This window comes from Chitinophagales bacterium, from assembly GCA_040877935.1.
Lineage (GTDB): Bacteria > Bacteroidota > Bacteroidia > Chitinophagales > CAIOSU01 > JBBDNB01.
The window spans coordinates 1-48,603 of the sequence record JBBDNB010000058.1 but is presented as its reverse complement, the minus strand read 5'-3'; the positions used below and the strand labels follow the sequence as shown (position 1 = coordinate 48,603).

The following is a 48,603-nucleotide window of genomic DNA, read 5'->3' as shown; positions in this document are numbered from 1 at the left end:
CTTCTATTTTGGCCTTTACAATATTGCTTTTTATTCTTTTGAAATTAGACAGCGACCGATTGGCAGTATTGAGGTGATGGGTTTATTTTTTATTGCGCTTGTCCATATTCTGTAACTCAACATCAAGTTCCCCTACAATTTTAAATTCGGTTCTCCTGTTTTTCTGATGGCAGGGACAATCGCCTTCTCCTTCTTCGGGGCATTCCTCTAGTTCTGCACAATCTTCTCGTAAAAGTTGGCTTTCACCATATCCGCGTGCCAGTACACGACCAATACTTATTCCTTTATCAATGAGGTATTGCACACAGTTTTCAGCCCTTTTTTGAGAAAGGCGATAATTGTATGATTCTGTACCACGGATATCAGTATGTGAGCCTATTTCTACAATAATCCCCGGATTGTCAATCATTACATGATAGAGTGTATCCAGCGTTTTTTTGGAGCTTTCTCTCATTTGCCATTTGTCATAGTCGTAATATATGTTTTTGAGTGCATAGGCTTTGTCTTTCTCAAATCGTTTCAGATAAATATCTACCTGAAATGTATCTGAACTTTCAGCATTAATTGTGTTGAAATCTAAAGAGGTACTTAGAAAACCTTCTCTGGATGCAACTATGGTGTATTTACTGTCTGCGGTGATTTCAAAAAAATAGGGGAAACCATTTTCAATAGTGTCAGCAGCCAATACTGTTTCAGTATTACTTTCCGGAATGGTATCCTTAACAAGGAGTTCAATGCGCGCTTGATTGATTATTTTCTTTTTAGTTGCACCTTCTTCAAAGACAAAACCTTTTACATACCGTACTTTATCATCAAAGTATTCAAACTCGAAGATGTCATCACAACAAGTAGCATTCATTATAGAAATAACTCCAGGCCTGTTTGAGACCAGATATCCTGTGCTTCTGTCGTGTTCATTTAACCGATAATACATTTCATCGGTGGTGGAATTTACCGGATAGCCAATATTTTTGGGATCATTCCAACGAAAGCCCTCGCCCTTCGATAGAAACACATCATAACCTCCCATACCCGCATGACCATTAGAACTAAAATATAAAGTCTCTGTTTGCTCATCAAAGAAAGGCGTAGCCTCATCTCTGTCTGTATTTATTCTTCCGCCTGCATTTTGCACTTCACCGTACTCCCCATTGCTTTTGATTTCGCTGAACCAAATATCTTTTCCGCCTTCACCACCAAGCCGATCGGAAATAAAGTAAAGGATTTCTTTTCCGCTTTTGTGTTTAGCGATATATGGTTGTGTGCTATTGCTGTTTCCCGGGTTAATTTGATCAGGCAGTGCCCTTGCAGTTGTCCATTCCCCTCTGAATAATTTGGATTCAAAAATGCTGCAAATGGTTTTCCCGGTAAAACTTTCATAGCATTTTGTGAAATAAAATCTTTTGCGGTCCGGAGAAAGGTTGCCATTGGATGTATGTACCTCTTCTTCTTGAAACAGTGGAAAAATTTCCGGTTTTAGATATTTACCATCTTTTTTTTGCGCCTCATAAAATTTAATGTAATAATCAATCTCTTCAGCTTGATCTTCAATCACTATAACCGAGTCTGAGGGCAAACTTGCAAATACCAATGTGCTGTCATCCCATAAAAATGGAGATATTTCAGTATAGGGAGAATTGATAGTAGAATCCAAATGTGTGATTTCAATACTTAATGGTTTTTTCTTGAGTTCTTCAGCAAGGGCACAACCTTCAATTTCGGTTTTTGCCCACTTTCTGTATTTTGCTGAGAAGTCACCGCTTGGCTTTTTATAAAATTGTTCGAAGTATTTTATTGCAGCCTCGCAATTGTCGTTCATTTTAAGCATCAGGCCTGCATAGTATGTGCTCAGTGGGTAATCTTTTGCATTGAGGCTATCGGCTTTTAAGTACCAAATGGCAGCATTTTCATAATCTCTGGCAAATCTATAGGTATTGGCCATTTCAAAAACGAGATCAACTCTTTCAGGAGCGTATTTCAATATTTTTTTAAAAATATCAGCAGCCGTATAAATATCCCCTGTTTTTAAATTGCGATTGGCATCCCTGATTTCTCTTCTAATATTAAACGGTGCTTCTTCAGGTTCACTCAGTGTATCATTGGTGCTGTCCTGAGCGATAATATTAAAACAACAACTCAGTAGAATAAAATGTAAACACAGGATTGATTTTAACATAGTTCCGAAGTTAAGCCAAATACAGCTTTTCCCAATATTGTTGAAGGTATTTTAAAACGCAATGGGTTAATAACAGTGTATAAATCATTGCGAAAAATAAAAAAGGATAAATTTGTCCGAAATAGAAAAATGTGTATCTTTGACAGGCTTGTATATGAACAACATTCTATTTCAAGATACAATTGAGACAGAATATGATTTTGAGAAAAAGTATTTCTACAATGAGATTTACATTAAAGGTAAATATAATTGTTATGAAATTAGTATTTATTACTAATATTTTAAATTTATAATTAACGAGTTGAATTTAAATTCATGCACAACAAATGGCTTTTAGTGGCACTTTTTAACTTCCTGATGGCTGCTTTAATGGGGCTTTTGCTTCGTTTTGCATTTGTGTGGGAAATTTCCTGGTTGGATTACAGAAATATGATGCATGGCCATTCGCATATCGCTATGCTCGGTTGGGTTTATTTGGCTCTATTTGCGCTATTCACACACTTTTTTATCCCGGCTAAAAAAAGTGCCAAAGCTTTTTATTCCTACCTGTTTTGGTTTACTCAATTCACAGTGCTGGGGATGATGATCAGCTTTCCAATTCAGGGCTATGGAGCTGTATCTATCTCATTTTCCGCCCTGCATATTTTAGCAAGTTATTTGTTTGCCTTTAAGATTTGGAAAGACCTGAATGCACAAAGTAGTCAACTCCGGCTTTTGATAAAGAGCAGCCTGATCTTTATGCTTGTTTCTACACTTGGAATATGGGCAATGGGGTCTATAGTGGCAAACAACTTGCAAAGTTCCGAACTGTATCTTTTAGCAGTACAGTTTTACCTGCATTTTCAGTTCAATGGTTGGTTTGCATTGGCTGCAGTAGCATTGATCATTTATCAGCTAAATCTTTGGGGCTTTCATTTCGAGCAAAAGCACTTGCTTCGGTTTTTTGTGCTTTATGTTTTAGCACTTTTCCTCACTTTCTTTCATGTATTGGATTGGGCTTATGGTGAAACTTATATGTATGCTCTCAATACCGCAGGAGTAATACTCCAGTTGGGTGCTTTTTTACAATTAGTAATGCCCAATAGAAAACAACTGATGAATGTATTGGGCAAACAATCAGGATGGGAGCAACTTTTAATTGGTTTTGGTCTGATGTCATTAGCCGCTAAAGTTATATTTCAAGCAATTTTGATTTTTCCTGAAGTTTCAATAATTTCTACTGTAATCAGAAATTTTATGATCGGCTATATTCATTTAACCATGCTGGGCTTTATTACAGGTTGCTTGTTTTTAATGCTTTACAAACATTACAGAAAACAGGTGAGTCAGCTGGGAATACTGTTCTTTATTATAGGTTTTATCAGCACAGAAGCTATATTATTTACCCAAGGTATATTTTATTGGCAAACCTGGGGGATGCTGCCTTTTTACCATGAGGCAATAGCTTTAGCATCAGTACTGCTACCGCTTGGTATTGTTTTGTTTATGAAAAATAGCATATCATATCAAATTAGCTCAGATAAAATTTATGTAAGTACATAATAAAATCTTATTTTATAATCCAAACAAAATCAAAAGCCATGAAAAATTTAAAATTATCAGTATTCTTAATCGCTACAATTGCTTTATGCTCCTGTGGTTCTGAAGGCGAATCGGAGCGCAAAACAGCCAAAGACTTTCAGCGTGAAGTAGAAAAAAAGGAAGTCCCGGAATCTATTAAAGAAGGAAAAGGCATAGGTGAGATAAAACAAGTTGAGCTCACTGATGAATTGGATGAAGCTATGATAAAAGTTGGAAAGTCTATTTATGATATGAAATGTGCTTCTTGTCATAAATTGACAGATCAGAGAGTTGTAGGTCCGGGTTTTCAGGGTATTACCAACAGGAGGAAACCGGAGTGGATCATGAATATGATTACCAATGTGGATGTAATGCTTGAGAAAGACCCCACAGCACAAGCTCTATTGGAGGAATGTTTGACACGTATGCCCAATCAGAATGTATCTGTAGGTGATGCACGGCAAATTCTGGAGTTTTTTAGAAAAAATGATTTAGAAATGGCCGGTGAAAAAGACAAGGCTATTTAAATAATAATGTTGTAAAAATCACATAAACACTAAAACCAAAACTAAAATATTATGGACACTAAAAAAATGATTAATTATGGACTATGGATGCTGCTATTGCCAGTGTTCATGAGCTCCTGCGAACAGAAAGACACCAAAAAGGTGATTGAAGGAAATGCAGCACAGCAAGTATATGTTGAGCCTGGAGAATACGATGAATTTTACGCCTTTATGTCCGGTGGATTTAGTGGGCAAATTACTGCTTATGGCCTTCCTTCTGGCCGTTTGTTAAGAGAGATTCCAGTATTCTCGCAATATCCCGAAAATGGATATGGCTATAGCGAGGAAACCAAACCTATGTTCAATACCTCTTATGGTTTTGTGCCCTGGGATGATTCACACCATATTGAGCTGTCGCAAACAAAAGGTGAGTTTGATGGAAGGTGGCTTTTTGTTAATGGAAACAATACGCCACGGATTGCAAGAATTGATTTAACTACTTTTGAAACAGTAGAAATTCTCGAAATCCCTGATGTTGCTGGACTGCACTGCGCGCCATTTATCACTGAAAATTCCGAATACTTGGTTTCAGGCACACGTTTTAGTGTTCCAATTCCGCAAAAGGATGTTCCAATTGAAACATACAAAGAGAATTTCAAAGGCTTAATCAACTATGTTTCAGTTGATCCTGAACACGGACATATGGAATTGGCCTTTCAAATTGAAATGCCGGGCTTTAATTATGATCTTGCCAGAAATGGTAAAGCTGTTTCTCATGGCTGGAGCTTTTTAACGACTTACAATTCAGAACAGGCACACTCGCTTTTAGAAGTGAATGCTTCTCAGAAAGACAAAGACCTGATGGCCATTATCAACTGGAAAAAAGCCGAGCAGTATATGGAAGAAGGTAGATTTACAGAGCGCCAAACTTCTTATTTCCACAACTTGATGGATGAAAGTTCTGGCATTGTTGAATCTGAGGAAAAAACACTCACAAAAATTCTTAATCCAAAGGATTGTCCCGATATGGTGTATTTTATTCCTGTGCCAAAATCACCTCACGGCTGTGATGTAGATCCATCAGGTGAGTACATAGTGGGCAATGGAAAATTATCTGCAGACATGTCCGTGTATTCTTTCAGCAAGATTCAGAAAGCCATTGAAGAAGAAAATTTTGATGGTGAAATTGATGGTATTCCAATTATCAATTATGAAGCCGGACTGCACGGTATTCTTAAAAAACCGGGTTTAGGGCCATTGCATACAGAATTTGATGACAAAGGAAATGCTTACACTACTTTCTTTATCTCATCTGAAGTGGTGAAATGGGATGTTGAAACCAAAGAGATTTTAGACAGACATGCAACTTATTATTCACCTGGTCACCTGGTAATTCCCGGTGGTGAAACACGCAAGCCGGATGGCAAATACCTCGTAGCAATGAACAAAATTACCAAAGACCGCTACCTTCCGACTGGCCCTGAATTGGCACACTCTGCACAATTGTTTGATATAAGTGGCGACAAAATGAAGTTAATTCTTGATTTTCCGACCAAAGGGGAGCCACATTATGCACAGGCAATAAAGGCAGATAAAATAATGCCCAATTCCAAGAAATTCTACAATATTGAGGACAATACACACCCACATGCCACTTTGGGCGAAGGCAAAACCAGGGTTGAACGAGATGGCAATGATGTACATGTGTATATGACGGCCATGAGAAGCCACCTTGCACCAGACAATATTGAAGGTTTTAAAGTGGGCGATAAAGTATATTTCCACTTGACCAACCTGGAGCAAGACTGGGATGTGCCTCACGGTTTTGCCATGCAGGGCGCTACAAATGCTGAACTTTTGGTAATGCCGGGCCAAACAAAAACACTCCTATGGGAGCCTAAAAAAGTTGGTGTTTTTGCATTCTACTGTACAGATTTCTGCTCTGCTTTGCACCAGGAAATGTCAGGTTATGCAAGGGTTTCTCCAAAAGGTTCTGATGTGAAATTAAAGTGGGGTTTGAATGAAGAACTCAGAAGTGGCCAACAGGCTGCCAATGAATTTTACGATCAGGCCAGGGCTAATGCTAATGCAACAGCTTCTAATAATTAATTAAACCAGGGTGCTGCCATTCTACTATTTAATGGCAGCACTCCATATTTCTCAATCTTATTATGAAGATTTTTACGAGTGCCCGAATCATTATGCTCTTATCTCTATTATGCCTCGGTACAGTATTCCTTTTTCCGCTATGGCAAATAACTTTAGAGGCAGCCCAGTTTCCTGGTGGTTTGCAACTGCACATATGGATCAATAAAATTTCAGGCAATGAGAAAAACATTGTGCAAAATGTCAATATCCTGAACCATTATATTGGAATGCAGGCCATACATCCCGATTCTATTCCCGAGCTGAAGTACTTTCCTATTGTCACCTATATTATGTTGGCTTTGGGAGCTATAGCTATTTGGCTAAATAAAGCCTGGGCTTATCTAACATGGTTTATTGTTATGTCTATATTGGGTATTTTGGGCATCTATGATTTTTACCTTTGGCTTTATGATTATGGACATAATCTTGATCCAACAGCACCAATCAAAATTGAAGGAATGACATACATGCCACCGCTTTTTGGCGAAAAAGATTTGCTCAATTTTTATGTAAAATCTTATCCGCATTGGGGAGGAGTAATGCTTGGAGTATCTATTATTATTTCCGGGCTTGCATTTTTAAAACAAAGGGCTAGTAAAAGCAAAAGAAAATTCAATGCTTAATTTGACAGAATGATACATTCCATTAATGTTTTTCTTGGATTTTCACTCTTATTTGCACTGGTTTCTTGTACACCAAAACCAGAACCCATAAATTTTGGAAAAGATAATTGTGTTTATTGTAAAATGGGCATTGTAGATCCCAAATATGGTGCTGAGTTGGTTTCAGAAAAGGGAAAGGTCTATAAGTTTGATGCAATAGAATGCATGCTGCCTTTTATGCATGAGAACACCAATGAAAGCTATACATTGTTTCTGGCAGTGAGCTATGATCAACCAACACAATTGTTTCCGGTTGACAGCTTGTATTTTGTGAAATCTGAAAAATACAAAAGCCCAATGGGTGCCAATATTGCTGCATTTGTTTCAAAAAAAAATGCTGTGAAAGAACCACTTAAAATTATGAATTGGGAACAGTTAAAAGATGAATTAAACCCTCAACCATAATACAAGAATGCAGCACAAGTTTTTTTTTAGTTTAATATTGCTTATAGTTTCTGTAAGCTCATTAAATGCCAAAACCTGGCATGTGAAACCCAATTCTGAGTTATCGGAAATTAAAAAAGCATTAAAACTTACCAATGCCTATGATACTTTGTTTATCCATAAAGGAATTTACTACGAAAATTTAATAGAGGTCAAAAAACCGCTGGTGATTATTGGACATGAAACCCCTGTGATAGACAGTCAGGGAGGTGATGAAATTTTGATTGTCGCTTCTGATAATGTAAGTATCAGCGGCTTGACACTTAAAAATATTGGCCCCAGTTTTATAAAAGACAGGGCAGCTATTCGATTATTAGAAGTTCGGGATGTTGTAATCAAAAACAACTTCTTGCAAAATACCTTTTTTGGGATTTACCTGCAAAACTCAAGTCATTGTAAGGTGATTTCCAATACTATAATCGGAAATGCAAAAGAAGAGATCAATGCTGGAAATGCCATCCATATTTGGAAAGGCAATAATATTGAAGTGCTGGACAATCATGTGAGCCAGCACAGGGACGGCATTTATTTTGAATTTGTAGATCAAAGCCTTATCAAGGGAAATACCAGCCTGAATAATATGCGCTACGGACTACATTTTATGTTCTCCAATTATGACATTTATGAAGACAATATATTTAGACATAATGGTTCAGGAGTCGCGGTGATGTTCAGCAAACACATTAAAATGCTGGGCAATCATTTTATTGACAACTGGGGCGGAGCTTCTTATGGTATTCTGCTAAAAGAAATAAGTGATGGCCTGATGAAAGGGAATACTTTTGAGCGCAATACTGTGGGTGTTTATGCAGAAGGAGCCAACCGTATTAAGATTATTGAAAATGAATTTTTAAATAACGGCAAAGCTCTGGATATTAAAGGGAATTGCCTGGACAATGAAATCTTATCTAATAATTTTATAGGCAATACTTTTGAAGTTCTAACCAATTCAAAATCCAATCTGAATCATTTCGAAGGAAATTACTGGGGGCAATACAAAGGTTATGATCTGGATAAAGATGGAGTTGGGGATGTGCCGCACCGTCCTGTTAATTTATTTGCCCTGATCACAGATAAAATTCCTGCTGCCAGTATATTATTACACAGCTTTCTGGTTACAAGTATGGAAATGGCAGAGCGATTATTTCCGCAGATGATTCCCGAACATTTAATAGATGAAAAGCCACAAATAAAGCCATTAGCGCATGATTGATTTCAGGGGAATAAATAAAAAATTCGGGAAGCAGCATGTATTGCAAGATATTGATCTGCAATTTGAATTAGGGCAGGGACTAGCTTTAATAGGCCCGAATGGTTCCGGTAAAACTACATTGATTAAAATTTTACTGGGACTTGTTGTGCCAGATTCAGGAGATGTCATTTTTGATGGTAAATCCATAATGAATCAATCTACCTATCGGCAGCAAATTGGTTACATGCCCCAGATCAGTCGCTTCCCCGACAACATGAAAGTTGGTCAGCTTTTCAAAATGATGAAAAATATAAGGGCTGATCTTGCTCCTCAAAATTATGATTCAGAGCTTTTTGATGCTTTTGAAATTGATAAAATGAAATCTAAAAGACTGAATATTTTGTCCGGAGGTATGCGCCAAAAAGTAAGTGCTGCACTGGCTTTTTTGTTCAACCCAAAAGTGCTTGTTTTAGATGAGCCTACTGCTGGATTGGATCCCGTTTCTAATGAATTGCTCAAGAAAAAGCTCAGACAATCTATTGAACAGGAAAAACTGGTTTTGATTACTTCGCATATTTTAAATGATCTGGACGAAATCACTACTCATGTAACCTATTTGATGGAAGGAAAAACCCATTTTTATAAAAGCTTGGAACAGCTAAAAATTGAAACTTCCGAAAATCGCCTAAACCGAATTATTGCTCAAATACTCAATAAGGAAAGTACCCATGTTTAAAATTACAAGGTTTATTGTTCAGGATCTTTTGCGAAATTGGATTGTCTTTTTGTACATGTTGTTTCTGTTAATCTTGTCTTTCGGTTTTTTTATGTTGGAAGGCCAGGCCGATAAAGCGCTTTTGGGTTTGCTCAGTTTAAGTTTATTGGTAGTGCCAATGATTACAATAGTTTTCTCTACCATTTACTACTACAATATGTATGAGTTTATTGTGCTGATTTTGGCTCAGCCGCTTAAACGCAAAACCATTTTAGCGAGCATATATTTCGGTCTTTGTATTGCTTTCGGTACAGCAGTAATTGTAGGTTTGGGACTGCCCTTGCTGATTATGAATGGATCAACGGCAGCACTTATGTTGTTGTTGGTTAACCTGTTATTGACTTTTATTTTTATCGCTCTTGCTTTAATGGCAGGTATTGTGACTCGCGACAAGGCAAAAGGAATGGGGCTTTCGTTATTGTTCTGGGTCTATTTCGCACTGATTTTTGATGGCCTGGTTTTAATGATGATGTATAATTTCAGCGATTATCCGATAGAAAAAATTGTATTGTACATCACGCTGCTCAATCCTGTTGACCTGGGGCGGATACTTGTGCTTATGCAAACACATGCGGCAGCCTTAATGGGATACAGCGGTGCTGTTTTCAATCAATTTTTTACACAGACCTGGGGCATTGTTTTGGCTTTTGTTGTATTGTTGCTTTGGGGTGTTTTGCCTGTTTTATTTGCTTTCAGATTGTTTCAAAAGAAAGATTTATAGAAGTATCTCCAATAAAATAAGCCCTGACTGAATTTGATCCTGTCAGGGCTTAATATTTTTCAAATCAAATATTGATTAAAATCTGGGGCAGAATAAAGTTTTATTCTTTTTACTCCAGCTGCCGATATGCATTAAAGAAACTTCAAACCCACCTCTTGAATTTGATGCTGCGGTAAGTTCAGAGAAATTCAGATCGTAACTGAATCCTATTGTAAAACTTGAATAATCAACTCTAGTTGCTAAAACCAAAGCTTCACTGGCAATGGCTTTTTCTTCACCACCTACCATTCTGTAGTAAGGGCCTACATAAAATGCATTGCCACCAGGCTCAGCACTATTAAAGAATATTTTGAAATAGGTACCGAGCATGGTTTCTATTGCCGGACCTTGATTCATAAATAATACACTCGGCAATAAATCCAATTGATTACCCAATGGCAATTGAACTCCGGCATTGAAGTTGATTTTCATATAAAGCCTGGAATCCTCTCCATCATAAAAAGACATATTAGGACGATTCAAATGATTTACTGAAACTCCTGCGTAGTAGTTTCTTCGCTTGTCTTTGATATAATACCAAAATACACCAACTCCCAGATCGAAGAATGTGAAATTTTCACCTAAAACTTCACCACTGTTGAGCAGGGGATTATATCCCTCACCATCAAACTGATTGCCAAATCTAAGACTTTGGTAATTTACACTTCGCTGTCCTACACCACCTATAAATCCAGCTGTAAGAAAGTTATTGGCCTGGTAATTCAGTGACTTGATATATGACACCGAAATATTTCCCTGATTGGTGCCAAAATCTCCTGCACCTGCACGGTCATTAATAAACATTAGTCCTGCACCTACAGCATCATTTTTACCTACTTGAAAGCGAAAATCAGCCGATGCGCCAAATGTGCGGAACATTGGTGTACTTTCATCTTTCAGTACACTTTGCCATTGGCTTCTGTACAGTGCATTCACCCTGTAATTACCGCTATAAACTCCTGTCATTGCAGGGTTCAGGTAAATTGGCATCATCGAATACTGCGAAAAATGCGGATCTTGAGCTTTTAATCCAAGCACAGTTAAAACAGCAAAAAATAGAACAACAAATTTTTTATTCCTCATGATTTTATTTTGAGAGACAAAAGTTAAGAAATTATTTTATCAAAGTAACACTTCCTTTGATGGATTTTTTCTGTCCATCAAGGTAAAAAACATCCAAGTAGTAAATATACACATCTGGCGGCATAATTTCACCTTTAAATCTACCATCCCAGCTTTCATCTACATCCTTTGTCTGGAAAATCTTTTCTCCCCAGCGATCATAAATGCGGAAATCAATGCTTTGCAATGAAACACCGTAAACCCTTAGTTCGTCATTTATTTCATCACCATTAGGGCTGAAAGCATTTGGAACGTACAAAATTAAGTTATTTTCAACATTTACGGTAATTTGATCAGTATATGGACAATCGTTTTCATCAAAAACAGTAAGTTCATAAACTGTAGTTACTGTTGGGCTTGCTGCTGGATTTTGGCAAGTGTCGCAACTCAAGGTAGCAGCAGGTGACCAAGAATATCTAATAGTCCTGCCATTGGGGTCAACAATTGGTTGAAGTATAGTATCCTCTGAGAGCGTAATATCTACTTCATCAGGATCAAAAGATAGAAAAACTGAATCGGGGGCTTCAACTGTTATTATCGTATCAACACTGCAATCCCTGGCATCTGTTATTTCAACAGTGTAATCTCCTGATGCCAAGCTGTTAAAACTACCCAGATCGTTTTGTGTAATACCAATATTATACGAATAACTTCCGGTACCGCCACTTGCTGAAACAAAAATTGCTCCATCAGAGGACCAGGGGCAATTGGTGGGTGTAGGATATATATCGTCAATTACCATTGGTTCTGCTTCTTCAATTTCAATATTATTCAATGAGTCAACACAGCCATTATTGTCGGTAATGGTTACACTGTAATCTCCTGCACTTTGCGCATGAAGAAATGAATTAGTGGAACTATCACTCCACAGATATGTGTAGGGTGGAGTGCCATTGCTCACATAAAGTTCAATCTGTCCATCTTCATTACCACTACAGCTCACATCTTGTATTACAACTTCGATATCCATTGGGCTTGGTTCATACACATCAACAGTATCATAAGCTTCACAGCCCTGATCGTCTGTTACAGTCACAAAATAAGTTCCTGCATTCAGGTCTGTATTTACAGAATCCGTCTCTCCATCATCCCACAAATAGGAGAATGGAGCAGTACCGCCAGAGTCAACACTAACTTCTACGCTTGCGTCTGCACCACCATTACAGGATACAGAATCCGCACTGATGTCTAAAACTATAGGGGCAGGTGCACCAATTACGGTATCTTTGGTTTGGACACAGTTATTGGTATCTGTGACCTCCACTGTTACAGGGCCGGCAGGCAGTTGGCTGGTATATGCACCGCTTATGGGAGGAGTCGTTAACCATACAAAAGTGTAATTGATGGTGTCAAGTCCCACACCTGCAAGTCCAACTCCATCTTCAGAATTGAAGCAAGAGACATCCTGGGTAAGCATGTTGATCTGGAATGAGTCCTGTTCTGGTACCATTACAGAACCATCTACACTACAGTTATTGGAATCAGATACACTAAAGAAATATATGCCCCCTTCAAGACCCGTTGCCTCAGCAGTTGTTTGACTGTCAGGGTCAGACCACAAATATTCATAAGGGGGATTACCACCTCCAGTCACAAAAATTTCTGCTGAACCATCATTTCCCTGGTAACAACTTACACTGGTTGAATCTGTTGTAAAAGTAATACCCGCAGGTTGGTTGATATCAAATGTGTCGTATATTACACAGCCACTGGCATCCATAATTTCTAATTCATAGCGGCCGGTATCCAATCCTGCTATAAAGGATGAATCTTCAAATGGAAAATCATTCCAGAAAAAGTCATATGGAGGTGTCCCGCCATAAGGATATACTTGTATGGAACCGTCTGCATAGTCAAAACAGCTTACATCGGTTATTAAAGCTGAATCTTCAAGTGGCGGTGGAACTGTCAATTCAAATGAGTCAATCTGTACACAGCCGCTGTTGTCAGTAACGGTAAGATAATATGTTCCGACACTTAAATTAAATACAGTATCTGCATCTGCATCAAGCGTTGTTTGGTTGATCGGTGGTCCCCATTCAAAATCATAGGGTGCATTGGCACCAATAGGAGTGGAGCTGATGTTTCCGTCAGAAGCACCATTGCATCCCACATTTAATCCGGCCATATTTAGATCATAGCCGGTAATGAAATTTACCTCAAGACTGTCAAGTGCTATACATATTCCATCAGTTACTGTTACATGATATACTTCTGAATTAATAGGAGTAGCAATGGGATTTTGTAAAGTATCATCATCTAATGTAGCACCAGGAGTCCATTGATAAGTAAATCTTCCGGGGGGAGGATCACACATATCAATAGTAATATCCGGTCTGAATTCAGAACTTTGAAAAACCATATTATTTGTAGAGCTCAATCCACAGCCACCAGGAGCAGGTTCGAAATCTTTTTGCGCATACAATACAGAAGTATAACCAGTAGGAGTAAAACGAATAATATCATCCTGAATTCCTCCAAATGGATTGTCAAAGCATACATTTATAACAATATTAGTGCTGCCGTCCCAGTCAAAAGGATTGTCAAAAACAATGGTGTTTTGTCCTGCAACAGTACTGTAATTTTTAGGGGTATATACCACATCAAGCCCACCAATAAAATTATTGGTCAATTCATCCTGCTGTGTGCACCCCATGCTTACCTGGAAATTTGCAAATGGTTCTGTGGTATTTTTGCTGCTAACTTCAAAGCCAATACTTTGAATAATGCCTCTTTCAAAACCGGCATCTATAAGTTCTGATGCTCTGATCAGGTATTGAACACGCAAATCTTCCAGACTACTATTAAATGGAGAGGTATTGGAAGTAGTGGCAGTAGCGACACCCAAAGTTCTGACTGTATTTCCCGGGCCGCATGCTGTACCATTAGCTCCACAACTTAATAATATAGGAGATGGAGTACCGGTAGTTATAGCTTCTAATTGCACAGGTGTGCTTGAGCACAGGGCTGTGTCAGGAATTGCATCTACAGCAATGGTAGGCTCAACATATACATCTACGAATCCGGTTCCGGCACAGCCACCTTCAGCAACATCTGCTATAAAAGTGGTAGAATTAAAGACCTGTGCTTGTGGATTGGAAATTGTAGGATCGAAAATATTTGCTGAAGGAGACCATTCAATTGTGGCATTTTGAACAGATGGCACGCAAATATTAAAACGGGTATTGGCACGGTTTGAGGACAATGTGCCGCCACTCATTGCACAACCAATGGTATTATCAGCAGCTGTATAAAGTACTGATTGAAATGGGGTGGCTTCATATCTTACTGCATCACTACTTGTCCAGCTATTGTTGTCAAAGCATACTTCTACCAAAAGGTTAGATGCCCCGTCCCAGTCATAATCTGTTGTAAAAACATAATTGTTCCAACCGGTAGTTGTCGTTACAGATGCAGAAGAATATACATTTGTAAGTCCCGAAGGAAAAGTAGAAGGAATAACATCTGCAGTTGTACAGCCCATCCTGATGTTGAAATTTTGATAGGCTTGTGTAGAGGCTTTGTTAGCAACAAAAAATGCAATTTCCTGAAGTGCACCTCCATTCAATCCCATTGCATTCAATTCATTGGCCCTAAACAAATAAAGTATTCGTCCGTCATGCCAAAAGCCTCTATATGGTGTCATAGTACTTGAGGAAGTAGTACCTGTTCCAATTTCGTATTGGGTACTGCCACTGCAAGTGGAAAGTGAGGCACCGCATTGAGAAGGTGCAACGCTTAAATCCAGTTGAACGGTTTGTCCAGGACACACAGTGTCAGGGTCTGCAAATGCAGTAACACGTGGAGCAACTCCCGAAATTGTAACAGTAACGGAATCGGTTTTTTCACAACCTGCTGCTGAAGTGGTTGTTACAAAATATTGTGTGGTTTCTTCAGGGCTGGCTAATGGATTTGCAGTATTAGTAGGGCTCAATCCGTCAGTTGGAGTCCATTGATAAGTATAAGGGCCGAACTGAGCAGGTGCAGTTGCGTTTAAACGAACAGCGCTATTCAGACATATGGAAGTATCTTCTCCTGCATCAGGTGCATAGGGCTGGCTTACATTTACAAATACTGAATCTGCTCCACAATCAGAGGTGGCAGTATAAGTGGTAGGTACTGAAGGAGTGGCTATTGGGTTTGGAATATTGGGGTCGCTCAATCCTGCAGCAGGTGTCCAGGTAAAAGAAGAACCACCAATGGCATTAAGTTGAATCGGGTCACCGCAATAGGTTGCTGTGGGTGGACGTACAATTACTTCGTCAAAGACATAGATGGAATAAGTAACGTTCGATGTTGCAGGAACACTGGATCCTGGAAAACAGGCGCGAACTGTAATTCTAAAAGTATTAAAACCAGTGTCACTTAAAGTAGGTGTCCATGAAAAATCACCAAATATGCTATCGTTTATTGTGTTAACTGAAAAAATTGAACCCGACAATGAAGAGGTGTCAATTGTCATGTATATGCTGTCAGCATTACTTGCAAAACTAGAGATTGTAAATGAAACAGTGTTGTTGGGACACATCTGTAGGCTATCAGCACCACTAAGCCCGGGACCTAATATACCGGCACCTTGTGGCGGGTCAACTACGGTCTGATTACCTCCATTTACACCATTACATGAAGATGGATCCAACACTATAATCTGTACATCCCGCATGGTTTCACCAATTAATATCCCGTCCCTGAACTCCTGTACGAGTACGGTTATGGCAATGGTTTGCTGTCCATTGGGCAAAACTGAAATCTGTCCGGTAGAAGAATTTAGGTTAAAATAATCCGAATCGTTAAAAGGGTCATTTGGGCCAAGTCCTGGGGCATAGGTTACCGGAACCCCATAGTCATCTAATGGGTCAATTGAACTAAAAACCAGAGAATCTCCGTCTATATCGATAACTCCATGATTGTAGTTAAATGGCTCGCCTGGACAAACCAGTGCTGTTGGAGGTGTTGTGAATATTGGCGAATTATTACAATAAGGTTGTCCTGTATTGGGATCGGTGGTATTGTTTATGGTCGTATATACATATTGATCTTCTGATCCAGGATTGGCCAAATTGGTAATGCCACTGTTTCGGCAGCATACGCCATACCCTATAGTCCAGTCCGGACATTGGCTGGGCAAAGTGATTGTTCCACAATAATAAAAAATTTGCGTACCAGGCAAAGTGCCACCACCTGGATCGCAAGTAGTGCCAGACCCAGAACTGCCTGGGCAATAAGTGACCGTTTCACCATTGGAAAATGGATTTCCATCAGGACCAGTAATTCCAGAGTTTGTTGCACATGAATTGCTTTGGTTGAGCGTCCAACTTGGAGTATTGGCACTGCAACCTGAAGGTGAAAAGGCATCGATAGTAATAGATGTTGGTGCAGAAATACCATCGCAATCGCGGAAGAAAGCTACTGTTACATCGTATTGATTTGGCCCTATGCATGTATAGGTAATCTCTGCCCCCTGTGCGTGAGATGCTGCAACATCATTGCTGTTAAATAATAGTAGGGAGAAGAGTATAGCCGGTAATAATAGTCTTAAAATTTTCATTTCTGATAACCCTTTGTTTAGAAAGATTGAAACCCATAAAGATAAAGGTTTTCAATTAAAAAACCACCGAGCTGAACCCGGTTAGTACTTTATTGTGAATTGTTTGTTAAAAAATAATGCATAAAATCTGTCTCATAGCAATTATTCAAATACCTTTGTGGCAAACAAAATCTTTCATTTAAGTTAAGAAAATATGTACAGAACTCATAATTGTAATGAATTAAATCTTCAATGCGTTAATGAAAACGTCACACTCTGCGGTTGGGTTCAGAAAATCAGAAATTTAGGAGGGATGACCTTTATAGACCTAAGGGACAGATATGGTGTAACCCAGCTTGTATGTGGTTCAGAAGCACCTGATGCGCTGAAAAATAAAATTGACCAACTGGGCAGGGAATATGTATTGCGTGTAGCTGGAAAGGTGATAGAACGCAGTAGCAAAAACAAAAATTTGCCTACCGGGGATATTGAAGTAGAGTTGATTGAGCTTGAAATTCTTAACAAATCCAAAACGCCACCTTTTACCATTGAGGACGAAAGCGATGGCGGAGATGATTTGCGTATGAAGTACCGCTATCTCGATTTACGAAGAAGTCCATTAAAAAGAAATTTGGAACTGCGTCATAAGGTCAACCAGGAAGCGCGAAAATATTTAAATGAAGCAGCATTTATTGAAGTGGAAACTCCTTTTTTAATAAAAAGCACACCCGAGGGTGCCAGGGATTTTGTGGTTCCTTCAAGAATGAATCCCGGTCAGTTTTATGCATTGCCGCAATCGCCACAAACTTTCAAACAATTGCTGATGGTTTCGGGCTATGACCGTTATTATCAAATGGTGAAATGTTTCAGGGATGAAGATCTTCGTGCCGATCGACAGCCTGAATTCAGTCAGATAGATTGTGAAATGTCATTTGTAGATAGGGAAGACATTATCAATACATTCAATGGACTTGTCAGGCATATTTTTAAAGCTGTAAAAAATATTGATATCCCTGAAATTCCTATAATGACATACACTGATGCCATGAAATACTACGGCAGCGATAAACCGGATATTCGCTTTGAAATGCGATTTGTTGAACTGAATGATATCGCAAAAGGAAAATCCTTTAATGTTTTTGATCAGGCGGAATTGCTTGTGGGCATTAATGTAGAAGGATGTGCTTCATACAGCAGAAAGCAATTGGACAAACTCACTGATTTTGTGAAAAAACCCCAGGTAGGTGCCAAAGGCTTGGTTTATCTTAAATACAATGAAGATGGCAGCTTCAAATCCTCAGTTGATAAATTTTTCAGTGAAGAAGATTTCAAAAAATGGGCAGAAGCATTTGATGCGAAACCCGGAGATTTGATGTTGATACTGGCCGGTGATGCTGATGTCACACGCAAACAATTGAGTGTGCTTCGTTTAGAAATGGGCAAAGAGTTAGGGCTAAGAAAAGCCGAAGATTATAAATTGCTTTGGGTAGTGGATTTCCCTTTATTGGATTGGGATGAAGAAGCAGAGCGATGGGTAGCCATGCACCATCCTTTTACACGCCCCAAAAAAGACAGTCTTGAGCATCTTGAAGACAATCCGGGAGCTGTGCTTGCAGATGCCTATGATTTGGTTTTGAATGGCAATGAAATTGCGGGGGGGTCTATCAGGATTCATGAGCGCAGACTTCAGGAACAAATGTTTAGTGCTTTGGGCTTTTCAAAAGAAGAGGCCGAAGAAAAATTCGGTTTTTTGCTGGGAGCTTTTGAATATGGTGCTCCACCACATGGGGGCATTGCTTTTGGGTTTGACCGCATGGTGGCCTTGCTCGGGGGCTCAGAGTCTATTAGAGATTTTATTGCCTTTCCAAAAAACAATGCAGGTCGCGATGTGATGCTGAATGCTCCTTCAAAGATTGACACAGATCAATTGGACGAATTGCAACTTAAATTAAATCTAAAGAGTTAGCCCAAATATGTTGCATAATTTTTTAAATAGCCAAGGCATTTTTCTTGTTCTGGTCTTGCTTTCATTCATCTTATTTTCCTGCGATAAAAATCCAAACCCCGGAAATAATCAGGATATAGAATTGCTTACCGAAGAAGAATGCGAAGCGAATAACGATTATCACTTGGGGTTCATTCATCAGAATACGACTTGGTGTGCTGATTTTGAGATTATCAGCGATATGCGCAATCGTTTATATATTCGGGCAGAATCGCAAAACGGTCTTTTTGTAGAGGTTTTCCTGACGGATTATGTCAATGGAAACTATCCGCTTGACGGGGAGCGCAATCAAATCATCATCAATCGCTTCGGAAATGTTTTTCAAAGCTACAATGATATAACGGGCAATATTGATATTTTAGAATATTCTCCGGGTCAGCAGAGCATTATAGGAGCAAATTTCACTTTTACTGCAATTAATTACCAAAGTGGGGAACAGCAATTTATCAAGGGTTCGTTTAGAGTGGCTGCTTTTTGAACCTTCTTTAAAAAGCCTGATCAGGCATCCGCATCGCCTTTTATCCTGATTTTTAAACCATCCAATTCGGGTTGAATTTTCAACTGACAGGAAAGCCTGCTTGTATCACAAAGATTGGGTAAACTATCAAGCATATCCAGTTCTTCATCAGATTCTTCATGCAGTTTGTCAAAGCCTTCTAATACTTCAATATGACATGTAGCGCATAGTGCCATTCCATCACAGGTAGCTTCAATCGGATACCCCTCACCTTTCAGGACTTCCATCAAACTCAACTCAATGCCTAATGGAATTTCTAACTCGGTAAAAGCATCATCAGCATTTTCTATATAAACCTTGATTGAATCTTCCATCTGCATCAAAAGGCTTGCACGCCATTTACGGTAGTATATTTTAAATTTAACTTGGCATCGGGGTAAATATATTTGTATGCGCCCTGGGCCATAAGTGCTGCTTCATGAAACCCGCAGAGTATTAGTTTCAATTTTCCCGGATAAGTATTGATATCCCCAATAGCGTAAATACCTTCTACATTGGTTGAATAATCCTTTACATCTACTTCTATGGCATTTTTATCGATATTCAATCCCCAATTGGCAATAGGCCCTAATTTTGGACTTAAACCAAAAAGCGGGATAAAATAATCTGTATCAATTTTGTTTATGTTTTTGTCTTTATCAATTATTGAAATGCCTTCAAGCTTCTGATCACCATGCAATTCATTGATATTGCTGTTCAGGTGCAAGTTGACTTTTCCCTGTGCCACTAGGTCTTTCACCTTTTCTACAGAATCCAATGCTCCACGGAAGGATGTTCTTCTGTGCACAAGCGTTAATTCACTGGCTACATTTGCCAAAAATATTGTCCAGTCCAGGGCAGAATCGCCTCCTCCGGCAATCACCACTTTTTTATCCCTGTATTTTTCAGGATCCAATATCATATAGGCTACGCCCTTGCCTTCAAAATGACTGAGGTTTTCTAATTCCGGCTTGCGCGGAGCAAAACACCCCAATCCACCGGCAATCACTACTACTTTTGAAAATATTTTACTGCCTTCGTTAGTTTCCAGTTCAAAAGTACCGTCTTCTAAACGTTCAATTGATTCTAAGCGCTCTCCCAGGGTAAAGCTGGGTTTGAAAGGTTCAGCCTGTTTCATTAGGTTGTCAACCAATTCGCCTGCGAGGATATCGGGAAAACCGGGAATATCGTAAATGGGTTTTTTGGGATAAATCTCAGACAATTGCCCACCAACCTGTGGAAGGTAATCTACCAGATGACAACGCAATTTCAGCAAGCCCAATTCAAAAATCGCAAACAAACCTACCGGCCCGGCTCCTATAATGCATACATCTGTTTTAACCATTGTCTTGTAAAATTTTTATCGCGCAAAAATAGTAAAGAAAATACTTCGGACTGTCAATAGAAAGTCAATACTTTGTAATTTGTTTTGTATTTGAAGAACTAAATGCACAAGATTGCTATTTTCACAATTCATTTTCTCATAAAATAAATTGAATCATCAGCTCAAATATTGACTTTGAATGAGTTTTCATTGATGAACAAATACTAAGAAATTTGCTGTTGAATAATTTTACGGTTTAAAAGCAGTTTTACTTTATCAGACACTTAACTTTACACTTGTCGATTAGAACAATTCATGATTAGAAGCCTTTTATTTACTTTTTCGTTTTTTTGTTGGAGTCTGCTTAGTGCTCAAATCACCGGTCCTGAACAGGATTGTGCAAATGCAATTTTAGTCTGTCAGGAAACTTATGTGCAAAACCAATATTACCAGGGCAATGGTAATGATGTGGATATTGCGAGAAACTCCGTTTGTTTTACTGCTTTTGCTGAGGAATTTTCTGTTTGGTACAGGGTTGAAATTCAAAGTAATGGAGAGCTGTCATTTGACCTTGCAGCATTAGCGGGAGATGATTATGATTTTGCTGTGTATAATGTGACCGGTTTAAGTTGCGAAGATATTTATGATGGAACAGGTTTAGTGCGTTGTAATTTTTCTTTGAATTCGACTTCAGACACTACAGGTTTGAGACCTGGCTATATTGACACTACAAGCGATGCTCTTGGGAATCCCTATTTAAAGCCTTTGGATGTCTTGGCCGGTGAATCATACTTGATATTGATAGGTTATTTCAATTTTGATGTGCAGCAATTTCCTTCAGGTGGCTATTCCCTTGATTTTACCCAAAGCACTGCAGATATTATTGATGTAACTCCTGCTCAATTTGATCAGGTTGAATTTATTGAAGCTTGTAATACTCCGGATTCTATTCGGGTTGTTTTGGACTCTCGTGTTTTGTGCAGTTCTGTAGCGGCTGATGCTTCTGATTTTGATATCAGCGGTCCTGCAAATCTTAATTTACAATCAGCAATACCTGTAAACTGTAATGAAAGAGGAGAGACGACAGAAATCATATTGATTCCTGCAAGCGGTTCTATAAGTCCCGGGGCTTATGACTTGTCACTTCAACAGGGCAGTGATGGCAATACGCTGCTTGATGGCTGCGGCAATGAATCATTGCCGCAAACGCTCAGCTTTCAGATAGATGTACTGGATGCAATAATTGACTACACCATTTCAAGCAGTTGCAATGCAGACACCTTTTATTTCAGCTTCGATGGACTGAGTTCACCGCTCTCTTATCAGTGGGTGTTGAATGGAGACACCATTACCCAGCCCGATTTTACGTATGTATTTCCCGATATAGGAAATTTTGATGTTGAGTTGACTACATTTTCCCAAAACTGTTCTGCCCAGGATTTTGAAACAGTCAGTCCGGCAAATATTCACAGGGCTGGTTTTTCAGCTACAGAAAGGGCATGTGTAGGAACTGAGGTGATGTTTACAGATGAAACCCGAGGCAACCCTGATGCATGGGAATGGCGCTTTGAACCCGGGGGCACATCTAATTTGCAAAATCCGGATTATACCTTTAATCAAAGTGGCAACTTTAATGTGAGATTAATAGCAATTGATAATACAACAAATTGCAGGGATACTTTTTTTCAAACCATTGAAATAGTGGATGAACCAGTTCTTGATTTTGATACCCCCGATGAAATTTGCCAGAATGAATCCTTTGACATAGAATATACTGGTACAGGTATTCAGCAAAATATTGAATGGATAATAGGAGGGGATACAATCCAGGAAGAAGCGCCCACACTTAATATTGCTGAAATAGGTGAAACAAATATTCAGTTGATTTTTACTGATAGTATTTGTGGTGTATTTACTCTTGAAAAAAATATTAGCATTAATGAAGTGCCTTATTTTGATCTTGGAAATGACACTTTGATTTGCCCATTGGACAATATACGTCTAAATGCATTTTCCAGAGCTGACCGGATCCGATGGTCAACCGGGGAGACCTCTGAAGAAATTGTAGTGGATACTTTTAATTTATTTGTAAGCGCCCGTGCACAGCTTGGAACTTGTAGCTACAGAGATACCATTTACATAGGTACTAAGGAAGAAGATTGTTTTAAAATCATTATGCCTTCAGCTTTTTCTCCAAATGGCGATGGGCTGAACGATTTTTACAAAGTGCTTTCAAAAAAGTTGGAATCATTTACATTGAGAATCTACAATCGCTGGGGAGAATTGATCTTTGAAGAAGAAAACAACCGTTTTGGCGGATGGGACGGTACTTATAAAGGCCAGGGTGTAGATGTTGGTGTCTATACTTATTATGTAAAAGGAAAAACACTATTGGGGGATAAAATAGATCAAACGGGAATATTGACATTAATTCGCTGATTTGGCAATAGCAATAGCCAATAGAAAATGATATTGCAGAACTAATTTGTTATTTTTGGTTTATGCCTAAATATATACTTTTATTGATTTTAAGCATTCCCACTTTATTATTTGGGCAAACACAGGATTGTGGTTCTGCCGAGCCAATATGCTCCGGTTTTTTCACCCGCTCTTCTCCAACACCGGGAGTTGGACTGGTAAATGACCTGGCCAATTATACAGGATGCCTTGACAATAAAGAAAACAATTCCGAATGGTACTTCTTCACGATTCAAGATGATGGCAGGTTGCTATTTGATATAGTACCTCCCGTACCTGCTGATTACGATTTTGCACTTTTTAGGTTGATTGATACAAGTGGGAATTCATATAACTGTGCAGATATTGCCTCTGGGGCACTTTCTGAAGTAAGGTGTAATTTTTCAGGGACTTCACAGGATACCACTGGCTTAAGAGATCCATTCACCAATCATACTTCCGGTCCTTCAGGACCTCCTTTTTCTGCCCCTTTGAATGTATTCACAGGTGAAGTATATGTATTATTGGTAGATAAGTTTTCCTCAGGACAGGCAGGGTATGATATTGATTTTTCACCGAGTACCGCATCAATTGTTGATGTAACACCACCTGAAATTATAGATGTTGTTGGAGTAGATGAGTGCGAGCCGGTTGAGAATATAGAGTTGATTTTTAGTGAACCGGTCGTATGCGACCAGATTATATCTTCAAATTTCACTATAAATGGACCCCAGCCTGTAAATGTGATTAATGTTGTGACAGATTGTGATGCCTCAACTGAGTATGTTTCAAGCGTTGTACTTATTTTAGATCAAACGATTATTGATGGAGGTTCCTATACAATAGTTCCGCAAAATTTGCAAGACAATTGCGGCAATGTGATTGATCCCGTTGCTGGATCTTTTGATATAGTTGTTTCTGAAATTCCTGTTGCCATTGATTCTTTTGAAGTAGTCCCCAGTTGTTTGGCTGATACTTTTTTCTTTTTTGACTTATCTGAAGGAGATATTAGTGCTGTACACTGGGATTTTGGAGACAATACCACCTCAACCGATAACAACCCCATTCATATTTATGACTCACTTGGTGATTATACAGTTACATTGACTGCAATATCAGTTGATAGTTGTATTTCCCAAACAAGCCGTACCGTTACCGTGATCAATTCTTTCCAGGCCAATTTTACCGTTAACAATGGCGAAGCAATATGCGAGGGTCAACTGGTACAATTTACAGATAAAACCCGGGGCGGAGCAAATTCCTGGTTTTGGGATTTTGACGATGCAGGATCTACTTCCGATTTGCAAAACCCTACTTATACTTACACTGCTCCTGGTACATATGGTGTTATGCTGGTAGCCAGGGACACTACTACACTCAGCTGTGCTCCTGATACTGCTATTATAGATGTGGTTGTTCATCCTAATATAAATGCAAATTTTGCGGTAGAAGATACTGCCTGTCAATCTGAGTTTATATATTTTGACAGTATTCCAAATGCATCTTCTATTGAAGAATATAGCTGGGATTTTGGCAACAACTCAACTTCCACCAGTCCCAATCCTGAATTCTTTTATCCAGAACCGGGGAGCTTTATTATTGAGTTGATTGTGATAGATCAATATTGTGGTAGCGATACCGCAAGCAGCAGTATATTTGTTAAGCGGAGCCCACAGTTTAGCCTTGGAAATGACACTGCTATTTGTGTTTCTGATGAATACCTGCTGCGTGTTGATGATGAAGATATTGATGGTATCCGCTGGTCAGATGGTTCTACACGAAATACTTTACTGCTTAGAGAGTTTCCTGCCCAGATATCAGTAGAGGTTTTGAAAAATGGCTGTACAACTACCGATCAGGTATTTGTTGCTGCCAAAAGAGATGGCTGCTATATTGTGAATATTCCATCTGCATTCACGCCCAATGATGATGGATTGAATGATCTTTTGAAAGTACTCCCCACAAGAATTCTTGATTTTGAGTTGAGAATTTACAATCGCTGGGGGGAATTGCTTTATGTAAATGAGGGCAATTTCAACCAGGGTTGGGATGGAGCCTATAATGGTCAACCACAGGATGTAGGGGTTTATACCTATTTTATTAAAGCAACCGGAATGGACGGCAGAACAATAAGACAAAGTGGTAACATTACACTCTTGCGTTAGATTATCTTTTCTTGCTTTACTTTTATTATGCTATAGCTGTCAAAGTTTTTCGCAGGTAAAAGACAAGGCATACAGTGCTATGCTTTATACATTGCTGGAGCATTCTGTTCCTGAAATTTCAGTTGAAGAATTTCAATTACAGAAAGACAGTTTCCAGCTATTGGATGCCCGTGAAAAAGCGGAATACAATGTCAGCCACATTAAAAATGCCAGATGGGTTGGGTATAAGACTTTTGATGAAAAGCGCCTTCAGGAAATAGATCGCACAAAACCCGTAGTTGTATATTGCGCTGTTGGCTACAGAAGCGAAAAGATAGCTGAAAAACTGAAAGCATCAGGATTTGAGGAAGTTTACAATCTCTATGGAGGAATTTTTGAATGGGCAAATAATGCCTATCCGCTATACAAAGGTGACAGCCTGAGCAATAAAATTCATGCTTATGATAAAAAGTGGGGATTTTGGCTCAATGACAATTATCAGAAAGTTTACTAACCTGAGTTCGATAATTATTTAAGAGCTGAGCAATAAATAATTTCCGAATTCAGGTTACTAGCATTTTTCGTTTTATTGTTAGCTCTATTGCTAAAAATAAAATCAGGCTCAGGTGAATTATTGTATTTAACCAAAATAATTCTTCCGGTGGATGTACTCTGTAGGCCAGGTAACTCAGTGGAATTAGCAAAGTCCAGAATAAAGGAAAATAAATCCTAAAAGGAACAGCAAAAGCAATAAGTGGCATTATATACCAGGGGTGAATCACGCTGCTGCTGAGCAGGTAAATACCCAGCAAACCCAGTGAATGAAACAACCAGTTTTCAGCTTTATTAAACTGTCTGAATTTCCATAAGAATAAAAGCATTAACAGGATTGTAAAGCCCCTGTAAAGGTGGATGAGTTCTATGCGCTTATCAAATCCTACTGATTGATCTAAGGCGGTTTTTACCCAATGATATATCCCGGCATTGAATTCAAAATGATTGAAATAAAGCTTTAAGCTACTGCTGAAATTCTCTAACATACCCTGAAAGTAAAAAGGGGAAAAGAAGAGGAGTGTTAGAATTATTGTAAGACTTGAAATCAATAAAGCCTTTTTCTTTTCCAGAACAATAAATAAAGGCAAGATAAAAAGCAGTGGCCAAAGTTTGAAGACAATACCCAGGGCTAAAAAAATACTGCTGAGCACATAATTTTTCCTAAGCATAAAATAGAATGCCCCCAGGCATGATAAAATCATTCCCGCTTCAAAATGAATATTACCCGTCAACTCAATAATGACTATGGGGTTCAATAAATATAACACAGACAGAAACAGCGGTGCTTTTAAAAATTCCAGTAGTTTCAGAAGAAAAATTATACTCCCAACTTCAAACAAAAAGATGAAAATCTTTAATATCAAGATTTGTGTTGGTAAATTACCAGATGCAATTTTAGCAGCAGCATAAAATATCCATTGACAAGCCGGAGGATATACAGAATAAAAAGCCTCAGAATTCATTTTTTCCAGCAAAATACTTTGATGTTGAAAATGTGCAATTTCAACCAACTCAACAGGTGTAAGAGAAAATGGATTGTAACCCTCCAATTGCAAAATACCATCCCACAAAAAGCGAAAATAATCGTCAGAAAGCCAGGGTGTGCTATCAATTACTGATAGCCGCAAAAGGATAGCCGCAAGTGCCCAGTTCCAAAGCTTCAAATGCTTAGCACATAAAAATTGAATTGAGAAAAGTACAAACAAAGCGTAAATACTCAGCAATAAATGGGCAGAGTCTGAACGATCAACAAAATGCGCCTGATGATAGAATAGTAAGCTGCTTCCAATAATGGAAATCCAGAAAAGCAATAATCCCTGTTTTTTTAAAATTTTATTGACCAAAGGAGCATTGTTTTTTTAGATTGGGATTAAGTTTATAAATTTCTTGATGAAGCTTGAAAGTTCAGGCTGACTTGTACTGACCTAAAGCGTAATAGGAAACTATTGCATAATTCCAGATTAAAGCACAATCAGTAAATGCATTCTAAAAATAAAAAAACGGCCTCATTATGAAGCCGTTTTTTGCTCAAATATTTTATGTGTTTAGAAATTCAAAGTGCCCACATCTGTCACCTGACCATTTACAACTTGTACCCCATTTTCAATTTGATTGGAAAAACCGGGATTGGCCAATATATTTAAATCATAGGAACCAGCTGGTACTGCAATTATTTTAAAATAACCTGTTGAATCAATGGAAGTACCCATTGTATCAGTTCCGTTAACTATAAATGAATAGTATGCGGCATTAGCAGGATCAACCTGACCTTCAATTGCCCCGGAAATTGCTTCGGTAATCACTCTGATTACTGGTTTTAAGTTAAAACTGCCATTGCCCATACTCACAACTGATCTGGCTGCGTCAAAATCTAAGGTGTAAGTATATTCACCTCCTGCAATAAGATCTTTTTGCACATTTAATTTCAGACCAGATTGCTGGGCAGATGGAGTATTAAGCGTATAACTCTGACCATTAAGAACAACACGGTTATCAAAGCCTAATATCAACCTGATTTGATTTAAACGTGAAGCGGGAAAACTCCCGGTAACCAATAGTGTGTCCAGTCCATTCGAGTAATCCAAAAGATTGTAAATACCGGGATTTATTAATGGAAAAGTTTGTTTGCCCTGATCTGTAATGATTTCTACTTGCTGTATGTCAATCAATACTGAATCATAATTTCCCGGAGCATCTGTTAATCTGATATTTAATTTAGCGTCCTCAGTATTTTTATCATTCTTCGAGCAAGAAGTCAAAAGAATACCAATAAAGAATATTGCGGTAAATATTTTTAAAGTTCTCATTACATTTAGTTTTTAAAGTTTTCACAAAACACTTTGATGGTTTTATGTTTACCTAATTTACGCAAAATAAACACAGTTAGACTTTTTTGATTGAATTTATTAAGCACTATTAACAAATAATTGAAAATAACATGCGTATATGCATAGAAAATGAATGACTTTTAGTTAATTGGCTAATGTGTATTCTGGGTTTAATCAAACTTCGTAACTTTACAATTGTCATGTCGCATAATAACTTCAATAAAATACTGCTGCTATTCATTTTAATTTTTTCAGTGTTTTCGGTACGTGCCGAAGCTGCTAATGAAGAAAATTTCAGAGCTGCTTTTCAAAGTGCATACAACCAATATCCGAATGTGCCAAAAGGAGTTCTGGAAGCGGTGGCATTCAACAATACCAGGTTTAGAAATATACAGCCCGATTCGGAAACTGAATCTTGTATGGGGTTACCGGGCTATTATGGTGTTATGGGACTTGTTGCTGGCGGGAAAGGCTATTTCAGAGAAAACCTGAAATTGATAGCAGGAATAAACAATTTGGACATAAGCGATTTGAAACAAAACCCTGCTATGCAAATTCAGGCCTATGCTGCTGCCTGGGATGAAATGCAGAAACAATTGCCCGTAGAATGGACAAACACACAGCGTATAGTTCATTTGTTTGAGTTTTTCAGTGAAATACCTATAGATACAAACTTGGGAAATGACTTTGCATTGAACAGTCAACTCTATGTTTATTTTCTTTTTCTGAATGATACCAAAAGACAGGCCGAGTTTGATTTTCCCAATTATAATTTTGACCTCAAAAATATTTTTGGAGCAGAAAACTACAAGGTATTGTCTGCAAAAGGGGTTCAAATCAACAACCACAGTATTCAATCTAATTCAGGCCAACAATATAGTAGAAAGCGCATGTCTTCAGATTATCCCCCTGCAATTTGGAACCCAACTAGCTGTAATTATAATTCAAGAGCAGGAGTAGCCATTTCTGCAGTAACAGTACATACAGTTCAGGGTTCGTATGCTGGAGCTATTTCCTGGTTTCACAATTGCAATGCACAGGTAAGCGCACATTATGTGATCCGCTCTGTTGATGGGCAGGTTACACAAGTAGTTGCTGAAGCAGACAGAGCCTGGCATGTGGGTACAGAAAATTCTTATACAATTGGCCTGGAGCACGAAGGCTTTGTAAATGATTCTTCCTGGTACACTGCGGCTATGTACAATAGCAGTGCCAATTTGGTCAAGGACATCATTGACCGGGGCGGATATGGCATCAATCCGCACAGTACCTACAGGGGAACTGCTCAAACAGTGATCAATTCCTGCTATCGCATAAAGGGGCATATTCATTTTCCCAATCAAACGCATACCGACCCGGGTGTTTACTGGGACTGGAATTTTTATCATTACCTGATCAATAATCCATTGGCTCCGAGTGTGGTGTATTCCGATTGTAATGGAATGTTGAGTGACTCAACTGGTACGGGAAGTAATTATGGAGATTTGGAGCGTTATCTGAAGATTATTGATCCGGGCAGTAATGGACCACTTACACTTAGCTTTAGCGATTTTGATCTAGAAGACGGTTATGATTTTCTTTTTGTCTATGATGGGGATAATATCAATGCACCACTTTTGGCGAGCCTTACCGGAGATCAGATTCCCGCAGATATTACTGCAAATTCGGGAAAGATGGCTTTGCTCTTTGAATCAGATTGCCTTTATAATGGACGCGGGTGGGAAGCAAGTTGGGCATGCACTGGATGCTCCGGAAATATTGTAATACAAATGGATTCGCTTAAGAAGGCCAATTGCGCAAACCCAACATCCGGAGGGATGCTGAGTGTTTCAGTACATGGAGGAGAAGCACCATATAGCTATGAATGGTCAAACGGTTCACAGGATTCAGTAATAAGCGGTTTAGAGGCCGGGCTTTATCATTTAACTGTGCAGGATAGTCTGGGCTGTTTCAGTATGGTTTCATATATTCTTGCTTCAGATTCTGTGTTAAGTTTTGACAGATATTTACAAGATTCCGATTGTTATGGAGCAAATGAAGGTGAAGTGGCCTATGATATTACAGAAGGGAAAGCGCCTTATACTTATTCATGGAGCAATGGCGCCAATGGTTTTTGGCAAAAAGATTTGGAACCAGGGGATTATGTTGTTACTATAAGCGATGCAAGAAATTGTGTTCAAATTGACACTTTCAATATTCAGGAGCCTGAAGCCCCGCTTAAAATAGACAGTATTGAAAGCGATTTTGGTGTTTCTTATTATCAGTTGAGTCCGGAGGGTCTTTCAGGCGGCACACCTCCTTACAGCTATCTCTGGAGTACAGGAGAACAAAGCAATACCATTGTAGTAAATGAATCCGGTTATTATTCACTGCAAATCACAGATGCCAATGGCTGTCAACTGAATGCTTTTAAAATAGTAGATTTCCCAACTTCTATTGCCGATTTCCATGCTGCCGATTTAAAAATATTCCCCATTCCTTTTCAACAGCAATTAAATATTCAGGTCAATAATTCAAAGGGGCTGAGTATTGCTATTCACAATACATTGGGTCAGGTTGTTTATCAGAGGGAAAATGATATAAACCAATTAGAAATTTCAACTGTACACTGGCCGGCAGGGGTTTATTTTGTGCATCTAATAAAAGCAGAAGGCAGTGTGGTATTGAGCAGAAAAGTTTTGAAATATTGAGGAGTGAATTTTAACCAATTATTTCTCTAAAACTGTTCTCAACTTTTCGATATCCTTTTCAATTTCACTTTTCAAACTGCCTTTTAATATAAACCCTGCATAGCGCATAACAGGGTTCATACCCAAATCTGTTACTACTACCCAGCGCACATCAGAGGCCTGATTTCCTTCAGCAGCCCTGATTTCAAATTTGCAGTCAAAAAGCAAGCCGGTACCTTTGGGTTTTAGCATATAATGCAAAACGGGCATTTGCGTAATCCGTGTAATTTTTATTTCACCACCACCTATATTTTCTCCCTCCCAGGTTTTAACCGAACCTACACCCACAGGGGCACCGGAATATTCTATTTCAAGGGAGGCATCATAATCTGTATTGATTTGACTCCATTCTGTCCAATTTCGCAAGTCGGCCAGGTAATCTAGAACAGCATCGGGATTGCGTTTAATTTGGGTTTCTGTTTCTACTAAAATTCTTTCGGGCAAAGCAAAACCTATCACAAACAGCAATAAGACTACACTGCTAAAAATCAATATAAACCAATGTAGCCGCTTCATGAGAAAACTTTTTCTTTAAGAAATTGCCCGGTATAGGATTCCTTACATTCGGCCAGCGCTTCGGGAGTGCCTGAAAAAATCAAGCTTCCACCTTTGTCACCTCCTTCAGGGCCAAGGTCAATAACATAATCGGCACATTTTATGACTTCGGTATTGTGTTCAATCACCAAAACAGTGTGTCCTTGTTCTATCAAAGCATTGAAAGAGGCCAGTAATTTATTGATATCGTGAAAATGAAGTCCGGTAGTAGGTTCATCAAACACAAAAAATATTTTACCATCGGAGGTGCCTTTACCAATAAAGGAAGCCAATTTTACCCGCTGGGCTTCTCCGCCACTTAGTGTATTTGATGATTGCCCAAGTTTTACATAACCGAGCCCAACGTCTTCCAGCGGCTGTAGCTTAGCGGCAATATCTTTTTTGTCTTTTTGGAAAAATTCAATGGCCTGCGTAATATTCATGTCGAGCAATTCGAAAATATTCACATCGCGATAAGTCACATCCAGCACTTCTTCCTTGAATCGCTTTCCCTTGCATTCCTCACAAGTAAGGTGAATATCTGCCAGAAACTGCATTTCCACCAGTGTTTCTCCTTCTCCTTTACAATGCTCGCATCTTCCGCCTTCCACATTAAATGAGAAATGTTTGGGCTTAAACCCTCTCATTTTTGCCAATTGCTGACTGGCATACAATTCGCGAATGGCATCATAAGCCTTTATATATGTCACTGGGTTTGAGCGGGAAGATTTACCGATTGGATTCTGATCTACCATTTCAACTTTTCCAATTGACTGAATATCTCCGCTAATATCTTCAAAGGTTCCCGGTTTATCAGCAGTACCGCCAAGTTCGCGAGTTAGTGCAGGCACCAATACCTGGCGGACTAGTGTTGTTTTCCCGCTGCCGCTCACACCACTTACAACTGTTAGATTGTTCAGCGGAAATTCCACATCTATACTCTTGAGATTGTGGTGGGTAACCCCACTCAGTTTGATGTGATTGCCTGATTTTCTTCTATGCTTGGGCAATGGTACTTCTGTAGCTCCGGATAAATATGCGCCAGTGAGACTTTTTGCCTGGGCAATAATTTCCCCGTAATTTCCTGAAGCCATTACTTCGCCTCCCAAATGTCCTGCTCGTGGCCCCATGTCAATTATATGGTCAGCTGCACGCATCATTTCCTCTTCGTGCTCAACAACTATTACAGTATTGCCCAAATCTCTTAATGTTTTCAGAACATTGATCAAGCGATTGGTATCGCGCGGGTGCAACCCGATACTTGGTTCATCCAGGATATAAAGTGAATCGGTTAGATTGCTGCCCAGTGAGCGCGTTAGATTGATGCGCTGTGTTTCACCCCCTGAAAGTGTGGAAGACAAGCGGTTTAATGTAAGATAAGGCAACCCAACATCCAACATAAATACCAGTCGGGATTTTATTTCAAAAATCAAGCGCCCGGCAATTTGTTCTTCATGCTTATTGAGTGTAATGCCTTCGAAAAATTCATTCAATAACTCAATAGGCATAGAAAGCAATTCCTGTATGGATTTGCCTTTAAATTTTACATAAGCCGCTTCTTTTCTCAAACGGCTTCCTGCACATTCAGAACAAACTGTGCGCCCTCTGTATCGGGAAAGCATTACCCTGTACTGGATTTTATAACTCTGTTGTTCCAGCTCTTTGAAAAAATCATTTAAGCCCTGGAAATATTTATTCCCTGTCCACAATACTTTTTTTTCTGCTTCATTCAAATGCTTGTAGGAGCGATGAATGGGAAAATCAAATTCCATAGCACTGCGCACAAGCTTGTCCAACCACACTTTCATTTTTTCACCACGCCAGGGCGCTATGGCTCCTTCATAAACAGACTTATTCTTGTCAGGGACAATCAGGTCTTCATCCAGGCCTATTACCAGGCCAAAACCTTCGCATTCAGGACAGGCACCATAGGGAGAGTTGAAATTGAAAAAGTGCGGATTGGGCTCTTCAAAGCTCATTCCGTCCAATTCAAAACGATTGGAGAAATGCTGTACTTTTTCGCCCACTACTTCTATAAAGCAATCGCCACCGCTTTCAAAAAATGCAGTTTCTACTGAATCGGAAAGCCGCGACCATTCTTCGGCCTCATTTTTCAGCACCAGTCTGTCAAGGACGATATTTATTTTGTCTTCTTTTTTTAATGCTTTAAACAATGCCGGATCTTCATCCAACTGTTTTAGTCGTAAAACTTTGTCGCCTAATGCAATTCTGATAAATCCTTTTTGCTTTAGCAATTCCAATTCCTTTTCAAGTGTATTTTTCTTTCTAAATCGATACGGAAAAAGCACCTGTATTTTTGCGCCTTCGGGCAATGTCTTTACAAAATCTACAACATCGCGTACCTCATGTTTCCTTACCGGTTTGCCAGAAATTGGCGAAATGGTTTGTCCAACCCTTGCATAGAGCAAGCGCATATAATCATAAATTTCAGTGAGCGATCCCACAGTAGAGCGGGAGCTGCGGGTACTTACTTTTTGCTCAATTGCTATTGCGGGGCTTATCCCTTTGATGTATTCCACCTCGGGTTTGTCCATGCGCATCAGGAATTGACGGGCATATGATGAAAGGCTTTCTACATAGCGCCTTTGGCCCTCGGCATAAAGTGTGTCAATGGCCAATGAAGATTTTCCCGAACCGGACACTCCTGTGATTACCACCAATTTGTTTCTCGGGATTGCTACATCTATAGATTTAAGATTGTGCACCCGGGCATCTTTTATAATGATGTGTTTTTTTGGGTCCAGTTCCAAAGGAGATTTAATTGCGCTTGTTACTTCCATAAGGTAAATACAAATTACTACACTTGCTGTTTAAAATTTTGTACACTGTTGTTTAATGAAGTTTAATACGTCAATTAATTGACTGAATATCAAACACTTAAAAAAATAGGCACAGTTATTGGTAGTAGTGAATCAAATTGTTTTTGCAAATATCACTAAAAGCCAGCGATTATGAGAATGAAGAAAGAATTAACAGATCAGGTTTTGGTAAAAGATTACCTCAACGGAAACGAATCGGCATTAGAAACATTGATCAATCGACATAGAAACCGAATTTTCGGTGCCATCGTAATTTTTGTGAAAGATACTAATCTGGCCAATGATATTTTCCAGGACACTTTTATAAAAGTTATCAAGACCTTGCGTTCAGGAAATTATAAGGAAGAAGGAAAATTTCTGCCCTGGGTTTTGAGAATAGCACATAATTTATGTGTTGATCATTTCAGAAAATCCAAAAGAGCGCCAAAGTTCAGCGGCTCTGATGAGTTTGATATTTTCGATGTGCTCAAATTGGATGACGCCAATGCTGAAGAAATTATCACTACCGGTGAGACGCATGATAAAGTCAGGAAAATTCTGCAGGAATTGCCTGAAGAGCAAAAAGAAGTGGTGATTATGCGGCATTATGCAGGTTTGAGCTTTAAAGAAATATCAGAAAACACTGGTGTAAGTATCAATACAGCACTTGGACGTATGCGCTATGCGCTTATTAATATGCGCAAATTCATTGAAGAAAATCACATTCAATTGTAATAAAGATAGTTTCATTTTTAGGGTTTGAAGCAAAGAGTATCCCATTAATTTGGGGTGCTCTTTTTTTGTTTGTAAAATAATTAAGAAATGCTTGCGTTAGTAGCTTGTCTTTCATTCATTAAAAAAAGAGCCAAAATGCAAGAATTATCTACATATGATTATTTGGTCAAAAAGCTGTATAATGAGACAGAGCCCACTGAAAATCAAGCTATTGAAGAAGCTTTTTTGAGAAATCCCTTTTTGAAGGAAAAATATGTTCAAATGGAAGAATCAAAAAATGTGCTTGATAATTTTGCTAATACTGGGCAGGATGTGACTCAGAAAAGTATTGATCGCATACTTAATTTCAGTAAGCTTACCGCAATACTTAACCATAAAAATTAAGCAATCTACATATTTAGGATTGATGCAACAAAAAAGCAGGGCTTAAATTTAAGTCCTGCTTTTTTGTTGTTGGCTAGTCTAAAACTTAGCGGTTGTATTTATTTCTGTCGTATGGTTTTAGTTTTGACTTCAATTCTTTACGGGCAAAGAAAATGCGACTTTTAACTGTTCCCAGTGGCAAGTTTAATTTGTCTGCAATTTCGTGATATTTAAACCCTTCATAATGCATTACGAAAGGAATTTTGAAATCATCACTTAGATTATTTACAGCGCGCATTAAATCTTCCATTACAAAATTGGTAGAAGATTCATTTTCGATTACCGTGCCTGCATTGTTAATAAAATAGAGGTTTTCAGTCGTGTCAATCAGCGTATTGCGCTTTTGGTTTTTGCGGTAGTTATTGATGAAAATATTTCTCATAATGGTAAACAACCACGCTTTGAGGTTGGTGCCACTCTGGTATTTATCTTCATTTGTAATTGCTCTGTAAACAGTTTCCTGCAATAAGTCATGTGCAGATTCTTTGTCTTTTGTGAGATTTACCGCAAATGGCAAAAGGTTATTTGTGTAATCGACAACTTTATCGGTGAAATTCATAACAGCCATGATCAATTATTTTTTGTTTGATTCAAATATAGGAATTACAGGGACAAAAAACAATAAAATGTTTAACTTTTTATTTAAAATAGTTAAACAAAGTTAAACTAATGATTTTAGCTGCTTTTCGAGCTCTTTGATGTTTTTAACGAGGTGAATGTTTTTATGCCATTCTGATTTTTTATTGCAAAGGCTGCCAATTAAAAAACCCGGAGTATCTCCTAGTTGAATTTTTAATTGTTCGTTAAGTGCACTTTGATTTTTTTGAGCATAACCTGCGGTCATTGCCATAACAAAACAATGTGGCTTGTAATGTGCCTTAACATTAGAGAGATCGCAAAGGGGCATATCTGTACCCAGGTATAAAGTGTGAATATTGCGTATGCGCAGTATATAATTGACAAAAAGTAAATTGAGCTCGTGTATTTCTCCGGGTGGACAAAAGAGTATTGCACGCTTTGAGTTTTCCGGATCTTTTAGCATTTGTCCGTCAGTGGCAACAATGATTTTTTGCCGCAATAAATTACTTACAAAATGCTCCTGAGCCACGCAAATAGAAGATGCCTGCCATAATTTTCCGATTTTTTCCAGAAAGGGATACGCAATTTCAAGCATACATCTTTCAAAACCCATTTTCAATGTAGCATTCGCCAGCAAATGATTGAATTCTTGCTCGTCATAGTTGAGCATTGCTTTTGTAAGACATTGAATCTGACCTTCAATCTGTTCGCAATCTACACTGTTTTCAAGAACCAGTTCATTTCGTTCCTCCTCAGAAAGTTTGGCAATTTTAGAAATCTTATAACCAAGTTTATTTAAGTGGGCTACATTGAGGATTTTTCTGAGGTCTTCATCCAGGTAGTAGCGAATGTTTGTTTTGGTGCGTTTTGGAGTAATGACATTATAGCGGCTTTCCCATATTCGCAAGGTATGGGATTTAATGCCGGTAAGCAATTCTAAATCTTTTATCGAATATTGACTCATTCAAAAAATACTTGTGGAGCAATCCATCTAATAAGCTAAACAAAAACTAAGGGAATTGTTTTGCAAAACTGCGTTATTAATCATTGAATTCAAACAAAAATTTGAAAAAGCACCACAGCAAAAATTAAGTCGTCATAGTTATCGGAATAAGACTTTGGAAGTCTATCGTCATTAGAATGGAGTTTGGTAAAGGTTCTTTGAAAAACAGGCACAAGCAGTCTTTTGTAAGCTGGGGAGAAATGAAAAGTATAACAATTAAAAATCAAACATCCCAATTGCCCTTTCCGGTATACCTTGCTGTTTTTTCCCAAAGAGCATCCTGTAATTGCTTATCATAAGTCAATTCCGAACTTTCACAGGCCTGGCATTCCTCAAAGTATTTGCCAGAGGTATTTTCTACTTCTTCACTTGAAGCAAGATAGACTGAAGTTTTTGCGCCTTTTTCAGGACTAATTCCGGTTAAGGTGAAAAGCGACCAGGCCCAGGCTATTAATTTGCTTCCGGCTTTTTTGCCCAGATCGGTTTTTACCAGTCCGGGATCAAGGCAATTGACTGTTATACTGCTGTCTTTCAAAAGGTCGGCCAGTTTATAGGTAAACAGCACATTGGCCAACTTCGAAAGTTTGTATTGCTTTCTAAAATTGAAATGTGATTTTTCATTGAGCGAGTCCACATCCATTTTCACACCTTCATGCGCCCTGGAGGCTACATTTACAATCCTGGCATTTTCTGCTTTTTTTAGTGCAGGCATCAAATAATAGCACATCAGGAAATAAGCATAATGATTGATGGCCATGGTTTGTTCAATCCCGTCCTCACTCAATGCAAATTGGGTGCGCATCACTCCGGCATTATTGACCAGTACATCGAGTTTGTCGTATTTCGATAAAAAAGTTTTACAGGCTTTTTCAATAGAAGCAAAAGAAGCCATATTGGCCTGAATTGTTTTCACTTTATCATTTCCGGTGTCGGCAATCAGTTTCTGTTTGGCATTTTCTGCTTTTTCAAGGTTTCTGCAAAACATTACTACTTCTGCACCTTTTTCCAAAAGTGCTTTGGCCGTATAAAAGCCGATTCCGGCATTGGCACCAGTGATGGCCACAACTTTGCCTTTCATAGCTCAGCATTTTTTCTGTTTCTTGTAGCGTGCAAATAATTATTGGCCTCGAGAAAATCTTTGGGATTGCCAATATCCAGTCTTTTTCCAGCGAATTTCAAGGCCATTATTTTATGGGATTGCGCCATTTTGTGCAATGCATCACTGATTTGTAATTCTCCGCCTTTCCCTTTTCCTGTTTTTTCTAAATAGTCAAAAATGGCAGGGGATAAAATATACCTCGCAGCTACAGCAAGGTTTGAGGGGCTGTCTTCAGGTGAAGGTTTTTCTACCAGCTTGTTTACATCTACAAGTTTGCTGTCCATGTGGAGTCCGCCCACTATTCCATACTTACTGACTTTTTCCATTGGCACCTCTTCCACTGCAATTACCGATGCATGGTGTTGCTTGTGAACATCGAGCATTTGGCTTAAAACAGAATGTTCATCGCTGTACAAAATGGCATCGCCCAGCAATACGGCAAAATGATCGTTTCCCACAAAATCCTTTGCACAGGCAATGGCATCGCCCAACCCGTTTTGTTTTTCCTGGTCAATCACTTTAAGCTCAAACCTACTGCGGAGCTCAATCAATGATTCAAGTAAATGGAGCTGTCCTTTTTCAGCAAGTATCTTTTCCAATGCGGGATCTTCCCTGAAGTAATTTTCAACGGCCCTTTTGCCCGGCCTGCTGATGAAAAGGATTTGCTCACAACCCGAAGCTACGGCTTCTGCAACTACATGATGCACAACAGGAAGTCCGTTTATGGGGAGCAATTCCTTAGGAACTGCTTTGCTTAATGGGAGCATTCTTATGCCAAAACCGGCAATGGGGATAACTGCTTTTCGAAGTAGATCGCTCATGCCTGCGAATATACAATTTGTGGTTTTATCACCGCAAGCCCTTCAGCCCTTAATTGATCGCAGCAATAGTCTCTTGCTTCTGGCGAATCTGCAAGGGCGAGTACAGCCCCGCCTGAACCACAGAATTTTGCTGCCACTCCGGTAGCGCTTACTTTTTTCACCAGCTTTACCTGTGCTTTTTGCAGCGGCATTACCTTTTCCCTAAGCTTGAAATTTTCATTCATTAGCTCAGCAAGTCTTGCATTGTTTCCCGTTTGCAGCGCAGAATAAAACGCATCGGCAATGGATTTCCAACTTTCAATCGCCCGGAGTGCTTCGGGTTTATTGTTGCTGAAATCCTTTTGGAAAGTATTGTGAACTACTTCTGAACCTTCTGAAAGTTCTTGTGAATAAACAATGAAAAGACAGTCTTGTATAGTATCCAGCTTGATTTTGTGGTATTGGCCAAAGCCCTGTTTTTCCATAATGGATTTATCAAAATCCATAAAAACAGGATGTTCGTAGGCCTGAGCTACTCGATCTTGAAGTCCTGCACCAATTCCCAGCTCCTCTTTTTCTACTGATAGTACCAAATTGGCAAGTACTGTCGGTGCAATTTCTTTATCGGCCCATTGAAGCAAAACGCGAAACAAGGCTGTGATCAATGCACTGGAACCTGCAAGTCCCACTCTCAAGGGAATATCAGAACTGTATTTTATACTGAGTGCAGTATCGGGCAGTTTCCAATTCTGTTTTTTTGCAAAATCAGTAAAGACTTTTAAGCTCGCCAACATCAATGGCTTTCCTCCAAAATAGCCATACTCCCTGATGCTTTGATTCAGTATTTCAATTGTAGGAAATTGTTCTTCTTCAGCGGGCGATATGATTTGCCAGCTTTCCCCTACTTCAGCTTTTACATTGGCCGAAAAATCAGAAAACACAAAAGCAATGCACTTTCCAAAATAGCCATCGGAAGGATTGCCGATCAGTGCTGCTCTTGGATAAGACTTTGCTTCAAACATATCAGTTTAGTGAAATGGCGGGGAGTTGTTCAGGAGCTTCTTTGTAGAAAAACAACTCTGTGACAGTGGTATCGAAATATTCGTAGAGCTTAAATTCTTGTAATATTTCCTGTACTTTATCTGAATGATCTGCATTGAAGACCATAGAAAGTCTGCTGCGATCTGCACTCAGAGAATAGGAGCGGATAACTCCTGATTCCATCATCTGCTCAATTTGTTCGTGTTGATCAGGAATTTGTTTGATGAAATTTTCTGAAATATTTATTGGAAGCTGAATATCAATCAGGAATTGTTTCATTATAAGTGATTTTTATTCAAGGTGAAATTTAGTGCACCAGAATGGCTTTAAGGAACTAAAAATACGCAAATAGAAAAAGGCAGCCAAATGCAGGCTTTCTTATAGAATAGCTTTATTCTGAGTGGTTCTGAAGTTTATTCCTCGGAATCAGGTATAGGAATGTCACCATCATCAGTATCCATTACTTCATTTTCATCGTCATCCTCATCTAACTCAGGTATGACGGGTTTTTCCAGACCTCCATTATTATTAAATTTCACCTTGATCATCCATAAACTGTCATCGGTTTCTACCGGTACGCAGTAGAGCACCTCTCTTTTATGATTTGTGATTTTCTGAATATAGCGTCTATACCCGTTTGGGTAACGCTTTTGAAATTCAGTGTGAATCTCAATGGGAAGTTTGTCCATGCTGATGAGTCGTCTCTTTTTTTCCATGACGCTGATTTTTAATCCTGTTATACGGTTTTTAAAAAAAATGTGACATAAGCAGTCGCAAAATTTTCAATTCCATTTATTTTGCCAATTTGAATACCTTATTTTAGCGCAAATCCCAGTACAAATATTTATTTAAAAATTAACAAAAAACTCAAACAATGAGCGATTATTTATTGGAAAAAAAATGGTTGAGGTCATTGGTTAAATCTTTAAAACTTCCTCTGCCATTACCACCATATTTAAACAGAGCCAGTAAGCCATACACTGATACTCCATTGGAAGCAAAGAAAGTAATATTGAGTGAATTTGGTTTCAAAAATGAAGTATTTTTGCAGGCTCTTGAAAAATTAGGTGCAAATACCTATAAATCAGCAGATGAGGAAGGAAGGCCTAATATATTAATATTCAATTCATTATCATTTACAGGGTATCAAGACCTTGATGAAGCTTATTTTTTCTTTAAACCACTATTAAAGAAGCTTTCGACTAATGGAAGAATATTGATACTGGCTGAAGGAAAAGCAGAAACTGTAGCTCAACAAACCATGAGCAGGGCTATGCTGGGTCTGATAAAAACTTTGGCTAAAGAGTCGGGGAAAAAAGGTATAAGTGCCAATGTACTTTTTATAAATGATGTAAGACAAGTATCTGATGAAGTATTGCTGAATGGAATTACGCAACATTTTGCATTTTGGTTGAGTGAGCATTCTGCTTATGTCAGTGGTCAATCTGTGCGCTTAAATTTGCAAAAAACAGAAAGTGATTTAACAGTAGAAAAAGCACTTGAAGGAAAAAACGCATTGGTTACCGGTGGATCAAAAGGTATAGGAGCAGCTATAGCAGAAAAGCTGGCTGGCGAAGGAGCATTGGTTTATATATTGGATATTCCCCCTCAGGAGATTGAGGCAAAGCGTGTTATGAGAAAAATCAAAGGCAAATTAATACTTGCCGATGTCACAGATCCTGAATTGCCTAATATTCTGCATGAAAAATTTGGGGAAAAGGGATTGGATATATTGGTGCACAATGCTGGTATCACAAAAGATAAAACACTGGCAAATATGCCTGAAGATTGGTGGAAACGTGTTCTTGACATTAATTTTCGCGCTATCGTAAATATTAACAAAGAACTGATGGAGCAAGGGACTTTCAATGCGAATGCGCGCATAACGCATTTGTCTTCTATCTCCGGCTTGTCAGGCAATTATGGACAAAGTAATTATGTGGTTTGTAAAGCCGCATTGATTGAATATTGTGCAGCTATGGCACGGAATAAAAAGCATTTGGACATGGTGTTCAATGCTATTGCGCCAGGCTTTATAGAAACAGATATGACGGCTAAAATGCCCTTTTTCACACGTGAGGGCGCAAGAAGACTTTCCGCATTTCAGCAAGGCGGTACACCCGATGATGTTGCCGAATTGGCATTGTATCTTTCACTACCCGCAGCCAGGGCTATAAATGGACAATGCGTAAGGGTTTGTGGCGGTAATTTTATGGGCGCTTAATCAATAGACTTCATATACTTAAAGTATTCACTATCCGTGCTTAGGATCAGGTTGGTTTTTTCATCCATTGATTTTTCAAAGCTTTCCATGGCTCTTAAAAAAGAATACAATTCACGGGAAGCCCTGTTTTTGTTGTATGCATTTGCATAAATATTAGTGGCTTTAGCATCTGCACGACCTCTTATTTCCTCGGCTGTTTTGTATGCTTCTGATTGTATTTTGGCCAGATCACGTTCTTTATCTCCCTGAATTGATCTGGCTTCTCCTTCACCCTGCGACCTGAACTGGTCTGCAATTCTCTTGCGCTCACTTATCATTCTTTCATACACTCGATCTCTAACATCATCTACATAATTGATGCGCTTAAACCTGAAATCCAATATTCTGATTCCCAAGTCTGTACAACGCTCATTGGCCTTTTTCAAAACTTCTGCTTCTATTTTTTCACGTCCTACAGAAATGTCTTCGAGTACCTCCATGTCTTCCATATAATCTTCAATTACTTCAGGCTCTCGGTTTTCTGAACGCACAATATCCAACAATTCATTTCCAGCCACTGCATTTCGGGTTTCGCCATCTAAAATATCATCCAGCCTAGATTGTCCGGAACGCTCGTTCCTTAATCTTTTGAAAAACTGTAAAGGGTTTGTGATTTCCCACCTTGCATAAGTATCTACAAAGATGAATTTCTTGTCCTTGGTGGGAATTTGATTGGCATCGCCATCCCATTCCAGGTATCGTTTGTCAAAAAACTGTACTCTTTGGATAAATGGGATTTTGAAATTTACTCCGGGTTCTGTCCTTGGTTCGCCAATGGGTTTTCCAAATTGGGTCACAATAGCCTGTTCCTTTTCATCTAAAATAAAGTAGCTATTGAATACTACAATGGCCACTATTGCGATTCCTATAATTATTAATCTATCTCTTAACTTCATTTCGTCATTCCTTTTTTATATCCTTCTAAATTCAAAAGGGGCAGTACATTGCTCCCATTTTCATCTACAATAATTTTATTTCCCAATTTTGGCAAAACAGTCTCCATCGTTTCATGGTACAATCTTTTTTTTGTTACCTCTGGTGCTTTTATGTAGGATTTGTAAATATCTTCAAAACGATTGGCCTCACCCTGTGCACGATTGACCCTGTTGAGGGCATAGGCTTCTGCTAATTCTATGGTTTCCTCTGCCTCACCTTTGGCACGGGGAATTACTTTGTTGTAATCCGATTCCGCTTGGTTGATCAAGGTTTCTTTTTCCTGCTGTGCTTGGTTTACGGCATTGAATGAAGCTTTTACCGGCTCAGGAGGGTTTACATCTTGCAATACCACTTGATCGATACGGATGCCATTTTCATAATCATCACAAAGCTCTTGAAGGATTTTTTTTACTTCAGTGGCTACTTCTTGCCTTTTAACGGTTAATACTTCATTTACCGTCCTGTCCCCAACCACTTTGCGCATGGCAGCTTCCGACATGTCGTGCAGTGTTTTTTCTGCATTTCTAACCCTAAAGAGGTATTGATAAGAATCCTGAATTCTGTATTGTACTACCCATTCCACATCGGCCATATTCAAATCACCGGTCAGCATAGTAGATTCATTTACATAAGGTCTTTTATCATAGGTAGAGCGAGTACCTGATGAAGTTGTTCTAAAACCAAATTCTTGTTTGAGCTGTCGCTGCACTGGGATTTTATACATTTTTTCTATACCAAATGGCATAATGAAATTAAGTCCGGGCAATGTAGTTCTGGAATATTTGCCCAATTGCAAAACTACGCCCTCTTCCTCTGGACCAACTGTTCGTATGGAAGTAGCCCCTGCAATGATTATGAATACCGCAATAAGAATCTTGTTCAAGTGTTGTTTTATCCAATATAGGTTAATGTTGATTTTTGGTCTTTCCTGACTCATAAATTATTTTTTGTTTAATTGTGTTTTGCTTAAAATTAAGAAAAATAAACGGGAATAGGGCATTATAACGATAGTGATTTCATGCTGCAATAGATTTCCTAATGCATATTCCGGGTTAAAATTGAATTAGTGAAATTTGGCTAAATGATAACTTATGTAAAACTCAGGCTTTCTTTTTGTCGAACGGCTTATTGCCGTGCTTGTAATAAAACTGAACGGCTGCTGCCAACCAATCCAACCTTTGTTCAGGAGTAAGCTTTAGAAAATCGGTATGCCCATCAAAATCTTCCTTGCGCAATTTTGATAGATCGAGTTGGGGCTTTTTGTTTTTTTTATGGTTCATGGTGTTCAATCATTATTTCGCCAGGTTCGAAAAGCGGTCGGACGGCTAACTTATCCGAATCTCCGATATGGCTCAATTAGTTTCCCAATCAATCAACATATCCGTCTGACCGCTATAATTCTATTCGGGGCTTTTTATTTTTCTTTTGATCCATTGCCTTTTTTAATTGCCAGTATTTTTTTCAGCTCATCTATATCCCATTTGTCTTTAGAACGCATAGGTTCAATTTTCTGTTTTAGTTCTATTAACTTCTCAATTGTCAAATACCTAATTTTAACTCCATACATCTCTTTTTCTTCCGTATCCTCCAATAAAACATTGTAGCCCATACGCTTTGTAATAAAAATATCTACTTGCTTATATGGATTGTCAATGTCAATAAAAGTAAAAACAAGCGCATTTTTCTCTTTTGCTATTTTATTAAGCAATTCATCATCAAGAAAGATTTCTGGCTGAACAGGGGCGCGAGGAACCATATTCAATTTTTTCATTACAGCTATAAAGCGCTTTAAATTTTCAGGCTTGCGATCTACGGAAATATCAAGATCCAGGGTCATTCTTTCTAAACCGTGCAATACTCCTGCCACTCCGCCTGAGATTATAAAGCTTACATTTTCATTTGCCAGCTCAATTATTATTTCTTCTAAGTGATTGTTCATTTAATCGCTTTGGGATGAAATTAATAAACATTTCTTGTTCTGCTCCGAAAAGCGGTCAGACGAATAATTTGTTGAACTTTTGAACGCACTCAACTCGTTCGAATACTTTTCAGGAATTCGTCCGACCGCTATGTTTCAAACTCAGATTTTTTATCATTTTTTTGATTCAATAGAAAACCTTGACCATACAGCAAAAAAAGCAGTTAAGGGGACAAAATTAAAGGGACACATCAATATGTGTAATAAATTTCAACCCTCCTGTTTAAAGAGTTATTTTCTCTCGATAACATTTTTGAATAAGCCATTCCTTTAATGGAAATTGGAATTTCAATTTGCTGTTTTATCAATTCAGAAATAAATAATGCTCTATTTTTGGAAAGTATCTGATTGTATTCATTTGTTCCAATACTATCAGTATGCCCAATGATCAATACACTGGAAATTTCATTATCATTTTTCAAATATGATAGTATTTTACTTATATCTGCATTTGACTTATCCTCGTTAAAATCAAAATAATAGGTATAGGCGTGAACTGTGTCTAATTTATGAGGACTATTGGGTTCTTCAAAATCAGGCTGTTGTTTCATTTTTAAAGCAATATTCGAACTTGTGTCAATTGCCCTAATACTTATTCTGTCTATAGCATATATGGAGTTGATGTTTTGGGAAGTTCTTTTGTTTTTCTTAGAATTTTTTATTGGATGAAAATTCTCCTTCAGGTTTTGTTCTTTCCAATATGAAGTTTTTTCATAAAGTAAATTCCCGATGTAGATGTATTGTTCATCGCCAGTGCCCGTGTAATTGAATTCTATTTCATTATAAACAACTGAATCTCTCAAAACTGAACCTAAACACCACACTGGTTCTATATTATGGCGGTATATTGGCTCTTTGTTCGATTTATTGATGCCTATACTATATGGTGTCATCTTATTTAAAAAACCTACACAAATACTTTTACTGTAATGATTCCCACTGAAAAATTTCAAATAAAAACGCACCTTGTATTTTTGTCCTTTGACTAAAGGTCTTCTTAATTTACCAGCAAGATTATCAACTCTATATTCATTGGGCAGGTAATTCATGTTCATTATAATAATTTTAGAATATACTTTCCCGCTATAGGCATTACTGTCTTTTGAGCTTAAAGCATTGTACATTAGTACATTTCCTGGCCCAGTTGAATCCTCCACATAATTCCAATACATCGACATTACACGAACATCATCCGTATGAGGGTGAAATGCCTCTAATAGACTTGAGTCATTTAGTTCAAATTCTTGCTTATTTCCAAATTGATCTACAAGCATTTTTATTTTGGCTTCTCTTGTTTGCTCAAAATCTCCATTTAAAAGTAAATTAACTTGTGATTTAACGGATGAAATCCCCATATAAAATAAGAATAGTACTGATATCAGTATTCTCTTGGAGTAAATATGGGAATTATTATGCCTTGTCATAATTGATGTGTATTAGCTGAAATATACCTTATCTATTCAGAAAAGAAGTCAGACGATTTGAAATCTGAATTTTTGAACACAAGTTAATATAGTTGTAAAGCGTTTAGAAAGATCGTCAGAACGCTATGTCTCAAATTTATAGGTTTTCACCCAATCATTGTAAAAGCCGGATATAAAGAAACCACAAGGCAAATCCGCTGAGGAAAATGATGCCCGTATAACTCAATATTTTCAGCCATAAAGGCGGTACTGCTTCTTTGGCAACATAGGGCGCATGCACCAATCTGAAATTGACAATGGCAATGAGCGGGGCAATCAAAAATGAAATGGTGGTGGCCAAATCTACCAGGGCTTTTAGTTGTCCGCTAAAGGAATAAATGAGCAAATAGGCTCCACCGGCAACCACTAAAACCGAAGCCATATACACCTGCCGTGTTTCAATGGCTTTTTCAAAAAAACCGCCTTTAAAAAGCAGTGATGTGGATTTTTCCAGGCTTCGAGCATAGCCGTCAAAAACACCAATGCTGGTCCCAAACATAATGGCAAAGGCTGCAACGGCAATAATGAAATAGCTCCAATTGCCAATGGATTGGGTATAAAGATCGATCACAAAACTGGCAAATGCCGCGCTGGAATCGGGCAACTCGATATTGGTTCCGTAAATCAAAAAGGCGCCCAGGGTCAAAAAACACAGGGAAAGCAATGCGGAAATCAGGTAGGCAATATTGAAATCGAACAGGGTTTCTTTCAGTTTTGGTTTATAGCCTGTTTCCTTGATTCGCTCCAAAGTCCAGAGGCTGTTCCATGCCGACAGATCCACTGCCGTGGGCATCCAGCCCATCAATGCGATGATAAAGGCAATGCCGCCCGGAGTCCATGTTTCAGGACTGGAAATGGTGCTGATCTCTGCAACTGGGCCATTTTTCAATGTCAATACAAATGCTGCAAGGGTGGCCAAAAGCATTACTGTAGCAATAATTTTGATCAATCCATCCAGGGCTTTGTATTTTCCCAATAATAAAATCAACACACAGACCAAAAACAAAACTGTAGCTGCCGGGATTTTCAGCCAGGGGATGAGTTGGGAAATGCCAAAGAGATTGTCCAAAAAACCGGCCGTAACTGCCCCAACTGCTGCTGCCACGAAAAACATGGAACACACCGTAATCAAAAAATAAAGCAAGAGCATCCATTTGCCAATGCGCTGATAGCCATCAATAATACTTTCGCCACTGGCAGAGGCATAGCGCGACCCGTATTCAAAAAAGGGATATTTCATCAAATTGGCCAGTACAATGGCCCACCAAAGCGCAAATCCGTAATCCGCACCTGCCCGGGTCGATTGCACCAAATGCGATACGCCAATGGCCGTAGAGGCAAATAAAATCCCCGGCCCTATGGTTTTTAAGATATTGGATTTTGGCATGATCGATCAAAATATTCCTGGTTCAAAGAAAGGCATATTTTGATTTAAAAAATTGTCTAAAAACAACTCTTCAACTGACGGAATTCAATTTTAATCAACTCAAAATAAAGCGGATATTGAGCCGATTAAAATCCCTAATCGGCTCATATAGAGCATGAAAAACCCACTGGCGCGCATTTTGCAGCATAGCCTGACTGAAGCAGGGCGAATGCGTGCCCGGCTGGTCTGAACAGGTCTATTCGTATTGGCTGATTAACGACATTCTATCAATGCTTTGTCTGTCTTGAAGCATCATATCTGATCAAGGCATACGCAATCAAGCCCGCTACAAGAAGAATAATAGAAAGAATTACGAAATCCATATGCTTAATTTTTATTTTTTGTCCTTCATACTCATAATGGAAAACCCTAGAATTGCGAAAATAATTGCAACTGCCGTTCCGACAATCATGACAACAGTGCTGGATATCCCTTGAATTTTCAAAACTGATGATAGTACCGCTCCGCCAATTAATAACTTAGCCACGTCAACGAAAAATTTACCAATTTCTTTCCGCAAATCCTTGTCCATAGATTACAAATGCGAATCAAGGGTTGGATATCAACAAAAAAGATGTTGATATAATTCTGTGAA

The 48,603-nt window shown here is 38.6% G+C and carries 40 protein-coding genes; 17 read left to right on the top strand and 23 right to left on the bottom strand.

The features are described from left to right. Positions 1-82: 82 nt before the first annotated feature. Entirely contained in the window at positions 83-2,176 is a 2,094-nt protein-coding gene (locus tag WD048_16480; protein ID MEX0813816.1) for an OmpA family protein, read from the bottom strand. A 315-nt stretch (positions 2,177-2,491) separates the two neighbouring features. Between WD048_16480 and WD048_16475 the strand changes: the two genes are divergently transcribed. From WD048_16475 to WD048_16440, 8 genes are all read left to right on the top strand, one after another. Continuing rightward, positions 2,492-3,718, top strand: a complete 1,227-nt coding sequence (locus WD048_16475) for a hypothetical protein (GenBank protein ID MEX0813815.1) — start codon at positions 2,492-2,494, stop codon at positions 3,716-3,718. Positions 3,719-3,756: 38 nt separating this feature from the next. Beyond that, on the top strand, positions 3,757-4,263 hold the full coding sequence (locus tag WD048_16470) for a cytochrome c (protein ID MEX0813814.1): 507 nt from the start codon (positions 3,757-3,759) through the stop codon (positions 4,261-4,263). A gap of 51 nt (positions 4,264-4,314) precedes the next feature. After that, complete coding sequence (gene nosZ / locus WD048_16465; GenBank protein ID MEX0813813.1) at positions 4,315-6,351, top strand: Sec-dependent nitrous-oxide reductase; 2,037 nt, start codon at positions 4,315-4,317, stop codon at positions 6,349-6,351. 62 nt (positions 6,352-6,413) lie between these two features. Beyond that, positions 6,414-7,013 (top strand): hypothetical protein, encoded by a 600-nt coding sequence (locus WD048_16460; GenBank protein MEX0813812.1) that lies wholly within the window; start codon positions 6,414-6,416, stop codon positions 7,011-7,013. 9 nt (positions 7,014-7,022) lie between these two features. Beyond that, positions 7,023-7,457, top strand: a complete 435-nt coding sequence (locus tag WD048_16455) for a nitrous oxide reductase accessory protein NosL (GenBank protein ID MEX0813811.1) — start codon at positions 7,023-7,025, stop codon at positions 7,455-7,457. A gap of 7 nt (positions 7,458-7,464) precedes the next feature. After that, complete coding sequence (gene nosD, locus WD048_16450; GenBank protein ID MEX0813810.1) at positions 7,465-8,709, top strand: nitrous oxide reductase family maturation protein NosD; 1,245 nt, start codon at positions 7,465-7,467, stop codon at positions 8,707-8,709. Continuing rightward, positions 8,702-9,424 carry an ABC transporter ATP-binding protein gene (locus tag WD048_16445; protein ID MEX0813809.1) on the top strand — a complete coding sequence of 241 codons (723 nt, stop codon included), beginning with the start codon at positions 8,702-8,704 and terminating at the stop codon, positions 9,422-9,424. Before nosD ends, WD048_16445 begins: the two co-directional genes overlap by 8 nt. Next, entirely contained in the window at positions 9,417-10,184 is a 768-nt protein-coding gene (locus WD048_16440) for an ABC transporter permease subunit (protein ID MEX0813808.1), read from the top strand. Before WD048_16445 ends, WD048_16440 begins: the two co-directional genes overlap by 8 nt. A gap of 75 nt (positions 10,185-10,259) precedes the next feature. Here WD048_16440 and WD048_16435 read toward each other — a convergent pair whose 3' ends face one another. After that, the gene (locus tag WD048_16435; GenBank protein MEX0813807.1) at positions 10,260-11,306 is read right to left on the bottom strand and encodes a PorP/SprF family type IX secretion system membrane protein; all 1,047 of its coding nucleotides are present in this window, start codon (positions 11,304-11,306) and stop codon (positions 10,260-10,262) included. A 31-nt stretch (positions 11,307-11,337) separates the two neighbouring features. Continuing rightward, positions 11,338-16,893 (bottom strand): gliding motility-associated C-terminal domain-containing protein, encoded by a 5,556-nt coding sequence (locus tag WD048_16430; protein MEX0813806.1) that lies wholly within the window; start codon positions 16,891-16,893, stop codon positions 11,338-11,340. Positions 16,894-17,086: 193 nt separating this feature from the next. Here WD048_16430 and aspS point away from each other — a divergent pair, with 193 nt between their 5' ends. Together aspS and WD048_16420 are read left to right on the top strand one after the other, a co-directional pair. Further along, positions 17,087-18,838 (top strand): aspartate--tRNA ligase, encoded by a 1,752-nt coding sequence (gene aspS, locus WD048_16425; protein MEX0813805.1) that lies wholly within the window; start codon positions 17,087-17,089, stop codon positions 18,836-18,838. 7 nt (positions 18,839-18,845) lie between these two features. Continuing rightward, entirely contained in the window at positions 18,846-19,355 is a 510-nt protein-coding gene (locus WD048_16420) for a hypothetical protein (GenBank protein ID MEX0813804.1), read from the top strand. Between the two features lie 20 nt (positions 19,356-19,375). On the opposite strand, the gene WD048_16415 is transcribed toward WD048_16420, so the two are convergent. Together WD048_16415 and WD048_16410 are read right to left on the bottom strand one after the other, a co-directional pair. Then, positions 19,376-19,708, bottom strand: a complete 333-nt coding sequence (locus tag WD048_16415) for a 2Fe-2S iron-sulfur cluster-binding protein (GenBank protein MEX0813803.1) — start codon at positions 19,706-19,708, stop codon at positions 19,376-19,378. 5 nt (positions 19,709-19,713) lie between these two features. Next, positions 19,714-20,718, bottom strand: coding sequence for an NAD(P)/FAD-dependent oxidoreductase (locus WD048_16410; GenBank protein ID MEX0813802.1), 1,005 nt, complete (start codon positions 20,716-20,718; stop codon positions 19,714-19,716). A 294-nt stretch (positions 20,719-21,012) separates the two neighbouring features. Between WD048_16410 and WD048_16405 the strand changes: the two genes are divergently transcribed. The 3 genes from WD048_16405 to WD048_16395 all read left to right on the top strand — a co-directional run bounded on the left by WD048_16405 (position 21,013) and on the right by WD048_16395 (position 25,812). Beyond that, on the top strand, positions 21,013-23,136 hold the full coding sequence (locus WD048_16405; protein ID MEX0813801.1) for a gliding motility-associated C-terminal domain-containing protein: 2,124 nt from the start codon (positions 21,013-21,015) through the stop codon (positions 23,134-23,136). 62 nt (positions 23,137-23,198) lie between these two features. Next, on the top strand, positions 23,199-25,319 hold the full coding sequence (locus WD048_16400) for a PKD domain-containing protein (protein ID MEX0813800.1): 2,121 nt from the start codon (positions 23,199-23,201) through the stop codon (positions 25,317-25,319). Then, on the top strand, positions 25,294-25,812 hold the full coding sequence (locus WD048_16395; GenBank protein ID MEX0813799.1) for a rhodanese-like domain-containing protein: 519 nt from the start codon (positions 25,294-25,296) through the stop codon (positions 25,810-25,812). Before WD048_16400 ends, WD048_16395 begins: the two co-directional genes overlap by 26 nt. Before the next feature lie 49 nt (positions 25,813-25,861). Here the strand turns inward: WD048_16395 and WD048_16390 are convergent, their stop codons facing one another. Both WD048_16390 and WD048_16385 read right to left on the bottom strand, forming a co-directional pair. Further along, positions 25,862-27,196 carry a hypothetical protein gene (locus WD048_16390; GenBank protein ID MEX0813798.1) on the bottom strand — a complete coding sequence of 445 codons (1,335 nt, stop codon included), beginning with the start codon at positions 27,194-27,196 and terminating at the stop codon, positions 25,862-25,864. A gap of 201 nt (positions 27,197-27,397) precedes the next feature. Next, positions 27,398-28,159, bottom strand: a complete 762-nt coding sequence (locus WD048_16385) for a DUF4382 domain-containing protein (protein ID MEX0813797.1) — start codon at positions 28,157-28,159, stop codon at positions 27,398-27,400. Between the two features lie 221 nt (positions 28,160-28,380). Between WD048_16385 and WD048_16380 the strand changes: the two genes are divergently transcribed. Beyond that, the gene (locus WD048_16380; GenBank protein MEX0813796.1) at positions 28,381-30,870 is read left to right on the top strand and encodes an N-acetylmuramoyl-L-alanine amidase; all 2,490 of its coding nucleotides are present in this window, start codon (positions 28,381-28,383) and stop codon (positions 30,868-30,870) included. Positions 30,871-30,888: 18 nt separating this feature from the next. Here the strand turns inward: WD048_16380 and WD048_16375 are convergent, their stop codons facing one another. Together WD048_16375 and uvrA are read right to left on the bottom strand one after the other, a co-directional pair. Further along, positions 30,889-31,425 (bottom strand): SRPBCC family protein, encoded by a 537-nt coding sequence (locus WD048_16375; protein ID MEX0813795.1) that lies wholly within the window; start codon positions 31,423-31,425, stop codon positions 30,889-30,891. Then, positions 31,422-34,244, bottom strand: a complete 2,823-nt coding sequence (gene uvrA / locus WD048_16370) for an excinuclease ABC subunit UvrA (GenBank protein ID MEX0813794.1) — start codon at positions 34,242-34,244, stop codon at positions 31,422-31,424. Before uvrA ends, WD048_16375 begins: the two co-directional genes overlap by 4 nt. Positions 34,245-34,421: 177 nt before the next feature. Here uvrA and WD048_16365 point away from each other — a divergent pair, with 177 nt between their 5' ends. Both WD048_16365 and WD048_16360 read left to right on the top strand, forming a co-directional pair. Continuing rightward, a complete protein-coding gene (locus WD048_16365) occupies positions 34,422-34,997 on the top strand; it encodes a sigma-70 family RNA polymerase sigma factor (protein MEX0813793.1) in 576 nt (191 codons plus the stop codon). Positions 34,998-35,084: 87 nt separating this feature from the next. Continuing rightward, positions 35,085-35,381 carry a hypothetical protein gene (locus WD048_16360; GenBank protein ID MEX0813792.1) on the top strand — a complete coding sequence of 99 codons (297 nt, stop codon included), beginning with the start codon at positions 35,085-35,087 and terminating at the stop codon, positions 35,379-35,381. An 85-nt stretch (positions 35,382-35,466) separates the two neighbouring features. Here the strand turns inward: WD048_16360 and WD048_16355 are convergent, their stop codons facing one another. The 7 genes from WD048_16355 to WD048_16325 form a co-directional block, all read right to left on the bottom strand. After that, complete coding sequence (locus WD048_16355; protein ID MEX0813791.1) at positions 35,467-35,988, bottom strand: RNA polymerase sigma factor; 522 nt, start codon at positions 35,986-35,988, stop codon at positions 35,467-35,469. 93 nt (positions 35,989-36,081) lie between these two features. Continuing rightward, on the bottom strand, positions 36,082-36,963 hold the full coding sequence (locus tag WD048_16350; protein MEX0813790.1) for a MerR family transcriptional regulator: 882 nt from the start codon (positions 36,961-36,963) through the stop codon (positions 36,082-36,084). A gap of 262 nt (positions 36,964-37,225) precedes the next feature. Beyond that, a complete protein-coding gene (locus tag WD048_16345; GenBank protein MEX0813789.1) occupies positions 37,226-38,080 on the bottom strand; it encodes an SDR family oxidoreductase in 855 nt (284 codons plus the stop codon). Continuing rightward, on the bottom strand, positions 38,077-38,922 hold the full coding sequence (locus tag WD048_16340) for a sugar phosphate nucleotidyltransferase (protein MEX0813788.1): 846 nt from the start codon (positions 38,920-38,922) through the stop codon (positions 38,077-38,079). Before WD048_16340 ends, WD048_16345 begins: the two co-directional genes overlap by 4 nt. Beyond that, positions 38,919-39,923, bottom strand: a complete 1,005-nt coding sequence (locus WD048_16335) for a hypothetical protein (GenBank protein ID MEX0813787.1) — start codon at positions 39,921-39,923, stop codon at positions 38,919-38,921. The genes WD048_16340 and WD048_16335 overlap by 4 nt, the downstream gene beginning before the upstream one ends. Before the next feature lies 1 nt (position 39,924). Then, positions 39,925-40,221 (bottom strand): muconolactone Delta-isomerase family protein, encoded by a 297-nt coding sequence (locus tag WD048_16330; GenBank protein MEX0813786.1) that lies wholly within the window; start codon positions 40,219-40,221, stop codon positions 39,925-39,927. 134 nt (positions 40,222-40,355) lie between these two features. Continuing rightward, positions 40,356-40,658: a hypothetical protein gene (locus WD048_16325; protein ID MEX0813785.1), complete on the bottom strand. Its 303-nt coding sequence runs from the start codon at positions 40,656-40,658 to the stop codon at positions 40,356-40,358. Positions 40,659-40,816: 158 nt separating this feature from the next. On the opposite strand from WD048_16325, the gene WD048_16320 reads away from it, so the two are divergent. Then, positions 40,817-42,166 carry an SDR family oxidoreductase gene (locus WD048_16320; GenBank protein MEX0813784.1) on the top strand — a complete coding sequence of 450 codons (1,350 nt, stop codon included), beginning with the start codon at positions 40,817-40,819 and terminating at the stop codon, positions 42,164-42,166. Here the strand turns inward: WD048_16320 and hflC are convergent. The 7 genes from hflC to WD048_16285 form a co-directional block, all read right to left on the bottom strand. Further along, positions 42,163-43,101: a protease modulator HflC gene (gene hflC / locus WD048_16315; protein MEX0813783.1), complete on the bottom strand. Its 939-nt coding sequence runs from the start codon at positions 43,099-43,101 to the stop codon at positions 42,163-42,165. The genes WD048_16320 and hflC overlap by 4 nt on opposite strands. After that, positions 43,098-44,078, bottom strand: coding sequence for an FtsH protease activity modulator HflK (gene hflK, locus WD048_16310; GenBank protein MEX0813782.1), 981 nt, complete (start codon positions 44,076-44,078; stop codon positions 43,098-43,100). Before hflK ends, hflC begins: the two co-directional genes overlap by 4 nt. 163 nt (positions 44,079-44,241) lie before the next feature. Further along, positions 44,242-44,421 carry a hypothetical protein gene (locus WD048_16305; GenBank protein ID MEX0813781.1) on the bottom strand — a complete coding sequence of 60 codons (180 nt, stop codon included), beginning with the start codon at positions 44,419-44,421 and terminating at the stop codon, positions 44,242-44,244. Positions 44,422-44,555: 134 nt separating this feature from the next. Then, a complete protein-coding gene (locus WD048_16300) occupies positions 44,556-45,080 on the bottom strand; it encodes a hypothetical protein (GenBank protein ID MEX0813780.1) in 525 nt (174 codons plus the stop codon). Between the two features lie 230 nt (positions 45,081-45,310). Beyond that, positions 45,311-46,543: an OmpA family protein gene (locus tag WD048_16295; GenBank protein ID MEX0813779.1), complete on the bottom strand. Its 1,233-nt coding sequence runs from the start codon at positions 46,541-46,543 to the stop codon at positions 45,311-45,313. 154 nt (positions 46,544-46,697) lie between these two features. Further along, entirely contained in the window at positions 46,698-47,969 is a 1,272-nt protein-coding gene (locus tag WD048_16290; GenBank protein MEX0813778.1) for an Nramp family divalent metal transporter, read from the bottom strand. Positions 47,970-48,342: 373 nt separating this feature from the next. After that, a complete protein-coding gene (locus tag WD048_16285) occupies positions 48,343-48,540 on the bottom strand; it encodes a DUF6722 family protein (protein MEX0813777.1) in 198 nt (65 codons plus the stop codon). Between the last annotated feature and the right edge of the window lie 63 nt (positions 48,541-48,603).

Excerpts from the sequence above, each read along its gene's own strand:
- WD048_16480 (MEX0813816.1), bottom strand. The coding sequence starts at position 2,176 with ATGTTAAAATCAATCCTGTGTTTACATTTTATTCTACTGAGTTGTTGT.
- WD048_16475 (MEX0813815.1), top strand. The coding sequence starts at position 2,492 with ATGCACAACAAATGGCTTTTAGTGGCACTTTTTAACTTCCTGATGGCT.
- WD048_16470 (MEX0813814.1), top strand. The coding sequence starts at position 3,757 with ATGAAAAATTTAAAATTATCAGTATTCTTAATCGCTACAATTGCTTTA.
- nosZ (MEX0813813.1), top strand. The coding sequence starts at position 4,315 with ATGGACACTAAAAAAATGATTAATTATGGACTATGGATGCTGCTATTG.
- WD048_16460 (MEX0813812.1), top strand. The coding sequence starts at position 6,414 with ATGAAGATTTTTACGAGTGCCCGAATCATTATGCTCTTATCTCTATTA.
- WD048_16455 (MEX0813811.1), top strand. The coding sequence starts at position 7,023 with ATGATACATTCCATTAATGTTTTTCTTGGATTTTCACTCTTATTTGCA.
- nosD (MEX0813810.1), top strand. The coding sequence starts at position 7,465 with ATGCAGCACAAGTTTTTTTTTAGTTTAATATTGCTTATAGTTTCTGTA.
- WD048_16445 (MEX0813809.1), top strand. The coding sequence starts at position 8,702 with ATGATTGATTTCAGGGGAATAAATAAAAAATTCGGGAAGCAGCATGTA.
- WD048_16440 (MEX0813808.1), top strand. The coding sequence starts at position 9,417 with ATGTTTAAAATTACAAGGTTTATTGTTCAGGATCTTTTGCGAAATTGG.
- WD048_16435 (MEX0813807.1), bottom strand. The coding sequence starts at position 11,306 with ATGAGGAATAAAAAATTTGTTGTTCTATTTTTTGCTGTTTTAACTGTG.
- WD048_16430 (MEX0813806.1), bottom strand. The coding sequence starts at position 16,893 with ATGAAAATTTTAAGACTATTATTACCGGCTATACTCTTCTCCCTACTA.
- aspS (MEX0813805.1), top strand. The coding sequence starts at position 17,087 with ATGTACAGAACTCATAATTGTAATGAATTAAATCTTCAATGCGTTAAT.
- WD048_16420 (MEX0813804.1), top strand. The coding sequence starts at position 18,846 with ATGTTGCATAATTTTTTAAATAGCCAAGGCATTTTTCTTGTTCTGGTC.
- WD048_16415 (MEX0813803.1), bottom strand. The coding sequence starts at position 19,708 with ATGGAAGATTCAATCAAGGTTTATATAGAAAATGCTGATGATGCTTTT.
- WD048_16410 (MEX0813802.1), bottom strand. The coding sequence starts at position 20,718 with ATGGTTAAAACAGATGTATGCATTATAGGAGCCGGGCCGGTAGGTTTG.
- WD048_16405 (MEX0813801.1), top strand. The coding sequence starts at position 21,013 with ATGATTAGAAGCCTTTTATTTACTTTTTCGTTTTTTTGTTGGAGTCTG.
- WD048_16400 (MEX0813800.1), top strand. The coding sequence starts at position 23,199 with ATGCCTAAATATATACTTTTATTGATTTTAAGCATTCCCACTTTATTA.
- WD048_16385 (MEX0813797.1), bottom strand. The coding sequence starts at position 28,159 with ATGAGAACTTTAAAAATATTTACCGCAATATTCTTTATTGGTATTCTT.
- WD048_16380 (MEX0813796.1), top strand. The coding sequence starts at position 28,381 with ATGTCGCATAATAACTTCAATAAAATACTGCTGCTATTCATTTTAATT.
- WD048_16375 (MEX0813795.1), bottom strand. The coding sequence starts at position 31,425 with ATGAAGCGGCTACATTGGTTTATATTGATTTTTAGCAGTGTAGTCTTA.
- uvrA (MEX0813794.1), bottom strand. The coding sequence starts at position 34,244 with ATGGAAGTAACAAGCGCAATTAAATCTCCTTTGGAACTGGACCCAAAA.
- WD048_16365 (MEX0813793.1), top strand. The coding sequence starts at position 34,422 with ATGAAGAAAGAATTAACAGATCAGGTTTTGGTAAAAGATTACCTCAAC.
- WD048_16360 (MEX0813792.1), top strand. The coding sequence starts at position 35,085 with ATGCTTGCGTTAGTAGCTTGTCTTTCATTCATTAAAAAAAGAGCCAAA.
- WD048_16355 (MEX0813791.1), bottom strand. The coding sequence starts at position 35,988 with ATGGCTGTTATGAATTTCACCGATAAAGTTGTCGATTACACAAATAAC.
- WD048_16350 (MEX0813790.1), bottom strand. The coding sequence starts at position 36,963 with ATGAGTCAATATTCGATAAAAGATTTAGAATTGCTTACCGGCATTAAA.
- WD048_16345 (MEX0813789.1), bottom strand. The coding sequence starts at position 38,080 with ATGAAAGGCAAAGTTGTGGCCATCACTGGTGCCAATGCCGGAATCGGC.
- WD048_16340 (MEX0813788.1), bottom strand. The coding sequence starts at position 38,922 with ATGAGCGATCTACTTCGAAAAGCAGTTATCCCCATTGCCGGTTTTGGC.
- WD048_16335 (MEX0813787.1), bottom strand. The coding sequence starts at position 39,923 with ATGTTTGAAGCAAAGTCTTATCCAAGAGCAGCACTGATCGGCAATCCT.
- WD048_16330 (MEX0813786.1), bottom strand. The coding sequence starts at position 40,221 with ATGAAACAATTCCTGATTGATATTCAGCTTCCAATAAATATTTCAGAA.
- WD048_16325 (MEX0813785.1), bottom strand. The coding sequence starts at position 40,658 with ATGGAAAAAAAGAGACGACTCATCAGCATGGACAAACTTCCCATTGAG.
- WD048_16320 (MEX0813784.1), top strand. The coding sequence starts at position 40,817 with ATGAGCGATTATTTATTGGAAAAAAAATGGTTGAGGTCATTGGTTAAA.
- hflC (MEX0813783.1), bottom strand. The coding sequence starts at position 43,101 with ATGAAGTTAAGAGATAGATTAATAATTATAGGAATCGCAATAGTGGCC.
- hflK (MEX0813782.1), bottom strand. The coding sequence starts at position 44,078 with ATGAGTCAGGAAAGACCAAAAATCAACATTAACCTATATTGGATAAAA.
- WD048_16305 (MEX0813781.1), bottom strand. The coding sequence starts at position 44,421 with ATGAACCATAAAAAAAACAAAAAGCCCCAACTCGATCTATCAAAATTG.
- WD048_16300 (MEX0813780.1), bottom strand. The coding sequence starts at position 45,080 with ATGAACAATCACTTAGAAGAAATAATAATTGAGCTGGCAAATGAAAAT.
- WD048_16295 (MEX0813779.1), bottom strand. The coding sequence starts at position 46,543 with ATGACAAGGCATAATAATTCCCATATTTACTCCAAGAGAATACTGATA.
- WD048_16290 (MEX0813778.1), bottom strand. The coding sequence starts at position 47,969 with ATGCCAAAATCCAATATCTTAAAAACCATAGGGCCGGGGATTTTATTT.
- WD048_16285 (MEX0813777.1), bottom strand. The coding sequence starts at position 48,540 with ATGGACAAGGATTTGCGGAAAGAAATTGGTAAATTTTTCGTTGACGTG.